The 57671-nt window shown below is 72.7% G+C and carries 51 protein-coding genes and 1 pseudogene; 28 read left to right on the forward strand and 24 right to left on the reverse strand.

Annotated features, from left to right (window positions below; genetic code table 11):
* The first annotated feature begins 344 nt into the window (after positions 1-344).
* The 9 genes from LZF96_RS17990 to LZF96_RS18030 all read left to right on the forward strand — a co-directional run bounded on the left by LZF96_RS17990 (position 345) and on the right by LZF96_RS18030 (position 13034).
* Positions 345-4118: a cellulose binding domain-containing protein gene (locus LZF96_RS17990; protein WP_233873390.1), complete on the forward strand. Its 3774-nt coding sequence runs from the start codon at positions 345-347 to the stop codon at positions 4116-4118.
* A 505-nt stretch (positions 4119-4623) separates the two neighbouring features.
* Complete coding sequence (locus tag LZF96_RS17995; protein ID WP_233873393.1) at positions 4624-5937, forward strand: ABC transporter substrate-binding protein; 1314 nt, start codon at positions 4624-4626, stop codon at positions 5935-5937.
* A gap of 52 nt (positions 5938-5989) precedes the next feature.
* Complete coding sequence (locus LZF96_RS18000; protein WP_233873396.1) at positions 5990-6952, forward strand: carbohydrate ABC transporter permease; 963 nt, start codon at positions 5990-5992, stop codon at positions 6950-6952.
* A complete protein-coding gene (locus LZF96_RS18005; protein ID WP_233873400.1) occupies positions 6949-7902 on the forward strand; it encodes a carbohydrate ABC transporter permease in 954 nt (317 codons plus the stop codon). Before LZF96_RS18000 ends, LZF96_RS18005 begins: the two co-directional genes overlap by 4 nt.
* Positions 7903-7906: 4 nt before the next feature.
* Positions 7907-8569 (forward strand): hypothetical protein, encoded by a 663-nt coding sequence (locus LZF96_RS18010; RefSeq protein ID WP_233873403.1) that lies wholly within the window; start codon positions 7907-7909, stop codon positions 8567-8569.
* A 300-nt stretch (positions 8570-8869) separates the two neighbouring features.
* Positions 8870-9820, forward strand: a complete 951-nt coding sequence (gene pip, locus LZF96_RS18015; protein ID WP_233873565.1) for a prolyl aminopeptidase — start codon at positions 8870-8872, stop codon at positions 9818-9820.
* 202 nt (positions 9821-10022) lie between these two features.
* A complete protein-coding gene (locus LZF96_RS18020; RefSeq protein WP_233873406.1) occupies positions 10023-11333 on the forward strand; it encodes an MFS transporter in 1311 nt (436 codons plus the stop codon).
* Positions 11330-12064, forward strand: a complete 735-nt coding sequence (locus LZF96_RS18025) for a leucine-rich repeat domain-containing protein (protein ID WP_233873409.1) — start codon at positions 11330-11332, stop codon at positions 12062-12064. The genes LZF96_RS18020 and LZF96_RS18025 overlap by 4 nt, the downstream gene beginning before the upstream one ends.
* A gap of 139 nt (positions 12065-12203) precedes the next feature.
* Positions 12204-13034 carry an NmrA family NAD(P)-binding protein gene (locus tag LZF96_RS18030; RefSeq protein ID WP_233873412.1) on the forward strand — a complete coding sequence of 277 codons (831 nt, stop codon included), beginning with the start codon at positions 12204-12206 and terminating at the stop codon, positions 13032-13034.
* A 261-nt stretch (positions 13035-13295) separates the two neighbouring features.
* Here LZF96_RS18030 and LZF96_RS18035 read toward each other — a convergent pair whose 3' ends face one another.
* From LZF96_RS18035 to LZF96_RS18050, 4 genes are all read right to left on the reverse strand, one after another.
* The gene (locus LZF96_RS18035) at positions 13296-13832 is read right to left on the reverse strand and encodes a GNAT family N-acetyltransferase (protein WP_233873414.1); all 537 of its coding nucleotides are present in this window, start codon (positions 13830-13832) and stop codon (positions 13296-13298) included.
* A 338-nt stretch (positions 13833-14170) separates the two neighbouring features.
* Positions 14171-14395, reverse strand: coding sequence for a hypothetical protein (locus LZF96_RS18040; RefSeq protein ID WP_233873417.1), 225 nt, complete (start codon positions 14393-14395; stop codon positions 14171-14173).
* Positions 14396-14503: 108 nt separating this feature from the next.
* The gene (locus tag LZF96_RS18045; RefSeq protein ID WP_308294232.1) at positions 14504-15937 is read right to left on the reverse strand and encodes a S8 family serine peptidase; all 1434 of its coding nucleotides are present in this window, start codon (positions 15935-15937) and stop codon (positions 14504-14506) included.
* Between the two features lie 297 nt (positions 15938-16234).
* Entirely contained in the window at positions 16235-17158 is a 924-nt protein-coding gene (locus LZF96_RS18050) for a LysR family transcriptional regulator (RefSeq protein WP_233873421.1), read from the reverse strand.
* A gap of 106 nt (positions 17159-17264) precedes the next feature.
* On the opposite strand from LZF96_RS18050, the gene LZF96_RS18055 reads away from it, so the two are divergent.
* The 5 genes from LZF96_RS18055 (at position 17265) to LZF96_RS18075 (ending at position 22092) form a co-directional block, all read left to right on the forward strand.
* Positions 17265-17969: a succinate dehydrogenase cytochrome b subunit gene (locus LZF96_RS18055; RefSeq protein ID WP_233873426.1), complete on the forward strand. Its 705-nt coding sequence runs from the start codon at positions 17265-17267 to the stop codon at positions 17967-17969.
* Position 17970: 1 nt separating this feature from the next.
* Positions 17971-19977 carry a fumarate reductase/succinate dehydrogenase flavoprotein subunit gene (locus LZF96_RS18060; RefSeq protein WP_233873429.1) on the forward strand — a complete coding sequence of 669 codons (2007 nt, stop codon included), beginning with the start codon at positions 17971-17973 and terminating at the stop codon, positions 19975-19977.
* 5 nt (positions 19978-19982) lie between these two features.
* On the forward strand, positions 19983-20723 hold the full coding sequence (locus LZF96_RS18065; RefSeq protein WP_233873571.1) for a succinate dehydrogenase/fumarate reductase iron-sulfur subunit: 741 nt from the start codon (positions 19983-19985) through the stop codon (positions 20721-20723).
* Positions 20724-20950: 227 nt separating this feature from the next.
* On the forward strand, positions 20951-21502 hold the full coding sequence (locus LZF96_RS18070; RefSeq protein ID WP_233873432.1) for a hypothetical protein: 552 nt from the start codon (positions 20951-20953) through the stop codon (positions 21500-21502).
* Positions 21478-22092: a hypothetical protein gene (locus LZF96_RS18075; RefSeq protein WP_233873435.1), complete on the forward strand. Its 615-nt coding sequence runs from the start codon at positions 21478-21480 to the stop codon at positions 22090-22092. The genes LZF96_RS18070 and LZF96_RS18075 overlap by 25 nt, the downstream gene beginning before the upstream one ends.
* A 14-nt stretch (positions 22093-22106) precedes the next feature.
* Here LZF96_RS18075 and LZF96_RS18080 read toward each other — a convergent pair.
* Positions 22107-22205 (reverse strand): annotated as a pseudogene (locus LZF96_RS18080) (short-chain dehydrogenase); the annotation flags it as partial.
* 233 nt (positions 22206-22438) lie between these two features.
* On the opposite strand from LZF96_RS18080, the gene LZF96_RS18085 reads away from it, so the two are divergent.
* Positions 22439-23191, forward strand: coding sequence for a MerR family transcriptional regulator (locus LZF96_RS18085; RefSeq protein ID WP_233873438.1), 753 nt, complete (start codon positions 22439-22441; stop codon positions 23189-23191).
* Positions 23188-24039, forward strand: a complete 852-nt coding sequence (locus LZF96_RS18090) for a hypothetical protein (RefSeq protein WP_233873441.1) — start codon at positions 23188-23190, stop codon at positions 24037-24039. The genes LZF96_RS18085 and LZF96_RS18090 overlap by 4 nt, the downstream gene beginning before the upstream one ends.
* A gap of 20 nt (positions 24040-24059) precedes the next feature.
* Here the strand turns inward: LZF96_RS18090 and LZF96_RS18095 are convergent, their stop codons facing one another.
* On the reverse strand, positions 24060-24431 hold the full coding sequence (locus LZF96_RS18095; protein WP_233873446.1) for an ATP-binding protein: 372 nt from the start codon (positions 24429-24431) through the stop codon (positions 24060-24062).
* Positions 24432-24642: 211 nt separating this feature from the next.
* Here LZF96_RS18095 and LZF96_RS18100 point away from each other — a divergent pair, with 211 nt between their 5' ends.
* The 5 genes from LZF96_RS18100 (at position 24643) to LZF96_RS18120 (ending at position 27640) form a co-directional block, all read left to right on the forward strand.
* Positions 24643-25608, forward strand: a complete 966-nt coding sequence (locus LZF96_RS18100; protein WP_233873449.1) for a helix-turn-helix transcriptional regulator — start codon at positions 24643-24645, stop codon at positions 25606-25608.
* A complete protein-coding gene (locus LZF96_RS18105) occupies positions 25605-25865 on the forward strand; it encodes a DUF397 domain-containing protein (RefSeq protein ID WP_233873454.1) in 261 nt (86 codons plus the stop codon). Before LZF96_RS18100 ends, LZF96_RS18105 begins: the two co-directional genes overlap by 4 nt.
* Positions 25866-26128: 263 nt before the next feature.
* The gene (locus LZF96_RS18110) at positions 26129-26878 is read left to right on the forward strand and encodes an SDR family NAD(P)-dependent oxidoreductase (protein ID WP_233873459.1); all 750 of its coding nucleotides are present in this window, start codon (positions 26129-26131) and stop codon (positions 26876-26878) included.
* Between the two features lie 103 nt (positions 26879-26981).
* The gene (locus LZF96_RS18115) at positions 26982-27233 is read left to right on the forward strand and encodes a type II toxin-antitoxin system VapB family antitoxin (protein ID WP_233873463.1); all 252 of its coding nucleotides are present in this window, start codon (positions 26982-26984) and stop codon (positions 27231-27233) included.
* A complete protein-coding gene (locus LZF96_RS18120) occupies positions 27230-27640 on the forward strand; it encodes a PIN domain nuclease (protein ID WP_233873466.1) in 411 nt (136 codons plus the stop codon). The genes LZF96_RS18115 and LZF96_RS18120 overlap by 4 nt, the downstream gene beginning before the upstream one ends.
* A gap of 112 nt (positions 27641-27752) precedes the next feature.
* Here LZF96_RS18120 and hisF read toward each other — a convergent pair whose 3' ends face one another.
* Genes hisF through hisD form a run of 7 tightly spaced genes read right to left on the reverse strand, consistent with a single transcriptional unit; the run spans position 27753 to position 33266 of the window.
* A complete protein-coding gene (gene hisF / locus LZF96_RS18125; RefSeq protein WP_233873469.1) occupies positions 27753-28523 on the reverse strand; it encodes an imidazole glycerol phosphate synthase subunit HisF in 771 nt (256 codons plus the stop codon).
* Positions 28520-29269 carry a bifunctional 1-(5-phosphoribosyl)-5-((5-phosphoribosylamino)methylideneamino)imidazole-4-carboxamide isomerase/phosphoribosylanthranilate isomerase PriA gene (gene priA / locus LZF96_RS18130; protein WP_233873472.1) on the reverse strand — a complete coding sequence of 250 codons (750 nt, stop codon included), beginning with the start codon at positions 29267-29269 and terminating at the stop codon, positions 28520-28522. The genes hisF and priA overlap by 4 nt, the downstream gene beginning before the upstream one ends.
* Positions 29269-30015, reverse strand: coding sequence for an imidazole glycerol phosphate synthase subunit HisH (gene hisH, locus LZF96_RS18135; RefSeq protein WP_233873475.1), 747 nt, complete (start codon positions 30013-30015; stop codon positions 29269-29271). The genes priA and hisH overlap by 1 nt, the downstream gene beginning before the upstream one ends.
* On the reverse strand, positions 30012-30179 hold the full coding sequence (locus LZF96_RS18140) for a hypothetical protein (RefSeq protein WP_233873478.1): 168 nt from the start codon (positions 30177-30179) through the stop codon (positions 30012-30014). The genes hisH and LZF96_RS18140 overlap by 4 nt, the downstream gene beginning before the upstream one ends.
* On the reverse strand, positions 30176-30766 hold the full coding sequence (hisB, locus tag LZF96_RS18145) for an imidazoleglycerol-phosphate dehydratase HisB (RefSeq protein WP_233873481.1): 591 nt from the start codon (positions 30764-30766) through the stop codon (positions 30176-30178). Before hisB ends, LZF96_RS18140 begins: the two co-directional genes overlap by 4 nt.
* On the reverse strand, positions 30763-31947 hold the full coding sequence (locus tag LZF96_RS18150; RefSeq protein WP_233873484.1) for a histidinol-phosphate transaminase: 1185 nt from the start codon (positions 31945-31947) through the stop codon (positions 30763-30765). Before LZF96_RS18150 ends, hisB begins: the two co-directional genes overlap by 4 nt.
* Positions 31944-33266 carry a histidinol dehydrogenase gene (gene hisD, locus LZF96_RS18155; protein ID WP_233873487.1) on the reverse strand — a complete coding sequence of 441 codons (1323 nt, stop codon included), beginning with the start codon at positions 33264-33266 and terminating at the stop codon, positions 31944-31946. The genes LZF96_RS18150 and hisD overlap by 4 nt, the downstream gene beginning before the upstream one ends.
* Positions 33267-33507: 241 nt before the next feature.
* Here hisD and LZF96_RS18160 point away from each other — a divergent pair, with 241 nt between their 5' ends.
* Together LZF96_RS18160 and ybaK are read left to right on the forward strand one after the other, a co-directional pair.
* Positions 33508-34305, forward strand: a complete 798-nt coding sequence (locus LZF96_RS18160; protein WP_233873490.1) for an LON peptidase substrate-binding domain-containing protein — start codon at positions 33508-33510, stop codon at positions 34303-34305.
* Between the two features lie 86 nt (positions 34306-34391).
* On the forward strand, positions 34392-34889 hold the full coding sequence (gene ybaK, locus LZF96_RS18165; protein ID WP_233873493.1) for a Cys-tRNA(Pro) deacylase: 498 nt from the start codon (positions 34392-34394) through the stop codon (positions 34887-34889).
* Between the two features lie 25 nt (positions 34890-34914).
* Here ybaK and LZF96_RS18170 read toward each other — a convergent pair whose 3' ends face one another.
* The 5 genes from LZF96_RS18170 to dnaE form a co-directional block, all read right to left on the reverse strand.
* The gene (locus LZF96_RS18170; RefSeq protein ID WP_233873496.1) at positions 34915-35592 is read right to left on the reverse strand and encodes an ABC transporter permease; all 678 of its coding nucleotides are present in this window, start codon (positions 35590-35592) and stop codon (positions 34915-34917) included.
* A gap of 139 nt (positions 35593-35731) precedes the next feature.
* Positions 35732-36628, reverse strand: a complete 897-nt coding sequence (locus tag LZF96_RS18175; protein WP_233873574.1) for an ABC transporter permease — start codon at positions 36626-36628, stop codon at positions 35732-35734.
* A gap of 2 nt (positions 36629-36630) precedes the next feature.
* On the reverse strand, positions 36631-37656 hold the full coding sequence (locus tag LZF96_RS18180; protein ID WP_374203268.1) for an ABC transporter ATP-binding protein: 1026 nt from the start codon (positions 37654-37656) through the stop codon (positions 36631-36633).
* Between the two features lie 276 nt (positions 37657-37932).
* On the reverse strand, positions 37933-39318 hold the full coding sequence (locus tag LZF96_RS18185) for an NYN domain-containing protein (protein WP_233873499.1): 1386 nt from the start codon (positions 39316-39318) through the stop codon (positions 37933-37935).
* A gap of 798 nt (positions 39319-40116) precedes the next feature.
* A complete protein-coding gene (gene dnaE / locus LZF96_RS18190) occupies positions 40117-43659 on the reverse strand; it encodes a DNA polymerase III subunit alpha (RefSeq protein ID WP_233873502.1) in 3543 nt (1180 codons plus the stop codon).
* A 202-nt stretch (positions 43660-43861) separates the two neighbouring features.
* On the opposite strand from dnaE, the gene LZF96_RS18195 reads away from it, so the two are divergent.
* The 4 genes from LZF96_RS18195 to LZF96_RS18210 all read left to right on the forward strand — a co-directional run bounded on the left by LZF96_RS18195 (position 43862) and on the right by LZF96_RS18210 (position 49796).
* On the forward strand, positions 43862-44551 hold the full coding sequence (locus tag LZF96_RS18195) for a hypothetical protein (protein WP_233873505.1): 690 nt from the start codon (positions 43862-43864) through the stop codon (positions 44549-44551).
* 254 nt (positions 44552-44805) lie between these two features.
* Positions 44806-45636 carry a thioredoxin domain-containing protein gene (locus LZF96_RS18200; protein ID WP_233873508.1) on the forward strand — a complete coding sequence of 277 codons (831 nt, stop codon included), beginning with the start codon at positions 44806-44808 and terminating at the stop codon, positions 45634-45636.
* Between the two features lie 658 nt (positions 45637-46294).
* Entirely contained in the window at positions 46295-47956 is a 1662-nt protein-coding gene (locus LZF96_RS18205; protein WP_233873580.1) for an alkaline phosphatase, read from the forward strand.
* Between the two features lie 175 nt (positions 47957-48131).
* Entirely contained in the window at positions 48132-49796 is a 1665-nt protein-coding gene (locus LZF96_RS18210) for a serine/threonine-protein kinase (RefSeq protein WP_308294233.1), read from the forward strand.
* A gap of 31 nt (positions 49797-49827) precedes the next feature.
* On the opposite strand, the gene LZF96_RS18215 is transcribed toward LZF96_RS18210, so the two are convergent.
* Positions 49828-50451, reverse strand: coding sequence for a dienelactone hydrolase family protein (locus tag LZF96_RS18215; RefSeq protein ID WP_233873511.1), 624 nt, complete (start codon positions 50449-50451; stop codon positions 49828-49830).
* A gap of 359 nt (positions 50452-50810) precedes the next feature.
* On the opposite strand from LZF96_RS18215, the gene LZF96_RS18220 reads away from it, so the two are divergent.
* Positions 50811-51953 (forward strand): mechanosensitive ion channel family protein, encoded by a 1143-nt coding sequence (locus LZF96_RS18220; protein WP_233873514.1) that lies wholly within the window; start codon positions 50811-50813, stop codon positions 51951-51953.
* A gap of 102 nt (positions 51954-52055) precedes the next feature.
* Here LZF96_RS18220 and LZF96_RS18225 read toward each other — a convergent pair whose 3' ends face one another.
* The 5 genes from LZF96_RS18225 to LZF96_RS18245 form a co-directional block, all read right to left on the reverse strand.
* A complete protein-coding gene (locus LZF96_RS18225; RefSeq protein ID WP_374203269.1) occupies positions 52056-52988 on the reverse strand; it encodes an RluA family pseudouridine synthase in 933 nt (310 codons plus the stop codon).
* An 82-nt stretch (positions 52989-53070) separates the two neighbouring features.
* Entirely contained in the window at positions 53071-54294 is a 1224-nt protein-coding gene (locus LZF96_RS18230) for a sugar ABC transporter permease (RefSeq protein WP_233873519.1), read from the reverse strand.
* On the reverse strand, positions 54291-55049 hold the full coding sequence (locus tag LZF96_RS18235) for an ATP-binding cassette domain-containing protein (RefSeq protein WP_233873523.1): 759 nt from the start codon (positions 55047-55049) through the stop codon (positions 54291-54293). Before LZF96_RS18235 ends, LZF96_RS18230 begins: the two co-directional genes overlap by 4 nt.
* Complete coding sequence (locus LZF96_RS18240) at positions 55046-56179, reverse strand: substrate-binding domain-containing protein (protein ID WP_233873526.1); 1134 nt, start codon at positions 56177-56179, stop codon at positions 55046-55048. The genes LZF96_RS18235 and LZF96_RS18240 overlap by 4 nt, the downstream gene beginning before the upstream one ends.
* Positions 56176-57372, reverse strand: coding sequence for an ROK family transcriptional regulator (locus tag LZF96_RS18245; protein ID WP_233873529.1), 1197 nt, complete (start codon positions 57370-57372; stop codon positions 56176-56178). Before LZF96_RS18245 ends, LZF96_RS18240 begins: the two co-directional genes overlap by 4 nt.
* Positions 57373-57671: the final 299 nt, after the last annotated feature.

Here is a 57671-nt window from a genome sequence, read left to right on the forward strand (position 1 = left end):
GCATCAATCCACCGACGGACCGGGGTCGTTCGTTCCTGTCGCGTGATGTGCGGATGTGGTGTCGAAACCATTGACACCGGGAACCCGTGTTGGAAAACTCCGGGCGTCCAGTAAGCGCTTGTCGGGCCGGTGTCCCCCTTCCCCCCCACCCCCCCCCGCTCCGCTCGACCCGAACCACCTCCTCCTCCGCTCCCTTCCCGCTCCCCCGCCCCGGGTCCACGCACCCCGGTCTGTCAATGAAACGATTCATGGACGCGGGGCGGCCCCGGTCGGCGGAGGAGAAGCGGGGGCACGGGACGGGAGCACCCCCGACGGCGCCGTACATCCACACACAGGAGTGACGGATGGGCGCACCACCTTCCACCCGCCGACGCCGCACCCGGGGGATGCTCCGGGGCACCGTGGCCGGCCTCGCCGCGCTGGCGACCGCCGTCGTCGGCCTCACCGCCCCGGCCGCCGCCGCCGAAACCGACGGGCCGACGGTCTACCTCGCCGGTGATTCCACGGTCCAGACCTACGATCCCCACTGGGAACCCCAGGCCGGTTGGGGTCAGATGATCGACCGCTTCTTCGACGAGGAGGTCCGGTTCGACAACCACGCCATCGGCGGACGCAGCTCCCGCAGCTTCGTCGAGCAGGGCAGGCTCGACGCGATCCTCGAGGAGATCGGGGAGGGCGACTACCTCCTCGTGCAGTTCGGCCACAACGACGCCACCGTCTCCGTCCCCGAGCGGTACACCCCGCCGGAGGACTTCAAGGAGTACCTGCGGGACGACTACATCGCCGGGGCCCGCGAGCGCGGCGCCACCCCGGTCCTGGTCACCCCCGTCTCCCGGCGCGCCTTCGACCCGGACACCGGAGCGTTCCACGTCTCCTTCCCGGAGTACGTGGAGAAGATGGTCGAGCTGGCCGTCGAGGAGGACGTGCCGTTGGTGGACCTCTCCGCGAGCAGCCGGGCGTACCTGAACGACATCGGGCCGGAGGAGGCGAAGTCCGTCTTCCTGCACGTCCCGGCCGGGGTGTACCCCAACCGCCCCACCGGCACGGTCGACGACACCCACTTCCAGGCGTACGGCGCCATCCGGATGGCCGAGCTGGTCGCGCGCGGCGTGGCGGAGCTGGACCTGCCGCTCGCCGAGCGGGTGCGGGAGACCGACGCCCCGGACGCCGTGCCGGACGCGCCGACCGGACTGCGCACCGACACCGTCTCCAACGAGGAGGTGGGCCTGGTCTGGGACGCCGTGCCCGGTGCCGACATCTACCGGATCCGGGTGCGCGAGGCCGGTGACCCGGACGCGGAATTCCGCCTCGCCGCCACGTCCACCGTGCCGCTCGCGCGGGTGGACGGACTGCGCGAGGGGGTACCCCACGAGCTGCGGGTGAGCGCCGTCAACGCGCGCGGCGAGTCCGAGCCCTCGCAGACCCTGACGGTCACCACCGCCGTGGCGGGGCTGAAGTTCGACTTCGGCCCGAACGGCTCCCCGGTCGCCGACGGCTTCCGGGCCGTGCATCGCGGCACCGCCTACACCGAGGAGCGCGGCTACGGCCTGCTCACCGACGGCACTCCGATGATCGACCGCGACCGGGGCGCCGACCTCGGCGACGTCGAGCGGGACTTCGTCGCGTACTTCGGCGAGCGGTACGAGTTCGCCGTGGACGTGCCCGACGGCCGCTACTCGGTGCGCGCCTACGTCGGCGACGGCCTGGGCTCGGCCCGCAGCGAGTTCGCCGTCGAGGGCGAGCCGTACGGCTCGGTGGCCGCGCCGCGCAACGCGGTGATCACCCAGACCTTCGGCGGGATCCTCGTCACCGACGGGCAGCTGAACATCGAGGTCTCCGGACAGACCGCCCACCTCAACGGCCTGGAGATCACCCGGGTCGGCCCGCTGCCCGGCGAGGAGGACGACGGGGAGGACGAGCCGACCGGCCCGTTCACCCGGAACATGGAGTACCTGGACCGCTCTCCCGTGGCGGTGCGCACCGATGAGGGGGTGTACGTCGGCTGGCGGATGCTGGGTCTGGACCCCGACGACATCGCCTTCCACGTGTACCGCGACCACAAGCGGATCACCGACGAGCCCCTGACCGGTTCCACCAACCTGCTCGACCCCAAGGGGAAGAAGAAGTCGGTCTACCGGGTGGAGGCCCTGCTGCCGGGCGGCGGCACGGAGTCCACCGAGTCCTTCGGCATCCGGGAGGACCCGTACCTCGACGTGGCGGTCGACCGTCCGGCGGACGGCACCACCCCCGACGGGAACGCCTTCTCGTACCACCTCAACGACGCCACCGTGGCCGACCTGACCGGTGACGGTCGCTACGAGATCGTGCAGCTGTGGCAGCCGTCCAACGCCCGGGACAACTCGCAGTCCGGCCACACCGGCCACGTGCTGATCGACGCCTACACCCTGGAGGGCGAGCGGCTGTGGCGGATGGACCTGGGCCCGAACATCCGGGCCGGGGCCCACTACACCTCGCTGATCGCCTACGACCTCGACAACAGCGGGAGCGCCGAGCTGGTGCTCAAGACCGCCGACGGGACCGTGGACGGCACCGGCGCGGTGATCGGTGACCCGGACGCGGAGCACCGCAACTCCGCCGGCTACGTGCTGAGCGGCCCGGAGTTCCTCACCGTCTTCGACGGCGCGACCGGCGCCGCCCTGGACACCGTGGATTACATCCCGGCCCGCGGCAACGTCTGCGACTGGGGTGACTGCTACGGCAACCGTGTGGACCGGCTGATGGCCGCGGTGGCGTACCTCGACGGGGAGAACCCCAGCGTGGTCGTCACCCGGGGCATCTACACCCGCTCGGTGCTCGCCGCCTTCGACTTCGACGGCGAGGGCCTGGCCCACCGCTGGACCTTCGACTCCGACGACTGGGGCCCGCAGTACGCGGGCCAGGGCAACCACCAGCTGTCGATCGCCGACGTGGACGGCGACGGTCGGGACGAGATCGTCTACGGCGCCATGACCGTGGACCACAACGGCCGACCGCTGTACAGCAGCCGGCTGGGCCACGGCGACGCCCTGCACGTGAGCGACCTGGACCCGAGCCGGCCCGGGCAGGAGATCTTCTCCACCTTCGAGTCGATGGGCGACTCCGGGGGCCGGGGCGCCGCCCTGCGCGACGCGGCCACCGGTGAGATCATCTGGTCCATGCCGAGCACCAGGGACGTGGGGCGCGGCGCGACCGGCGACATCGACCCCACCCACCCGGGGGCCGAGTCCTGGGCGGTGACGGCGGACGGCGCGTGGAACTCGCGCGCCGGCGAGCTGCGCGCCGTGGACGGCACGCTGCTCGGCACGGAGATTCCCGCCGCCAACTTCATGATCTGGTGGGACGGCGACCTGCTCCGGGAGATCCTGGACCACGGGTTCGACCCGAACGGCGAGGAGCCCGCCGGGCGTCCGTACATCGCCAAGTGGGACTGGGAGGAGCGGGAGCAGCGCGAGATCCTCGCCCCGGAGGGGGTCTTCTCCAACAACGGCACCAAGGGCACCCCGGTGCTCCAGGCCGACCTGTTCGGGGACTGGCGCGAGGAGGTGATCTGGCGGCTGGAGGACGACTCCGCGCTGCGGATCTTCACCACCACCGATCTCACCGACCACCGTCTGCGGACCCTGATGCACGACCCGCAGTACCGGCTGGCGGTGGCCTGGCAGAACGAGAGCTACAACCAGCCGCCGCACCCGGGCTTCTTCCTCGGCGCGGACATGGAGGAGCCGCCGGCCCCGGACATCCGGTACGTCGGCGCCCCTCCGGGTGACGGGGACGGCGGCGGTGACGACGGCGACGCCCCGACCTGCGAGGTTCGCTACACCGTGCACGGCGACTGGCCCGGCGGCTTCAACGCGCAGGTGTGGGTCACCAACACCGGCACCGGGGAGCTGCGGGACTGGGAACTGTCCTGGACCTTCCCGGACGGCCAGCGCGTGACGCGGATGTGGAGCGCGCGGTCCGATCAGGAGGACGCGGCGGTGACCGTGCGGCCGGAGTCCTGGCTCTCCCGGATCGCCCCGGGTTCGTCGGTGACCTTCGGTTTCCTGGGGTACCGGGGCGACGCCAACGGCGTCCCGGAGTCCTTCGCGATCGATGGGGCCACCTGCTCCGTCGGCTGACCGACACGCCCCCACGGGGGCTCTCCCGGCCCCGCGGGAGCCCGCGGGGCCGGGAGGCTTTCGGCGTTCACCCGGCCGACCGCGACCCGAACCGCATGTTCGTTCGATCTATCGAACGAGGGCCGACATGCCGACCACCCCCCTTGACTCCACCCGACGCCGTTGCGAGACTCCGAAACACCCCCGGGGTGCGCGATTCCCCGGGCGTACACGCCGCTTGCGACATGAATCGATTCACGAAGGCACCGGGAGAAGCCCTCCTCGAATGGGCCCCCCGGGTGCCCCCGCGGGCCTTCACGCCACCCGAACACCCCCGGGTCAAGCCGTGTTGACATGCGGAAAAACGATCACGGTCACGTTTCCGAAAAGTTACCGGCCACCGGGTTCCCAGATCGACCCCCGGCTGTATTGTAACGATTCACTTCGGGCGACACCGAGGGCTGCGGAAGCGGTGCCGTCGGAAAACGAAGTGCCCCACGCATTGACGAGAGCAGGGAGGCTCCCAATGTCCATCAGGAAAGCCGCGATCCGCGGTATCGCCCTCGCGGCGGTCGGCTCGCTCGCCCTTACCGCCTGCGGGTCCGACGACAACGGCGGCAGCGGCAGCGGTGGAGAGGGTGGCCAGGTCACCCTGAACTTCCAGTGGTGGGGCAACGACGATCGTGCCGACCGCTACGAGCAGGTCATCGACCTGTTCGAGGAGCAGAACCCCAACATCAAGGTGAACACCGGCTTCGCCGCGTACCCCGACTACTGGACCGCCCGCAGCACCGAGGCCGCCGGCCGCTCGCTGCCGGACGTCCTGCAGATGGACACCTCCTACCTGCGCCAGTACGCCGACACCGGTCAGCTCACCAACCTGAGCGAGTACCTGGGCGACGCCCTGGACCTCTCCGAGTTCGACGACGCCCTGGTCGACGCCGGCCGGATCGGCGACGACCTGTACGCGGTGGCCACCGGCACCAACACCCTGGCCCTCTTCTACAACCCCGGCCTGCTCGACGAGCTCGGCGTCGAGGTCCCCGACGAGGACTACGACTGGGCCGAGTACAACCGCGTGCTCGCCGCGGTCTCCGAGGCGGGCGCCGACGCCGACCCGCAGGTCTACGGCGGCACCGACTACACCGGCACCTTCTGGCTCTTCATCCAGTGGCTCCTCCAGCAGGGCGTCGAGCCCTTCACCGAGGACGGTGACCTGAACTTCACCAAGGAGCACATGACGGAGTGGCTGGAGCTGGCCTCCGAGGTGCGCGAGCCGGACAACCTGACCTACCCGATCCAGCGCAGCGTGCAGCTCGAGCCGCTGGGCGGGTTCGCGGTCCAGGAAGCCGCCATGGAGTTCCACTGGGACAACTTCCTGGCGGGCTACGTGGGTGACTCCGGCGTCGAGGACCTCCAGCTGCTGCCGGTCCCGTCGGGCCCCGACGGCGAGAAGCGCCAGTTCTTCAAGCCGACCATGCAGCTCGCGGTGAGCGCCAACACCGACCACCCGGAGGAGGCCGCCAAGCTGATCGACTTCCTGGTCAACGACCCGGAGGCGGGCGCGATCTTCGGTACCAACCTGGGTGTCCCCTCCTCCCCCGCACAGCGTGACGCCCTCGAACTCGAGGAGGGCGGCGTCGACGCCCGGGTGATGGAGTACGAGGAGAACGCCGCCGAGGCCGGCTACGTGACCGAGCCGGCGCCGCTCCCGATCGAGGGCTTCGGTCCCATCGAGGAGGAGTACCGCAACCTGGGTCAGGAGTTCGCCTACGGTGACATGACCGTCGAGCAGTTCGTGGACCGCTGGTTCTCCGAGGCCGAGATCCACCTCAACTGATCAGGCCCTCCGGCTCCTCCACACCTTTCGTCGCACGAAACGGATCGACCTTGTGACTCTTGCCCGAGAAGCGTCCAAGGCCCCGGAGGTCGGCAAGCCGCCGCGACGACCGCGCCCCGCGCGGTCGTCGCGGCAGGCGGCCGAGACCCGGGCCGGCTACGCGTTCCTCTCCCCGTGGCTGCTGGGCTTCTTCGCCCTCACCGCCGGCCCGATGCTGGCCTCGCTCTACCTGGCCTTCACCAACTACAGCCTCTTCCGGGCACCGGAGTGGGTCGGGCTCGACAACTTCATCAGGCTCTTCAGTGACGAGCGGTACCTGAACTCGGTCAAGATCACCCTCCAGTACGCGCTGGTGGGAACCCCGATCAAGCTGGCCGCCGCGCTCGCCGTCGCCATGCTGCTCAACAGCAAACGGCGCGGTCAGGGCACCTACCGCTCCTTCTTCTACGCCCCCTCGCTCATCGGCGCCAGCGTGTCGATCGCCATCGTGTGGCGCGCGATGTTCATCGACAACGGCGTGGTGGACCGGGTGGGTCAGGGCGTCGGGCTCTCGCCCGGCGGTTGGGTCGGAGACCCGGGCATGACGGTGTACATGCTCATCCTGCTGGCGGTGTGGCAGTTCGGCGCCCCGATGGTGATCTTCCTGGCCGGCCTCAAGCAGATCCCGACCGAGCTGTACGAGGCCGCCGAGGTGGACGGTGCCGGCCCGGTCCGCAAGTTCCTGCGGATCACCCTGCCGATGCTCTCCCCCGTGATCTTCTTCAACCTGGTGCTGGAGACGATCAACTCCTTCCAGGTCTTCGGCTCCGCCTTCATCGTGTCCAACGGCACCGGCGGTCCGGCCGACTCGACCATGTTCTACACGCTCTACCTGTACTTCCGCGGTTTCCGCGACTTCCAGATGGGCTACGCCTCGGCGATGGCCTGGGTCCTGGTCCTGTTCGTGGGCCTGATCACCCTGATCTTCTTCAAGACCTCGAAGCACTGGGTGCACTACGGCGGTGAGAACAAGTGACCACCACGACTCCGACCACCGGCGCGGCGGCCGCCGCAGGTGAGGCCGCCGGCGGCGGGATGCGTCCCCCCACCCGGCCCATCGACAACGACGGTGATCGCCGACGTGCCCGGCAGCGCCGCACCTGGCGCACGTTGCTCTACCACGGCTCGATCCTGGTACTGGGTTTCGTCATCCTCTACCCGGCCGCCTGGATGGTGCTCTCCGCCTTCCGGCCGTCGAACGAGATCGTCGGCAACGTCAATCTGATCCCGAGCAACACCACGCTGGACAACTTCGTCACCGCCTTCAGCGGCATCGGCGGGGTGTCGTTCTGGACCTTCTTCATGAATTCGATGATCCTGGCGGTCGGCGCGGTGGTGGGCATCGCGCTCTCCTCCACGATCTCCGCCTACGCCTTCGCGCGCATCGACTTCCCGGGCCGGAAATTGTGGTTCGGCCTGATGATCGGCACGCTGCTGCTGCCGTTCCACGTGGTGATCATCCCGCAGTACATCATGTTCAACGAATTGAACATGGTGGACACCTTCTGGCCGCTGCTGCTCGGCAAATTCCTGGCGGCCGAGGCGTTCTTCGTCTTCCTGATGGTGCAGTTCATGCGGAACCTGCCACGTGAACTGGACGAGTCGGCCCGCATCGACGGCGCCGGACACGGCCGGATCTACTGGTCGATCATGCTGCCGCTGATGCGGCCGGTGATGGTCACCGCGTCGATCTTCGCCTTCATCTGGAGCTGGAACGACTTCTTCGGACCCCTGATCTACCTCAAGAGCCCGGACAACTACACGATGCCGCTGGCCCTGCGCCAGTACGTGGACCAGACCACGGTCTCGGACTACGGCGGGCAGATGGCGATGGCGGTGCTGGCCCTGCTGCCGGTGCTGATCTTCTTCATCATCTTCCAGCGCTATATCGTCGATGGCGTGGCCACCTCCGGACTGAAGGGCTGAGGCGATGCGCGGCAGGAAGGGAGCCGGTCTCGCGCTGTTCGGCGAGACCCTGCTCACGGGCGTGGTCGTCCTCGTGCTGACCCTGCCCCTGATCACCCTCCTGCCCGCGCTCGCCGCCGGTACCGCACACCTGCGCCGCCACCTGGCCGGGGAGAGCGAACGGATCGGTGACCTGCTGCGGGACTTCGCCTCGGCGGTCCGTGCGCTGTGGGTCACCGGCCCGCTCCTGCTCCTCGCCGGGCTGTGGCTGGTGTGGAACGCGACGCTCGCCGAGGCCGGGGTGATCCCGGGCTCGGCGGTCCTGCTGGCCGCCTTCATCGCACTGCTGGGCGTCTGGGGCGTCCTGCTGCTGCGCACCGCCGCCGCCTGGTCCGCGGACGACGGTCCGGGGCGCGCGTCCCGGGGGCGGGACCACCTGCGGCACGGCGCCGGGGAACTGCGGCGCGATCCGGTGGGGTCACTGCTGCTGGTCGTCGCGCTGGTGATGTGCGGCGTCTTCGTCTGGATGCTGCCGCCGCTGGCCCTGCTCATCGGTGGCCTGCTGCCACTGGCCGTCATCGGCGTCGAGTACCGGGCCCGGTCCCGAACGGCCCGGTGCACCGGGAACGACGGGGACACCGCCGACACCGGGGTACCGGGGACCGACACCCGCCCCCTCGACCGGTAGACGGTCCGACCACCGCTCTTCCCGGGACCCGTGTCGGGACGCCCGCCCGTCCATCCGTCGGGCCGACGGGCGGGCGTCCCGACACGGGTTCCGGCCGGCCGCCCCCTCCCGGTACCCGCTCACCGGCCCACCGGCCCGCGAAATCCCGTCGCGTCCCCTCCCCCGAGCCGGCAGACTCCCCCGGTCCCCCGCCCGAGTCGGACCCGCCCGGGAGGCCCCGTGCCCGATCCGTCCCCCACCCCGTCGCCCGCCCCCTCGGGCGCGCCGTCCGATCCGCGCCCCGGACCGGGGAGCGGCGACATGCTGTATCCACCCGTCGAGCCGTACGACGAGGGTCTGCTGGACGTCGGCGACGGTCAGCTTGTGCACTGGGAGAGCTGCGGCGACCCCGACGGGACTCCTGCCCTCGTCGTCCACGGCGGGCCGGGCTCCGGCTGTTCCCCCCGGATGCGACGCCTCTTCGACCCCGACCGCTACCGGGTGATCCTCTTCGACCAGCGCGGCTGCGGACGCAGCCTGCCGCACGCGAGTGACCCCGCGACAGGGCTGGAGCACAACACCACCCATCACCTGATCGCCGACATGGAACGGCTGCGCGAACACTCGGGTGTGGAGCGCTGGGTACTGTTCGGCGGTTCCTGGGGCTCCACGCTGATCCTCGCGTACGCCCAGCGGCATCCCGAACGGGTCGCCGGCATCGTGATCGCGGGCGTCACGATGTCCCGGCGCTCGGAGATCGACTGGCTCTACCGGGACACCGCGCGATTCTTCCCCGAGGGGTGGGAGCGCTTCCGCGACGTCCTGCCGCCGGCCGACCGGAAGGACCCGGTGGCCGGATACGCCCGGCTGTTGAACCACCCCGACGCGGAGGTGCGCGAACGCGCCGCCCGGGAGTGGTGCGCCTGGGAGGACACCCTCGTCTCCCTGGAACCGCACGGCGCCCCCACCCCGTACGGAGGCAGGCCGGACCGCGACCTGATGGCGATGGTCCGCGTCACCACCCACTACTTCGCGCACGCCGCCTGGCTGGAGGAGGGGGAGCTGCTGCGGAACGCGCGCCAACTCGCCGGCATCCCGGGCGTCCTGGTGCACGGACGACAGGATCTGAGCGGACCGGCGATCACGGCGTGGGAGCTGGCCCGGGCCTGGCCCGACGCCCGCCTGCACATCGTCGAGGACGCCGGGCACACCGGCAGCGACGCCTTCCGCCGCACCGTCCGCACCGCCCTGGACACCCTCGTCCCGCGCTGATCACACGCCGCCGGTCCGCCGGTCCGGCGCCCCGGCGCCCCGGCGCCCCGGCGCCCCGGGGGATTCTGTGGTGCGGGGCGACGGGCGAGCCGCCCGGGGAGTGGCCTCCGGCCTCCGGGTCCGGTCGGCAGACGGCCCGCTTGACGAGGTACTCGGCCCGCTCGTAGGCCAGGTGTCGGTGGCCGGACCTAAGGTGCCCGGCATGGTGTCCTCCCCCGCTTCGCCCCCGGTCCCCGAATCCGTCGCCGTCGATACCCGGCGGCCCGCTTTACCGGGTGTCTTCCGGCTCTGGTTGGCCGGTTGGCTGGCCTCGCTCTTCGGCAGCGGCGTGCTGTACTTCGCCCTGGGCTGGGCCGCCGCCGGCCACGGGGGTGCGGTCGCCGGGGTGATGCTGGCCCTGATCAACCTGCCGCGTGCCGCGCTGATGCTGCTCGGCGGTGTGGTGGCCGACCGGATCGGGGCATGGCGGATCCTCACCCTCTGCGCGGCTCTCTCGCTGGTCGTGGTGACCGCGCTGACGGTGACGGTCTCGCTGGTCGGGACCCCGATCACGCTGCTGTTCGGGGCGGCGCTGGTAATCGGTGTGCTGGACGCCTTCGACCTTCCCGCCTCGGGGTCGATGCCGCGCCGTCTGGTGGGCCCGGCGAGCCTGCCGAGAGCCATGGCGCTGCGGCAGACCGGGGCGCACTTGGTGCTGTTCGCCTCCGGGGCCGTGGGCGGGACGTTGCTCGACGTGTTCGGCACGCCGGGTCCCCTGGTGGTCGCGGCGACCGGGCCGGCCGTCCTGTTGGCGGTGCTGCTGTGGCTGCGTCGCCGGCCGGAGGGCCGGGAGACACCGCCCGCCCCGGCTCCGGCTTCCACGCCGTCCGCCGGCCGTTCCGAACTGTGGGGCGACATCACGGCCGGGCTCCGGATCTGCTGGCGCACACCGGTCCTGCTGTCCGGGTTGGCGGTCACCGCGGTGGCCGCCGGCTTCCTGCTGCCGGTGATCTCCCTGCTGGCTCCGGTGCTGGCGCGACAGGAGGGTTGGGGACCGCGTGAGACGGGCCTGCTGGTGGGCGCCCAGGCGGTGGGGATCGTCACCGTCGCCCTGGTGGTGCTGGTCCGGGGCGGGGCCGCCCGCCCGGGAACGGCGGCCGGTCTGGGACTGGTGACGGCCGGCGCGGGCGTCGGTGCCCTGGCGGTGGCGCCGAACCCGCTGGTGGGAATCCTCGCCTCGTTGTTGATCGGCGCCGGTAACGGGGCTTTCGGCGCGAACATCGCCCCCCTGATGCTGGGCACCACCCCGGACGGCTACCTGGCGCGGGTGCAGTCGGTGGTGACCGTCGTGCAGAGCCTGCCCCTGGTGGGGATGAACGTCGCGCTCGGATCACTCGCCCAGTGGACCTCGGCCCGGATCGCCCTGCTGTGCTGCTGTCTGGCAGTGGTCGTCACCGGTGTCCTCGCCCTGCTTCTCCCGCCGCTGCGGGAGGCCCGGACACCGGGAGTCCCGAAGACGGGTGGGGTCTCGTGACAGCCGGGGCCCCGAAGACCACGGTCGACCTGTGGCGGCGGGGGTTGGGAACGGTTCCGCCGCAGGTGTGGGGGCGCACGGACGCCCGGGTGCTGATCCTGGCGGAGAACGGATTGACGACCGTGCCGCCGGAGATCGGCGGGATGGTGAACCTGCGCACCCTCGACCTCGGTCACAACGCCCTGTCCCGGCTGCCCGACGGTATCGGGGATCTCGCGGACCTGTCGGACTTCCTCTACCTGCACGACAACCGGCTGACCGAACTTCCCCCCGCTCTCGGCCGGCTGACCGCTCTTCGGTACCTCAACATCGGGGAGAACCGCCTGACCGAACTCCCGGAGACCATCGGTGACATGGCGGGTCTCCGCGAGCTGCGGGCCGAACGGAACCGGCTGGCCCGGCTTCCGGAGACCGTCGGTCGGCTCGGGCGGTTGCGCGAACTGTGGTTGGGCGGCAACCGGCTGACCGCCCTACCGGACCCGACGGCGCGGCTGCGGGAGCTGCGCACGGTGAGTCTGCGGGAGAACGCCCTGACGGAGTTCCCGGCATCGCTGTCGGAACTGCCCCGGCTGCGCCACGTCGACCTGCGGTCCAACCGCCTGACCGAACTTCCCCCCACTCTCCTCGACATGCCGGCGTTGGAGAAGCTCGACCTGCGGTGGAACCCGGTCGTGCCGCCGCCCGACCTCGTGGAGGCGTTGGAGAGGAAGGGCTGCGCGGTGTTGTGGTGAGGCTCCGTCGCACCCGCCGGCCGAACCCCGCCTTCCCGGTGGCCGGGCACGGCATGCGGGTGGGGTGGCCCCGGAGGGACTCCTTGACCTCAAGTCCGATTGAGCTTCTAGCGTTCACCACGACGAAAGGAGTTCACCCATGACGACACTGGTGACGGGTGCCACCGGGAACACCGGCCGGCACGTGGTGGCGGAGCTGGTCCGCCGGGGAGAACATGTTCGGGCGCTGACGCGGAACCCAGCGGCGAGGGCGGGAGGATTCCCGGCCGGGGTGGAAACCGTGACCGGCACGCATACGGAACCGGGGACCCTGGACTCCGCCCTCGACGGGGTCGACCGCCTGCACATCACCGCGGTGGAAGGGCTCGCCGAGGTCGGTCCGGAACTGGTGCGGCGGGCGGTCGACGCGGGGGTGCGGCGCATCACCGTCCTGTGGGACGGCCGCCCGGGGCCGGTCGAGCGGGCGGTGGCGGAGTCGGGGGTGGAGTGGACGCGCCTGGAGGCGCAGGAGTTCATGTCCAACACGTTGACCTGGATCGACTCGATCCGTGACGAGGGCGTCGTGCGCGAGCCCCACAACCTGCCCAGCGCGCTCGTTCACCAGGCCGACATCGGGGCGGTGGCAGCGGCGGCGCTGCTCGAGGACGGCCACGCGGGACGCTCGTACAACCTCACCGGGCCCGAGGCACTGACCCCGCGCCAACGCATCGCGGTGCTCTCCCGGCTGATCGGTCGGGACATCGCCTTCGTCCCGATCACGCATGAACAGGCCGTCGATCGGCTGACGGCCACCGGGGTCTCCCGGGAGGAGGCCGAATACGTCATCGGGTGGTATGCCGCACCCCCCGAGGCAGCCACGACCATCGATGACACCGTCGAGCGGGTGACGGGCCGCCCGGCGCGCACGTTCGCCCAGTGGGTGGCCGAGCACGTGGATCGCTTCCGGAGGGCCGGGGCGGTGACCGGCTGAGCCGGGGCGGTGACCGGCTGAGCCGGGGCGGTGACCGGCTGAGCCGGGGCGGTGACCGGCTGAGCCGGGAACCACACACCGCCGGGACCGGCGGTGCGGGTGCTCACGGCGAGGGGCCCGACAGCCCTCCGCCATGAGCCCCCGGGGCGCGGGCCTCCCATCCGCGACACCCCGCGACAGCGGCGGGGCCGGTCTCCCCGGGACCGTGGTGTCGGCCCCGGGGAGACCCCCGCTCGGCGGGCGGCCCGAATGGCCGGGTGATCAGATGCCGAATGGCGCGGCGTAGCGGATCGTTCCGCTCGGCAACGGACGGTCCGGGTCGAGGGCGAGGGCCATCAGGGCCTCGTCCGGAACCTCGATGGACAGGCCGATGCCGTGGGCGGAGGCCCGGGTGAAGCCGAACCAGGGGTAGTAATCCGGGTGCCCGAGGACGGTGACGAAGCGTTCGCCGATGTCCCCGGCCGCCGCCAGGGCGGCCCGAATGGCCGCCGAACCGGCGCCTTGGCGCTGTTGGGCGGGCAGGACCGCGCACGGCGCCAGGCACAGTGCCGGGGTGTCACCGATATGGCAACGGGTCAGCAGCGCGTGGGCGATGGGCCGGTCGTGGTCGTCGGTGGCGACCAGTGACAGGCCGTCGATCCACGAGGGGTCGCCGCGCAGGGCGTCGACGAGGTCGGCCTCGAACGAGGTCTCGAACGCGGCGAGGTTGATCCCACGGATGGTGGGGAGGTCGGCGCCGGTCTCGGCGCGCGTGCCCCACGGGGCCGAAGGACCCGAAGAACCCGAAGAAGTGGTCATGATGGATGAAGGTCCGTTTCCGAGGTGGGATGAGTCGGGCGCCCCTCGGGCTCACGCTCCCGGAGGGGCGGATGGGGACGGGGTCAGGCCACGACCCGGGAGGTGAGGGTGACCCGGGCGCTGTGCGCGATGGCCTCGAGCGCGGTCATCAACCCCACCTCCCCTTCTCCCACTTCGGAACGAGCACGGACACACCCGACTGTACCCATCCCCGGCGGAGGGAACAACGGCGTTACCCGCCCCCGCCCGCTTCCGGGGGACACGGGCGCGGGCACGGTGGGCCCACGATCCGCCTCGAATGGCCCGGCGGGGAAGCGGGGACCTCGGGAGCCCTCGGCTCACTCCCCGAAGAGGCGCATCGAGGAGTTGGGGCTCGCCGTCACGGTCAGGCCCCGGACCCTCAGTCGGGCCTCGATGTCCTCCGGGCCCCGGGCGTACACCACCCGCTCCCTCTTCCCCATCGGCACGGCGGGCAGGTCGTGCAGCACGCCGCCGACCTCTGCCAGGAGCGTTGCCAAGGCGGCCCGGTCGGTGTCCGCCGGCACCGTCAACAGCCACTCCACGCCCGGCCCTCCTCGCACTCGTGCCCCTGTGTCCCGGCCTCCCCCGGTTCCGGGCCCCGGCACACCGCCGGGCCCGGAACCGGGACCACCCGATCCTTCCGGTCCTTCTCAATCCTCCTCGGTCATCGCCGCGTAGGAGGCCGCCACGTCGAGCACCCCGCGCCCGTAGCCGGGATCCCACGCGACCTCCCCGGCCGGCTTCACCCCCGAGAACAGGATGCGGCGCAGGTCGTCCGGAGAAAGGTCGGGCGCCGCGCAGAGCAGCAGGGCCGCGGCGCCGGCGGCCAGCGGGGCGGCGGCCGAGGTGCCGCTGTCATAAGGGGCGGTGTCGGTTCCCGCCGGGCGGCCGGGCCCGAAGTTGGCGAAGAAGTGGGTGAAGGTCGCGAGGTCCGGCTTCCGCCGCTCGAACATGCCGGGGCCCTGGGAGGAGTAGCCCACCCGCTCGGAGAGGCTGTTGACCGCCGCCACGGTGATGACCTCGGCCAGGCTGTTGGAGGCGTGGATCGAGCGGCCGGGCCCGGTGCCGCTGGGGTGGCAGGCGCCGCTGGCGCACTGCTCCCCGCAGTTCCCGGCGGCGAAGAAGCAGGCGGCGCCGGAGGCGACCACCTCGCGGACCTTGCGGTGCAGGGGGTGGTCGAGGTCGTGGATCTCGTGCCGGGGGTTCCTGCGGCGGTCGGGGACGCCGACGAAGCCGTAGCTGTTGGTGGTCAGGTGCGGGGTGCCGTCCACCCGCCGCCGATCGAGGACGGCCTGGAACATCGCGAGGGCGCCCCCGGAGTCGGGCACCCCGAGGAAGGGGTAGTCGTACAACCGGGCGTCGGGGGCGGCGACGAGCACGTCCGCCGCGCACATCGAGCCGTGGCTGGTCACGGGGGCGGCGCCCGGTTGACGCGAGCCGCCCTCGGGGGCGAAGCCCCCGGCCACCGGGTAGGTGTCGCCGTCGATCCCCTCATCGATGATGCCGACGACCACGCCATCCCCCCTGAAGCCGGCCTCCCAGAGCGCCTCGACGCCCAGTGCCTCCCGGATGGCCTCGATCCCCACCCCCTCCCGGAAGGGGCGGCAGTCGACGGCCGAGGGGGCGCGGGCGGGGGCCGGGATACGCCCCTCCGTGCCGCGCAGCAGGTCCGATTCGGTGCCCCGCAGGAGGTGCTGCGGGGAGTTGGGCCAGACACCGAGCACACCGCTGCGCCCCCGTAGCTCCTCCAGCCGCGACTCCTCCACCTCGACCGGGAGGACGAGGGAGGTGGCGGCCAGGTCGGCGGCGGTCTCCGGACCGGCGAAGGCACGCAGCACCCGGGGCACGGTCGGGTCGGGTGCTCCCGGTGGTCCGCCGAACAGGGGGATCGGGCCGGCGGACTCCGAGAGTTCGACTCCGAGACCCGCGACCGCGCCCAGGGCCCGGTCGAGCTGCCGACGGGCGCCGTCCGGGGAGGCGGCGGCCTCGGAGAAGGCCGCGAATCCCTCCCGGTGGTCGTCGGCGGTCACCTCTACGAGCAACCGGGTCCTCGCCATGGTGGTGGTCTCCTCGCTCCTCGACATCGGCCCTCGCCCCGGTCGGGACGGGCCGCGCGGTGACACGCGGTCGGGTTCCTGCCCGATTCGCGCGGCGACGGAGCCGTCCGACCCGGTGATCCACTCGTTCGAGGGGCGTTCTTCACTCCGGGGGGTGAGGCCACGAACACGACACCGGGAAGGCCGAGGCCGGCATCAAGACCGCGAGGATCCGGCTGATGAACACGCCCGGGCCCCGCCGGGATCGAAACGGCTCGGTACCTCCTCGGTGACCTCGGAAGGGGGCAGCCACCCGATGATCCGAAGCCTTGGGCCATCCCCGGTTCAGCAGCCGGCCGGGAGGGCGAAGCTCTCCTCGCCGATGAGGGCCGGCAGGCGCTCGCGCAGGAGGCGATCCAGTTCGCGGGCGGCCCGGGGCGGGGAGACGTCCGCGCGGTGCGCGACGGCGATCGTGCGGTGCAGGCCGGGCGGGGCGAAGGGGGTGGTCCGCAGTCCCGAGCGGACGGCCAGCATCCCCGGCACCACCGCCACCCCGAGGCCGGCCCGCACCTGGCTGAGCACGGCGTCCATCTCACCGCCCTCCACGCCCACGGTGGGTTCGAAGCCGGCCGCGCGGCAGGCCGAGACGGTGACCTCGCGCAGTTCGTAGCCGTGGCGGTGCAGCACCAGGGGGCGGTCGCGCAGGTCGACGACGCGGATGTGTTCGCGCAGCACGGGGGGCGGCCCATCGGGGGCGGAGACCACGACCAGTTCCTCGCGCAGCAGGTCCACGGCGGTCAGGGCGGGGGCGGGACCGGTCAGCGGGGTGATGACGAGGGCGAGGTCGAGTTCGCCGTCGGCCAGCACCCTGACCAGGTCGGGGGAGCCCCCCTCGCGCAGGTGCAGTTCGACCGCCGGGTAGCGGTCGCGGAAGTCCCGCAGGACATCGGGGACCAGGCTGGTGCACAGGCTCGGCGGCGCGCCCAGCCGCACCCGGCCCCGGCGCAGCAGCGCGACCTCCTGCACCTCGCGGCGGGCGGTCTCGGCGTCGGCGAGGATCCGCCGGGCGAGCGGGAGCAGGGCCTCCCCCGCGTCGGTGAGGGTGATGTGGCCGCGTGCCCGGTGGAAGAGCTCGGCGCCCAGTTCGCGTTCCAGGGCCCGGATCTGCTGGGAGAGGGAGGGTTGCGCCACGTGTTCGCGCCGGGCGGCGCGGGTGAAGTGCCGGGTCTCCGCCACGGCGGTGAAGTAGCGGAGCTGCTGGAGCTGCATGGTTCCAGCGTAGACCGCGCCGAACAGCGTCAATAGGGTTGTCCTATCGAGATCAGCCGTGTTGCGTCTTGGACGAATGACCGGCCTGTTCATACCGTTGGTTCCCATGGCATCGGCGACCGACACGGGCAGACGCCCGTCCTCCCTGCGCACCCTCTGGCGCTCCACCATCGGGAAGAAGACGGTGATGGCGGTCAGCGGCGGAATCCTGCTGCTGTACCTCATCGTCCACATGGTCGGAAATCTCAAGATCTTCGCCGGCTCGACGAGCTTCAACGAGTACGCCGAGTGGCTGCGCGTCTTCGGCGAGCCCGCCCTGGGCGAGGGGTGGCTGCTGTGGATCGTGCGGGTGGTGCTGCTGGCCGCCGTGATCGCGCACATCGTGGCCGCCTGGCAGCTCAGCCGGTTGGACATCCGTGCCCGGCCGGTGAAGTACGCGCACCGCAGGCAGCGGGCCACCTACGCCACCCGCACCATGCGCTGGGGCGGCGTGATCATCGCGCTGTTCGTGGTCTGGCACATCCTGGACCTGACCACCGGGCACGTGAACCCGCTCGGCGAGGAGGGCCGGCCGTACGAGAACGTCGTCGCCACCTTCTCCACCTGGTACGGCAACACCATCTACATCGTGGCGATGCTCGCCCTCGGCCTGCACATCCGACACGGCTTCTGGAGCGCCGCCCAGACGCTCGGGCTGAACCACCCGCGACGGGACCGGGCGCTGAAGGCCACGGCCACCGGCCTCGCGGTCCTGCTGACCGTCGGCTTCGTGTCCGTCCCCATCGCCGTCATGACGGGAATCGTGAGCTGAGATGACCACCACCGAACAGCCGGCCGGCGGCACCCCCTCGTCCGACGCCACCACCACCGGCGCCTACACCGACTTCGCCGTCGGGGAGCCGGTCGCCGACACCCGCGCGCCCCTCGACACGCCGATCGCCGAGCGGTGGAAGCGGCGGACCTTCGACGCCAAGCTGGTCAACCCCGCCAACCGCCGCAAGCACACCGTCATCGTGGTGGGCACCGGCCTGGCCGGTGGCGCCGCCGGCGCCACCCTCGCCGAGCAGGGTTACCGGGTGCTGCAGTTCTGCTACCAGGACTCCCCCCGGCGCGCCCACTCCATCGCCGCCCAGGGCGGCATCAACGCCGCCAAGAACTACCGCAACGACGGCGACTCCGCCCACCGGCTCTTCTACGACACGGTCAAGGGCGGAGACTTCCGCGCCCGGGAGTCGAACGTGCACCGCCTCGCCGAGGTGTCGGTGCAGATCATCGACCAGTGCGTGGCGCAGGGCGTGCCCTTCGCCCGCGAGTACGGCGGTCTGCTGGACACCCGCTCCTTCGGCGGCGTGCAGGTCTCCCGCACCTTCTACGCCCGGGGGCAGACCGGCCAGCAGTTGCTTCTCGGCGCCTACCAGGCGCTCTCCCGGCAGATCGCCGCCGGCCGGGTGGAGATGCACCCGCGCACCGAGATGCTGGACCTGATCGTCGTCGACGGCCGGGCGCGCGGCATCGTGGCCCGCGACCTGCTCACCGGGCGGATCGACACCTACTTCGCCGACGCCGTGGTGCTGGCCTCCGGCGGGTACGGCAACGTCTTCTACCTGTCCACCAACGCCAAGAACTCCAACGCCACCGCGATCTGGCGGGCGCACCGGCGCGGCGCGTACTTCGCCAACCCCTGCTTCACCCAGATCCACCCCACCTGCATCCCGCGCTCGGGTGAGCACCAGTCCAAGCTGACGCTGATGAGCGAGTCCCTGCGCAACGACGGCCGCATCTGGGTACCCAAGCGCAAGGGCGACGACCGTCCGCCGCGCGAGATCCCCGAGGACGAGCGGGACTACTACCTGGAGCGGATCTACCCCTCCTTCGGGAACCTGGTGCCCCGCGACATCGCCTCCCGGGCCGCGAAGAACGTCTGCGACGAGGGCCGGGGCGTGGGTCCCGGCGGCCAGGGCGTGTACCTGGACTTCGCCGAGGCGATCGAGCGGATGGGCCGGGACGCGGTCGCCGCGAAGTACGGCAACCTCTTCGAGATGTACGAGCGGATCACCGCCGAGGATCCGTACGAGGTGCCGATGCGGATCTACCCCGCGATCCACTACACGATGGGCGGCCTGTGGGTCGACTACGACCTGCAGACCACCGTGCCGGGCCTGTTCGCGATCGGCGAGGCCAACTTCTCCGACCACGGCGCCAACCGACTGGGCGCCTCGGCGCTGATGCAGGGCCTGGCGGACGGCTATTTCGTCCTGCCGGTCACCCTGGGCGACTACCTGGCGCGGCTCGGCGGCGTCGGGAAGGTGGACGCCGACCACCCGGCGGTGCGGGAGTCCGTCTCCTTCGTCACCGACCGGCTGTACGCGCTGCTGTCCAACAACGGCGACCGCACCCCGGACTCCTTCCACCGCGAGCTGGGCACCCTGCTGTGGGACGAGTGCGGCATGGCCCGCGACGAGGCCGGACTGCGCAGGGCCCTGGAGCGCATCCCCGCGCTGCGCGAGGAGTTCTGGCGGCGGATCCGGGTGCCCGGTTCCGGCGAGGCGCTCAACCAGTCCCTGGAACAGGCCAACCGCGTCTCGGACTACATGGAGCTCGCCGAGCTGACCTGCCTGGACGCCCTGCACCGCACCGAGTCCTGCGGCGGCCACTTCCGCGAGGAGAGCCGCACCCCCGACGGCGAGGCGATGCGCGACGACGACGCCTTCTCCTACGCCGCCGCCTGGGAGTACACCGGCACCGGACACGCCCCGGTGCTGCACCGCGAGGCGCTGGAATTCGCCTACGTCCACCCCACCCAGCGGAGTTACGCATGACGCTGATGAAGCTCACCCTGCGCATCTGGCGCCAGGCCGGCCCCGATGAGCCGGGGGCCATGACCACGTACGAACTGGACGGCGTCTCCCCCCAGATGTCCTTCCTCGAGATGCTCGACACCCTCAACGAACGGCTGACCGCCGAGGGCGCGGAGCCGGTCGCGTTCGACCACGACTGCCGGGAGGGCATCTGCGGCTCCTGCGGCATGGTGATCAACGGCGACGCCCACGGTCCGGAGCGGACCACGGCCTGCCAGCTCCACATGCGGTCCTTCTCCGACGGCGACGTCATCGACATCGAGCCCTGGCGGGCCGGCGCCTTCCCGGTGATCAAGGACCTGGTGGTGGACCGCACCTCCTTCGACCGGATCATCGGGGCCGGCGGCTACATCACCGCGCCCACCGGCAGCGCGCCCGAGGCACACGCCACGGCCGTGCCGAAGGAGTCCGCCGACCTGGCCTTCGAGAACGCCGAGTGCATCGGCTGCGGCGCCTGCGTGGCGGCGTGCCCGAACGGTTCGGCGATGTTGTTCACCGCCGCCAAGGTGGTGCACCTCAACGCGCTGCCGCAGGGCGCCCCGGAGCGGGAGTCCCGCACCCGGGAGATGGTGACGGCGATGGACGCCGAGGGCTTCGGCGGGTGCACCAACGTCGGCGAGTGCGCCACGGCCTGCCCGAAGGGCATCCCGTTGTTCAGCATCACCCGCATGAACCGCGAGTACCTGCGGGCCCTGCGCAAGGGCTGAGCGCCCGCCCGCACCGGTGCCGACCACGGCCCGGTCGGTGCCCGTCGCCGTCCCCACCGGGGCCACGGCGACGGGCACCGACCGGGCCGTTCGTCGTGTCCGGGACGGGAAGGCCGTCGGCACCCGGCGGGTGTTCAGCCGACGCGGACACGGCGCACGATGGAAGAAGAGCGCTCCGCGGCCGACTGCTGTCATGGACATCCGGACCCGGTTCGAGAGGATGCGTCATGGCGATCGGCACGATGGCACCACCGGAGATACCCGAGGTCAACGCCCTCAACGGCAGGTTCCACCGCACGGCTCTGCGCGTCTTCCTGGTGATCGTGCTGGCGCACTGGGCGGAGCACGTCGTGCAGGCGATCCAGATCTACGTCCTGGGGTGGCCGTTGCCCGAGGCGCGGGGGGTGTTGGGCATTCCCTTCCCGTGGCTGGTCACCTCGGAATGGATGCACTACGGGTACGCGCTGATCATGCTGGTGGGTTTCCTGCTGCTGCGACCGGGATTCGCCGGTTCCTCGCGCCTGTGGTGGAACATCACCCTGATCATCCAGGTGTGGCACCACTTCGAGCACCTGATCCTGCTGATGCAGGCCCTCATCGGAACGAATCTGGCCGACCGGGCCGCCCCCACCAGCCTGGTGCAACTGCTGGTGCCCCGGGTGGAACTGCACCTGCTCTACAACGCCCTGGTGACCATTCCGATGGTGGTCGCGATGGTGCTGCACAGCCGCCCGAACCGGGGGATCGCCACCCGGTGCTCCTGCGCGCCCGGGTGGTGACCACCGGCGGGAGGGCACCCCGACCGCCCCGCAGACCGCCCTCCCGCTTCACCTCCGCGATGCTGCTCGTCGCCGCCTGCCTGGCACTGTGGGCCTCGGTGCCCAACATCGGGCAGGCGGTGCGGGCGGCGACCGCCGACGGGGTGCCGGGGACCTTCACCGCCCTGGGGCTGGAATGCGTCTCCCACCCGGGGCACGAGAGTTGTCTGTGGTCCGGTCGGTTCGACTCGGCCGACGGCACGATCCGCCGAACCGGGGTCACCCTGTACGGCAGCGGACGGGAGGGATTCGAGGTCGACCGCTCCGTGGCCGCCTCGGACATCGGCCACGGCGGTCGGGTCTACCCGCCGGGGGGCTCCCGGGAGTGGATCGGCACCGCCCTGCTCCTGGTGACCGGCTACGGGTTGCTGTTCGTCCTGGCCCGACGGCATCTCATGCCTCCGTCCCGCCCGCGTGGCCCCCGGGGGGACCGCCCCTCCGACCCGATCACGCCCCCGGGCACCGAGGCCATCGGAGCCACCGCCGGGTGTTCCGGCCCTCGGCCGGAACCCCGAAGCGCTGTCCGGGCGGGAGCACCGGCGGCACGGTGACCGCTCGGCCGTCGTCAGGAGAAACCACCGTTGCTCCTGATCAGTTGACCGTTGATCCACTCCCCTTCGGTGGAACACAGGAAGTCGACCAGGTGAGCGGTGTCGCGCGGAGTGGCGCGGGGCGGAGGGCGGGAAGGACCGGCGGGGGCGTTGAAGCGGGAGGCGGATCCCCACGCTCGTGAAGACCCCGTGGCGTGCACCCGGCGGTGCCCACGCCGGGTAAGTCATCCCATCACACCGTGACCGGAGCGGATCCGGCCGTGACCGTCCCCCACCCCCCTCCGGCGGTTCACCGGGGGTCGAAGAGGCTTGACCTTGTCGTGGCGTCAGGGTTTTCACTGGGCGCATGAGAATCGGCGAGATCGCGGCGCTGGTCGGGGTGTCCACCCGGACCGTGCGCCACTACCACCGGATGGGGCTGCTCCCGGAGCCCCCGCGCCGGGGCAACGGCTACCGGGAGTACCGCCTGCGGGACGCCGTGACGCTCGCCCGGGTGCGGCGATTGGCGGAGCTGGGGCTGTCCCTGGAGGAGGTCCGGAACGCCTTGGCCGCCGATCGGGACCGCAGCCTGCGGGAGGTGCTGACCGCACTCGACGCCGACCTGGCCCGGCAGCAGGCGGAGATCGCCGCCCGACGACGCCGGCTCGCCGCGCTGTTGGCGGAGGCCGACCCGCATCCCGACTCCGTGGTCTCCCCCGAGATGGCCTCGGTGCTGCGCGGACTGCCCGGCGACGCGTCCGCGACGGCCGCGCTCGACCGCGAGATGTTGGCCCTGCTGGACACCGGCATCGACGACGCCGAGCGGGCCGCGCTCGCGGACCTCTTCCGCCCGCTCCTGGAACCCGGGGCGCCCGCAGGAGCCCGGGACATCTACCAGCTGTTGGACGACCTCGCCGACGCCGAACCGGACGATCCCCGGATCCCGGAGGTCGCCAACCGGATCGCCGATTACCTGCCCGGCGAGATGGTCTCGGCGATGCTCCGACACCTCGACACGGCCGGAGACCACGACTGGTTGGAGGAGTTGTCGCACGAGCTGGCCCCCGCGCAGGTGGAGACGTTCCGGCGACTGGTGGCCGTGCTGCGGGGGCGACGGTGATGCTTCGGGCGGCCCGGGCCGCGCTGTGTCTCGTGATCCCCGGGGAACTGCTGCTGGCGGTTCTCCTCACCTCCGGGGTGTCGATCCCCTCCCCGGTGTTGGTGGTCTCCGGGGTGTTCGTGGCCTGCGTGATCGCGCTGGAAACGGTGGTCGTGGCGCGGCTGTTCCTCGCCGCGCGCCGGGAGGGGGCGGGCCGCCGGGAGGCGGTACGGCTGACGTACGAGCGGCTGGTGCCGATCACCGCGCGGAGGCTCGTGGGGTTCGAGGCGGCCGGCATGGCGGCCCTCGTCCGGTGGCTCGGTCGGCGCCGACACGGCGTCCCGGCCGACGCCATCGCCCTGCCCTATGCCGGGGCCCGGGCCTTCACGATGGGCATCCTCGTCTTCGCCGCGATCGTGGAGTTGGTGGGGCTGGAACTCCTGTTGCGGGCGCTCGACGCACCGGCGGCCCTGCGCATCACGGTCCTGGTGATCGACGCCTACGGGGTGCTGATCGCGTTCGCGATGATGGCGGCCTGCTCCACCCGCCCGCACGTGGTGACGGGGACGGAGGTGCGGGTGCGGTACGGAGCCTTCTTCGACCTGTGGATACCGCGCGAGCGGATCACGGCCGTCCGACGGGATTCCCGTTTCGACGAGAAGGGGCTGATCGGCGTGGACGGTGATCGACTGGCGGTGGCGGTCTCCTCGCAGACCAACCTCGTCCTGGAGCTGGACCGGCCGATCACCGCCGTGCGTCCGCTGGGAGGAACCGTCGAGGTGGGCACGGTCCGCTTCTTCGCGGACCACCCCGCCGCCGCGCTCGACGCCCTGCGCACCCGTCCGGAGCCGATGACCGAGGCGGCGTAGCCACGCGGGACCGGTGGGATTCACGCCGGCCCCCGACACGGCGCGGGGGTCTGCGACAGTTCCGCCCACACCGTCTTGCCGGTCTCCCCTCGCTTCACCCCGCAGCGATCCGCCACCGCCGCCACCAGCACCAACCCCCGGCCGCCCTCCTCCCACTTCCCCGGTGAGCGGGCGGCACCGGGATCGGGCAGCCGCTCCCCCGCCGCGTCGGTGACCTCGACCCTCAAGACCTCCCGGAGAACGGCGAGTTCGAGCCGGAGATGGAAGTCGCCACCAGGAGTGCCGTCGCCGCCGTGCACCACGGCGTTGGTGACCAACTCGGTCACCACGAGGGCGGCGTTCTCCGAGAGCGGGGTGCGAGGCGGGAAGCCCCACAGGTCGAGTTGACGCACCGTGAGGTTCCGGGCAAGGCAAACGCCCCGTGAGGTGGAACCGATCCGTCGCGCGAAACGGCGATCCGTACCGGTAAGAGTGATGTTGTCGTCCACGGCCTTGAGTCTGACCCCGCGAGGACTACCGTGGCGAAGCAGGCAACCCGTACGGATCGTGGTTGTCCGACTCCAGCGAGTCGCAAGTCATCGGGGTGCGGGGGAGATCACCACCATGCACGAGAAGCACACGCACGAGGACCGACCCGAGGGAGCCGTCGAACCCACCGGCGACGGCAACCCCGGCGGAACGACCACCATCGACCGACCCGTTCCCCACCCGACCCGGGACGTGGAACTGCCCGAGGACCAGGACAGCGCACAGGACTTCCTGCGCGCACTGGGGAAGTTGTTCAAGCGGGCCCGCGAACGGGCGGGCCTCACCCAGCAGGAGGCCGCCAACCGGCTCAGCTTCGGCGTGGACCTGATCTCCGCCATCGAGCGCGCCCGTCGCATCCCGCAGGAGGAGTTGCTCCACGCGGCGGACGACCTCTTCGGGGCGGACGGGATGCTGACCACCGTCATCCCCGACCTGCGCGAGGCCAAGAAGAAGGTCCGCACCCGCCACCCCGCCTGGTTCCGACTCTTCGCGAGCCTGGAGGCCCAGTGCGTGGAGATCCACGAGTACAGCACCATGGTGATCCCCGGCCTCCTCCAGACCGAGGACTACGCACGAGCGCTTTTCCGGCTGCGACAACCACCCTTGAGCCCCGATGAAGTGGAACAACGTGTGACAGCCCGGCTCGCCCGGCAGGACATCATGACATCCCCCAAGAGTTGGCCTCCCCCCGCAACAACCTTCGTCGTCGAAGAGGGCGTTCTCCACAGGCGAGTCGGAGGGCCGGAGGTCTACCGCGCTCAACTGGAACAGCTTCTGCGCGTCGCCGAACTCCCTGCATCCACAGTTCAGGTGCTTCCGCTGAAGGGCTGGGGCCATTCGGCCTTGGAGGGGGCCTTCAGCCTCCTCACACCTCGAGGAAGGCCACAAGTCGCGTATACCGAGGGGTATGGCCGCAATCAGCTCATCAGCGATCCGGAGAGGGTCCGCTTGATGGCATTCTGCTACGGAAGCATCCGGGCGCAGGCACTCACTCCGCAGGAGTCTGGTGTCCTGATCAGAAAAATTCTGGAGGAACGATGAAAAGCAGGAACAGCACAGACCCTCTCGGATTGGACTGGTTCAAGAGCAGTCATAGCGGCCCCGAAGGTGGGCAGTGCCTTGAAGTGGCTCTCCCCTGGCACACATCCTGCGGCAACGAGGGCGGGGACTGCGTGGAGGTCGCGGAGTGTCCCGGGGTGGTGCACGTGCGGGATTCCAAGCACCGGGGTGGGGGGCGGTTGGGATTGCCATCCACCGCGTGGTCGGCCTTCCTCGGGTACGTCACTTCCCCTCCCTGATCCCACCGCCGTACCGGTTCGGCCGCCGACCCGGACGGTGGTCGGCCGTCCGGGTCGGCGGCCTCCTCCCCCACCGGTGTCCGGCCGGCTCCCTCCCCACCTCACGCCCCGGGGAGCCGATGGGGTGTCATCCGCTCACCCGGACGCGGGCACCTCGGGGTGTCGGTGCCCGTCGGCGGGTCGTCCCGTGGAGCGTGGGGTCCGAGGCGGCGAGGGCGGAGGCCGGTCGTCGCGGACCGTTCGCGCACAGAGGGAGACCGGCGATGCTGCTGGAGCGGAAGACGGCCGTGCTGCACGGCGCCGGTGGGCCGATCGGCGGCGCGGTGGCACGGGCCTTCGCCCGGGAGGGCGCGAGGGTGGTCCTCACCGGCCGCACCCGGGAGCCTCTGGACGCGGTGGCGACCGACATCCGCTCGCGCGGTGGGACGGCGGACATCGGGGTGCTGAACGCGCTGGACGAGTCCGACGTGGACGCCTTCGTGGACGACATCGCCGCCGACGCCGGCTCGGTGGACGTCTCGTTCAACCTGATCGGCTTCGGTGACGTGCAGCAGCCGCTCATGGAGATCGAGGTGGAGGACTTCACCCGGCCGGTGACCACGCTGTTGCGCTCGCACTTCCTGACCACCCGGGCCGCCGCCCGGCACATGACGCGGCGCGGGTCGGGGGTGGTGCTCGCCTTCGGCGGGGGTGGCCCGCACACCCTGCCGAACCTCGGCGGGCTGAAGGTCGCCTTCGACGCCCTGGAAGGGCTGCGCCGACAGTGGGCCTGCGAGTTGGGTCCGCACGGCGTCCGGGTCATCACGGTGAAGACCGGGGGCATCCCGGAGTCCATCCCGACCGACTTCGAGGGGCGCGAGGCGATCGAGGCGCAGATCGTCGCGCACACGCTGCTGCGCCGGGCGGCCACCCTGGAGGACGTGGGAAACGCCGCCGTCTTCGCCGCCTCCGACATGGCGGCGGCGATCACCGCCGCCGACCTCAACATCACCTGCGGCGGCGTCATGGACTGACCCGCCGGTCTCCTGTTCGCCCCCGGAACATCGCTCTCCCGGAAAAGTGATCCCGGGACGGAGGTATATACTCTTCCCCATCGAGTATATACGAGGTGGGCACATGGCGAAGATGCTGATCGACATCGACGAAGAGACGCTGGCAGCGGCCCAGGAGGCACTGGGGACCAGGACGAAAAAAGAAACGGTGAACACGGCACTGTCGGAAACCGCCGCGCGCATACGGCGGGCCAAGGCCCTCGCCGAGGCCCGGCGTCTGATCGCCGAGGGAGCCCTGGACATGGCCGTTCTCTCCGACAAGACGAATTACCGCGCCTCCCACCCCCGCCAAGAGGCCCCCGGAAGCGATGCATGACCCCGGCGCACTACCTCATCGACACATCGGCGGCTGTTCGCCTGCTCGGCCCGGGGGGCAAACACCACGAATGGGATCGAGCCGTCGAAGCCGGTTTGGTGGCCATGAGCGACATCACCGAGTTGGAGATCGGCTTCTCCGCCAGAAGTTCGGCGGACCGAGCGGCTGTCCTGGCCACTCTGCACCAATGCTACGCGTGGGCTCCTGTTCCCGAGGGAACCCATGAACGGGCCCGGACGGTCCAGCGGATTCTTACCGAGCGCGGGTGGCACAGGAGTGCCGGACCGGTCGATCTCCTGGTGGCGTCCATCGCCGAGCTCTCGGGTCTGACACTCCTGCACTGCGACCGCGACTTCGAGAGCGTCGCCGCCGTGACCGGGCAGGCGACTTTGATACTGGCCGACTGAGTCCGTTCGGTTTCCGCCCCCGGCCCCGGTCCCGACCGCCCGTGCGAGAGCAGCCGGGACGACAGCGGCGTCGGCCGACATCCGCCGGATCTCCGGTCGTTCCCCGAGGGGCTCAGCGCACGGGCCGGCCGGCGGCGCGGAGGGCGTCCTTGACCTGGCCGATGCGCAGGTCGCCGAAGTGGAAGACGGAGGCGGCCAGCACCGCGTCCGCCCCGGCCTCCACCGCCGGCGGGAAGTGCTCGACCGCGCCGGCGCCGCCGGAGGCGATGACCGGGATCGTGACGTGCTTGCGCACGGCCTCGATCATGGTCAGGTCGTAGCCGTCCTTGGTGCCGTCGGCGTCCATGGAGTTGAGCAGGATCTCCCCCGCCCCCAACTCGGCGGCGCGGTGGGCCCACTCGACGGCGTCGATGCCCGTGCCGCGCCGGCCGCCATGGGTGGTGACCTCGAAACCGCTGGGGGTGGTGGCCTCGCCGGTGACCCGGCGGGCGTCCACGGACAGCACGAGCACCTGGCTGCCGAAGCGCTCGGCGATCTCCCGGATCAGCTCCGGCCGGGCGATGGCGGCGGTGTTGACGCCGACCTTGTCGGCGCCGGCGCGCAGCAGCCGGTCCACGTCGTCGGTGGCGCGGACGCCGCCGCCCACGGTCAGCGGGATGAAGACCTGTTCGGCGGTGCGGCGCACCACGTCGTAGGTGGTCTCCCGGTTGCCGGAGGAGGCGGTGATGTCCAGGAAGGTCAGTTCGTCGGCGCCCTCGGCGTCGTAGACCTTGGCCATCTCGACGGGGTCGCCCGCGTCCCGGAGGTTCTGGAAGTTGACGCCCTTGACCACCCGGCCGGCGTCCACGTCCAGGCAGGGGATGACCCGCACCGCGAGGCTCACGCCGCGGCCTCCGCCCGCACGGTCTCCAGGGCGGCCTCGAGGGTGAAGGCACCCGCGTACAGGGCCTTGCCGACGATCGCGCCCTCGACGCCGATCGGCACCATCGCGGCCAGGGCCCGCAGGTCGTCCAGGCGGGAGACGCCGCCGGAGGCGACGACGGGCCGGTCGGTGGCGGCGCAGACGTTGCGCAGCAGTTCCAGGTTGGGGCCCTGGAGGGTGCCGTCCTTGGCGATGTCGGTCACGACGTAGCGGGCGCAGCCCTCGGAGTCCAGGCGGGCCAGGGTCTCGTAGAGGTCGCCGCCGTCGCGGGTCCAGCCGCGACCGCGCAGGGTGGTGCCGCGCACGTCGAGGCCGACGGCGATGCGGTCGCCGTGCTCGGCGATGATCTTGGCGACCCACTCGGGGGCCTCCAGGGCTGCGGTGCCCAGGTTGACCCGGGTGCAGCCGGTGGCCAGGGCGGCGGCGAGCGAGTCGTCGTCGCGGATGCCGCCGGACAACTCGACCCGCACGCCCGCCTCGGCGGTGACGCGGGCGACCTCGGCGATGCGCTCGCGGTTGTCGCCGGTGCCGAAGGCGGCGTCGAGGTCGACCAGGTGCAGCCAGCGGGCGCCGGCGCGCTGCCAGGTGAGCGCGGCCTCCAGCGGGTCGCCGTAGGAGGTCTCGGTGCCGGACTCGCCGTGCACCAGGCGCACGGCCTGCCCGTCGCGGACATCGACGGCCGGGAGCAGTTCGAGCTCGGGGGTCATCACAGGCTCTCGATCCAATTGCTGAGGAGGCGGGCTCCGGCGTCGCCGGACTTCTCGGGGTGGAACTGCGTGGCCCACAGGGGGCCGTTCTCGACCGCGGCGACGAACGATCCACCGTGCACGGCGCGGGTGACCAGCGGCGGGGTCATGCGCGGGTTGGCGATCTCCATCGTCCAGTCGTGGACGGCGTAGGAGTGCACGAAGTAGAAGCGCTCGGCGGGGTCGAGGCCGGCGAAGAGGCGGGAGCCCTCCGGGGCCTCGACGGTGTTCCAGCCCATGTGCGGGACGACTTCGGCGCGCAGCCGGTCCACGGTGCCGGGCCACTCGTCGAGGCCGGCGGTCTCCACGCCGTGCTCGATGCCCCGGCCGAAGAGGATCTGCATGCCGACGCAGATACCCATGACGGGTCGGCCGCCGGCCAGCCGGCGCTGGACGACCCAGTCGCCGCGCGCCTCGACCAGCCCGGCCATGCAGGCGGCGAAGGCGCCGACGCCGGGCACGAGCAGGCCGTCGGCCTCGAGGGCGGCGTCGTAGTCGCGGGTGATCTCCACGTCGGCGCCGGCGCGGGTCAGTGCGCGCTGGGCGGAGCGGACGTTGCCGAAGCCGTAGTCGAAGACGACGACGGACTTGCGGGCGCGGCCGGTGCCCGCCGCCCCGGCGGGAGCGGGGTCCGTGGGCGTCGCGGTGCCGGTCGGGTCGGTGTTCGAGGCGGCGGCCGGGGTGGTGCCGGTCGGGTCGGTGGTCACCGGTTCCACACCTCCAGGCGGAGCACGCCCGCCACCAGGCACATGGCGGAGGCGACGCCGAGCAGCACCACGACGCCGCGCGGCAGGCCCTGCCGGGCGAAGGACCAGGCGCCACCGCCGAGGAAGAGGCCGGCGGCGATCAGGAGCGTCGAGGTCAGGTTCACAGGGCGCCCTTGGTGGAGGGGATGCCGGTCTGCCGGGGGTCGATCTCGCTCGCGTACCGCAGGGCCCGGGCGAGTGCCTTGAACTGGCACTCCACGATGTGGTGGGCGTTGCGGCCGTAGGGCACGTGGACGTGCAGCGCGATCTGCGCCTGCGCGACGAAGGACTCCAGCACGTGCCGGGTCATGGTGGTGTCGTAGGAGCCGATCATCGGGGCCATGCCCTCGGGCTCGCTGTGCACGAGGTAGGGGCGGCCGGAGAGGTCCACGGTCACCTGCGCCAGCGACTCGTCCAGCGGGACGGAGGAGTTGGCGAAGCGGACGATGCCCTTCTTGTCGCCGAGTGCCTCCCGGAAGGCCGCGCCCAGCGCGAGGGCGGTGTCCTCGATGGTGTGGTGGGTGTCGATGTGCAGGTCGCCCTCGGTGCGCACGGTCAGGTCGAACAGGCCGTGCCGGCCGAGCTGGTCGAGCATGTGGTCCCAGAAGCCGACACCGGTGGAGACGTCGACCTTCCCGGTGCCGTCGAGGTCGATCTCGACCAGGACCTTGGTCTCCTTGGTGGTTCGTTCCACGCGGCCCGTGCGGGTCATCGGTCGTTCTCCTTCATCAGCTCGCGCACCGCGTCCAGGAACGCGTCGTTCTCCTCGGGGGTGCCGGTGGTCACCCGCAGTCGGCCGGGCACGCCGTTGTCCCGGACCAGCACGCCCTGCTCCAGCAGGAACCGCCAGGCGGCGTGCGCGCCACCCGGGCCGTCGAACCGTCCGAACTGCACGAAATTGGCGTCGGAGTCGGTGACCTCGCAGCCGATCGCGCGCAGCTCGGCGACCAGCCGGTCGCGTTCGGCCTTCAGCTGTTCGACGTATCCCAACAGCGTATCGGTGTGCTCCAGGGCCGCCAGCGCGGTGGCCTGGGTGACGGCCGACAGGTGGTAGGGCAGTCGCACCAGTTGGACGGCGTCCACGACGGCCGGGTGCGCGGCGAGGTAGCCCAACCGCAGGCCGGCGGCGCCGAACGCCTTGGACATGGTGCGGGAGATCACCAGACGGGGACGGCCCTCGATGAGCGGCAGCAGCGAGGGCCGGTGGCTGAACTCGCCGTACGCCTCGTCCACGATCACCAGCGCGCCGTGTTCACCGGGGCCCGAGCGGGCCCGCTGGGCGGCGTCGTGCAGGGCGAGGACGGTCTCGGCCGCGACGGCGGTGCCGGTGGGGTTGTTGGGCGAGCAGACGAAGACGACGTGCGGCCGGTGCTCGGCGACGGCGCGTTCGGCGGCCGGCAGGTCGATGGTGAAGTCCTCGGCGTCGCGGGGCCCGGAGATCCAACCGGTGCCGGTGCCGCGCGCCAGGAGGGCGTGCATCGAGTAGGAGGGTTCGAAGCCCAGCGCGGTGCGGCCGGGTCCGCCGAAGGCCTGGAGGAGCTGTTGCAGCACCTCGTTGGAGCCGTTGGCGGCCCAGACGCCGCCGGTCTCCATCGACAGGCCGCAGGTGCGCCCGAGGTACTCCGCCAGGGCGGTGCGCAGCTCGACGGCGTCCCGGTCGGGGTAGCGGTTGAGGTCGCGGGCGGCCCCGGCGACGCGCTCGGCGATCCGGGCGACCAGTTCGGGCGGCAGGGGGTAGGGGTTCTCGTTGGTGTTGAGCCGCACGGCCACGTCGAGCTGGGGGGCGCCGTACGGCGACTGACCGCGCAGCTCCTCCCGGATGGGCAAGTCGTCGAGCGTGCGGACCCCGCCCACCGGGGTGTCGGCGGGCGGAGCGGTGGCGTTGCCGGTCACGTGGAGCTGGGTACCTTCCAGTCGAACCGGGCCTTGAGCGCGGCACCGTGCGCGGGCAGGTCCTCGGCGTCGGCGAGGGCGACCACGTGGTGGGTGACCTCGGCGAGGGCGTCGCGGGAGTAGTCCACGACGTGGATGCCGCGCAGGAAGGACTGCACGGACAGCCCGGAGGAGTGGCAGGCGCAGCCGCCGGTGGGCAGCACGTGGTTGGAGCCGGCGCAGTAGTCGCCGAGCGAGACCGGGGCCCAGGGGCCGACGAAGATCGCGCCGGCGTTGCGGACCCGGGCGGCCACGGCGGCGGCGTCGGCGGTCTGGATCTCCAGGTGCTCGGCGGCGTAGGCGTCGACGACGGCCAGGCCGTGGTCGAGGTCGTCGACGAGGACGATGCCGGACTGCCGGCCGGTGAGGGCCTCGGTGACCCGGGCCTCGTGCCTGGTGGCGGCGACCTGCTCGACCAGGGCGGCGTCCACGGCGTCGGCGAGGGCGGTGGAGGGGGTGACCAGCACCGAGGCGGCGAGCACGTCGTGCTCGGCCTGGCTGATCAGGTCGGCGGCGACGTGCGCGGGGTCAGCGGTGTCGTCGGCGAGGACGGCGATCTCGGTGGGACCGGCCTCGGCGTCGATGCCGATGACGCCCTTGAGCAGACGCTTGGCGGCGGCGACCCAGATGTTGCCGGGGCCGGTGACGAGTTGGACCGGGCGGCACTCGTCGGTGCCGTGGGCGAACATGGCGACCGCCTGGGCGCCACCGGCGGCGTGCACCTCGGTGACGTCGAGCAGGGCGCAGGCGGCGAGGATCACCGGGTGCGGCAGGCCGCCGTGGTCGCGCTGCGGCGGGGAGGCGACGGCGAGGGACTCGACGCCGGCCTCCTGGGCGGGCACGACGTTCATGACCACAGAGGAGGGGTAGACGGCGTTGCCGCCCGGCACGTAGAGGCCGACCCGGTCGACCGGCACCCAGCGCTCGGTGACGGTGCCGCCGGGGACGACGGTGACGGTGTGGTCGGTGCGGCGCTGCTCGCGGTGGACGAGGCGGGCGCGACGGATCGACTCCTCCAGGGCGGCGCGGACCGCCGGGTCGAGCTCGGCGAGGGCCTTCTCCAGGGCCTCGGCGGGGACCCGGGTGCGCTCGATGCGCACGCCGTCGAACCGCTCGGCGTACTCGATCAGGGCCGCGGTGCCGCGATGGCGCACGTCCTCGCAGATGGGCCGCACCTTTTCCAGGGCGGCCTCGACGTCGAGTTCGGCGCGCGGCAGCAGCTCGCGGTCGATTCCGGCGCCGTCCCGGCCGGATCCCCGCAGATCGATTCGCTTCAACACACCCACCAGTCTCTCAGACGCCCGGGGGCGTCCGGCGCCCGTCCCACAGGGTGATACGGCCCGTGATACACGTCATGGCACGGTGGGCGGCCCGTCCGATGGTCCGCCGGCGGAACCCCGGGGAGGTCGCGGCGGGTCCGGCCGGGGCGGGCGTTCGGGGGACGCGCGGCGGGGCGCGGGGGAGCGTTCGGTGCTCCACGCCTCCGGACGACCGTGCGGGCGGAACGCTAGGCTTCGCGCCGTGACGACGACCCGCCTGCCGCTGTTCCCCCTGCACGCCGTGCTGTTCCCCGGGCTGGTCATGCCGCTGAACGTCTTCGAGCCCCGGTACCGGGCCCTGGTCTCCGACCTGCTGCGGATGCCGGAGGACGGCCCGCGCCCCTTCGGGGTGGTCGCGATCCGGGAGGGGTACGAGGTGGCGCCGCCCGGCCGGGGACTGCCGGGCGAGCCGGGCGCCGGGGTGTCCGACGTCCGACCGGGCGCGGGTTTCGCCGCCGATCCGATGGACTCCTTCCACCCGATCGGGTGTGTCGCGGACGCCACCACGATCCGGCCCCGCGACCCGGTCGGGGGATCCGGAGGCGCGGGCGACGGCGGGGACGAGGGGACCGGCCCTCGTTCGTTCGAGGTGCTGGCGACCGGCACCACCCGGTTCCGGTTGCTGTCGGTGGAGACGGTGGGTCGGTACCTGGTCGGCGAGGTGGAGCTGCTGGAGGAGGATGCCGGGGAGGGCGCGGAGGTGCTCGCCACCGGCGTGCTGCGCGCCTTCCGCGCCTATCAGCAGCGTCTGGCGAGCGCGTACGAGCGGTCCCTGGTGCCGGGAAGCGAGTTGCCCGAGGAGCCCTCGGTGGTGTCGTATCTGGTGGCGGCGGCGACCGTGCTGGACACGACGGAGAAGCAGGCGCTCCTGGAGGCGCCGGACACCGCCGCCCGGCTGGCCCGGGAGCTGCGGATGCTGCGCCGGGAGATCGGCGTGATCGGGAAGCTGCCGTCGGTGCCGGCGGTGGAGTTGACCCGGCGGCCGACCAACCCGAACTGAGACGGACGGGCCGCCGGCACCGGGCGGGGCCCGGAGCACGACGGCGGACGAGCCGGGGCACGTCCCCGGGTGAGGACGGGGACCGGATGGGGCGGAAGAAGCAGGCCGGGGCCGGCGGCACTCCGGCGACCGTGGCCGCGACCCGGGCAGGCGTGGATTTCACCCTGCACGCGTACGAGCACGACCCGGCCTCCCCCTCCTACGGGGAGGAGGCCGCGCGGGCGATGGGCACCGACCCGGCCCGGGTGTTCAAGACCCTGGTGGCGGAGGTGGACGGGACACTGACCGTGGCGGTGGTTCCGGTCTCCGGGACCCTGGACCTCAAGGCACTGGCGGCGGCCGTGGGCGGCAAGCGGGCGACGATGGCGGACCCGACGGCGGCCGAACGGGCCACGGGGTATGTGCGCGGCGGGATCTCCCCGCTGGGACAGCGGCGCCGGCTGCCGACCGTGGTGGACGCCTCGGCCGGAGAGCACCCGACGGTCTGCGTGTCGGCGGGACGGCGCGGTCTGGAGATCGAGCTGGCCCCGGCGGATCTGGTGCGGCTGACGGAGGCCGTCACCGCGCCGGTGGGGCGCGGCTGAGCCGGCGCCCCACCGGGTGCCCGGATCAGTTCCAGCGGGGGAAGGGCGGGGGCGGGATCTCGTTCTCCCTCGGACTCCACAGGGCGGTGCCCACGAAGTGCGCCAGCAGCGCACCGAAGGGCAGGCCGATCAGCGAGCCGAGGGTCCTCAACTCCAACGGCGCGTCGAAGGGCTCGCCCTCCCCGAACTCGGCCGCGCGGGCGACGAGGTCCTGTTCCGGACCCAGGAGGATGCCCAGGCGCCAGGCGATCACCGCGCCGATCGCCGAGCCGAGGGCCAGGCCGAGCACCGCGCCGACCCCGCCCCGGCGCCTGAGGAGGAAGATCAGCAGTCCCAGCACCGCGCCGACGGCCAGGCCCATGAGCAGGAAGCTGCCGTCACCGGCGATGACCTCCTCGCTCTCGGAGTTCACCAGGTAGACGCCCTCGCCGTCGGAGACCACCCGTACCCGGGGGGAGAACAGGCCCCAGAGCGCCCCGAGGGCGAGGCCGCCGAACAGCGCCGTGACCAGCAGGGCGATGAGCGCGTCGGTGATCTCCCGGCGGGTGTCCTTCGCCGCGCCGCGTCCGCCGGGCGCCCCGGCGGGGAACCCGAAGGGGGACGGCCCCCGGTGCGCGCCGCCGGACCCCGCGAACGGGGAACGGGACGCCCCGGAGGACGACGACGGCCGGGAGGAGGACGGGGGCGGGAAGGGTGGGGTCACCCCGTCATCCTGCCGGCCCCGGCGTGGCGTTCGACCCGCAGGACGTCTGTTCGGGCGAGGCCGGGCCCGGCGGGGGCGTTCGAGGACCGGCGAAGAGCCGTTTCGCGCCCGTCCCCCGCCCGTCCCGGCGGGAGCGCGCTCAGCGTCCCGCCGCCCGCCGGTACGCCCAACCGGCCAGGGCCAGCGCCGGGAGGCCGACCGCGCCGCAGACCGCCAGGTTCGCCAGCACCGAACCCCAGTCCGGGACGGGCGCCAAGACCTCCGCCAGCGCGTCGACCCCATAGGTGGAGGGCAGCAGATCCCGCAGCCATTGGATCGGCTCCGGCATCCGCGAGGCCGGCAGCACCCCCAGCAGGAGGGCGGCCGACATGCCGAGTTGTCCGCAGAGGGTGGCCAACTCCTGGCGGGGCGCCAGCAGTCCCAGCGCGGCGCCCAGGCCCGCCAGCGCGGCGCCGGCGAGCGGCACCACCGCGATCAGCAGCCACAGCCCGGTGACCGGCAACTGGTACAGCGCGCAGCCGATGAGGGCGGTGGCCAGGACGCCGGGGACGGTGAAGGAGGCGTAGGCGGCGGCCGTCCCCAGCACCACCGAGGCGGCCGGGGCGGGCAGGGTCGCCCAGTGGTCCAGCCCGCCGGTGGCCCGCAGCCGCCCGAAGTACTGGGCGAGGAGGTTGAGCGCCACGAAGGCGACGACCAGGACGGTGGAGCCCGCCACGACCGCGCGGGCCTCCTCGCCGGCGCCGGCGTCCACGACCCCCCGCATGAGGATCATGATGCCGACCGACTGGAAGGTGGCGACGAACAGCAGCGGTACGCGCGCGACCCGGGCGCGGGAGAGCTGGGCCCGGTAGACCGCGCCGAGCGCGGCTAGGGGCCGGGCGCCGGCGGCCAGGGGCTCGGGGGTCGGGCCGCCGGGCACGGTTCCGTCGTCGTGACCGTCGTGACCGTCGTGACCGGCACGGGACGCCGGGACGCCGGGACCGGTCGCGAGGGCGGGCCCGCCGGCCGCGGCGGGGTGCTCGCGGGGATCGGTCATCGTCACGAGCGCACCAGCCCCCGTCCACTGCCGCCCAGCGCCAGGTAGACGTCCTCGAGGGTGGGGGTGGCCAGGGTGAAGTCGTCCAGGGCCGCGAAGGCGGGCCCCGTGGTGACGGCCGCGACGGCGGCCCGGGCCTCCTCCGGGGAGAGCCGCAGCGTCCAGCGGCGACCCGTCACCGGGACGCCCGCCGGCTCGGTCGATTCCCCGGCGACGAGCCGGCGCAGCGCGGCCACCGCCGGGACCTCGGTCGGCGCGCGGTCGCGCCACACCAGGTCCAGGCGCACCTCGTCGCCGACCATGGCCTTCAGTCCGCCGGGGGTGTCGCAGGCGATGACCCGACCGGCCTCCAGCACCGCCACCCGGTCCAGCAGGGCCTCGGCCTCGATGACGTTGTGGGTGACCAGGACGACGGTGCTGCCGTGCTCGGCGCGGCGCCGGTCCACCGCCGCCCATACCGCCCGCCGGGCCACCGGGTCCATACCGGCGGTGGGCTCGTCCAGGATCAGCAGGGGGCGCCGGCCGACCAGGGCGGCGGCGACACAGGCCAGCCGGCGCTGGCCGCCGGAGAGCCGGGTCAGGGGACGGGTCGCCAGCGCGGTCAGGCCCAGTTCCTCGAGGATCTCCATGCTCTCGCGGCGGGCGTCGGCGCGCTCCAGTCCGCGCAGCACGCCGGTGGTCTCGGCGGCGACCGCGACGGTGAGTTCGTCCAGGGCGGTGGAGTCCTGGCCGAGGTGGGCCAGCAGACGGGGGGCGCGGCGGGGGTGGCGGACCACGTCGTGGCCCAGCAGTTCGATCGCGCCGGAGTCGGGTCGCAGCAGGCCGGTCAGCTGGCGGACCAGCGTGGTCTTGCCCGCGCCGTTGGGGCCGAGGAGGCCGAAGATCTCGCCCCGCCCCACCTCCAGGCTGATGCCGGCGCTGGCGTGCACGGGCCCGGTGTCGGGCCGGTCCGTCGACTCGTCACCGACCGGACGCCGGGGGCGTCGGGGACGGCGGGCGCCGGGGTAGGTCTTGTGCACCTCCCGCACGGACACGGCGACCGGCCCGACGGGCGCGGCGGCGGGCGTCCGGGCCGCGGGGGTCACGACCGGGGGCGCGTGGGGGGTCCGGGCGGTGGAGAGGGACACGATCCCCGAGCGTACGCGGCTCGTCCCGCGCCGCGCACTCCGGGGGCCCTTCGCCCCGGTTCACGGCGTTTCGCGCGTCACCGGCCGTGGCCCCTCCGCCTCCCCACCGCGTGTCGGCCGCGCCACGGGCCCCCGCCGAAACGGGGGAACGGCCCGCGGGGCGGCCCCGGCGGGGCGTCAGCCGTCCGGGGGGCCGGTGATGGAACCGGGTGTCGACCGGCTCTCGATCTCCCGCCAGAAGCCCGCCCGGATGGCGTAGCGGTCCTGTTCGTCGATCTGGTCGTCCTTGTGGGTGAGCAGTCCGAAGCGCGCGGCGTAGCGCAACAGTTCGCCGTCGACGCGGTGCGGGATGCGGGGGTACTCGCCGGCGAGCCGGGAGAGGTGGTCGACGGCGCCGATCCGGTCGGCCCAGCGGCGGGCGAAGACCTGACCCACCTCGTAGGGGTCCCCGCTCACAGTGGTGATGTCCTCCTCGCGGTCCGCCCACCGCTGCTCGGCGGTGGTGAGCTGGGCGAGGGAGGGCAGCGAGGCGGTCTCCGGGGACTCCGCGGCGGTGCCCCGGTCGACCCAGCCGCGGTCGGAGGACCAGCGCAGGGTGGCGGCGGGGGGCTGGTCGGGCGGTTGGCCGGGGGGAGGGTGCGCGCCGCCTCCGGCGCGGCCGACCCGGGCGAGGTCCCGGGGAGTGGGCACGGCCCGGCCGGGGACCGGGCCCGGGCCCCGGCCGGCTCCGACCCCGTTGTCCCGCTCCTCCTCGCGGGTGTCCCGGCCCCGGTGGACGACGCCGCCCCGGGAGGGGGCGTCGTCGCGGCGGGAGCCGCCGTCCCGAACGCCGGCTCCGTCATCGACCGGGGAACGGGACGGGTCGGGGCCCGGCCCGGAACCGTTGCGGGAGTGGGCGCCCTCCGACCCCCCGGGGCGGTGTTCCCCGGTGTCGGCGGACTCCGGGAGGGGCGCGGAGAGGATCGCCGCGATCTCCGGACGGGTGGGGCCCTGCCCGTGTCCGGGCAGCAGCGCGTCACGGACCCTGACCGAGTGGGTGATCCACTCGCGGTCCAGCACCCGGCGCTCGTCGGCCTCCGCGACCAGATCCTCGCTCTGGTTGTAGTCCCCGTCCGCGGCCTGGACGGCCCACAGGTGAACGGCCACGCCGTGTTCCTTGGCGGACATCAGGCCGGGGAGCAGGTCTCCGTCGCCGGTGACCAGCACGATGTCGGCGCAGGCCCGGTTGCGGGCCAGTTCGGTGAGTTCGGCGTGCATGGCGGCGTCCACGCCCTTCTGCGCCCACCGCCCGTCGCTGCGGGTCAGGGCGCCGAGCCGCACGGTGACCCGGGGCATCACCCGCAGCCGGCGGTGCTCGGGCTGCGGCACGCGGTCGGGGGCGCCGTCGAACCAGTAGATGCGCAGCAACTCGCAGCCGGTCTCGGCGCGGGCCCGTTCCCGGAGCCCCTGGATGAGCGCGGCGTGGTCCACCGCGATCCGGGAGCGCGAGGGGTCACCCGCCAACAGGCTCGCCGCGGCGCCCAGGAGGTACCCGGCGTCGACGAGTACCACGCAGCGATCCACGGGGGTTCCTCTCTCCTGTGTCCTCGGCTCCGCCACACCCGCTCCGGGCGTAGCGGTTTCCGTTCGCGCCCCCGTCGCGCGTGGTCCACGACCGGCCTCCGCCGCCCCGCCCCGGAACCGACGGTTCCCCCGAGTCTGCCCGACCCCGACGGGTTCGACGTCCCGACGGCGGTTTTCGGCGTGGCGAATCACCGGACCGGGGTATCGGGCCGGGCCGGTGGGCCGGAGCGGCCGGCACCTCGGAACATCACCGTGTTCCCACTGTGGACCGAAGCACCCGCGGACGCCATGGCTCACACCTTCTCGGTGGAAATACTCCGTGATGTTCTGAGATGCGGCGAATGGCCGACCGTGTGACGCTGGAGCCGCGCGGAAGGCCGGTCGGCCGGACCGGCACACCGATCGGCCCCGCGCACCACCCCTCTTCCTCGCCCCCCGCCGGCGCTCCCCGCGCACCTGCCGCACCCGTCCTGAACGGGCACGGCACCGTCCCATCACACACCGGGAGACGACCATGGCGAAACACGGGAAGCGGGATCGGGTCCCCGAACGCGGCACCCCCGAACGGAAGGGCACCGGCGACGTGTCAACGGCCGGGGGCGGGGGCGGCCTCGCCTCCGGAGCGGCGCAACCGACCCCGCGGCGGAAACGGGAGAAGCGGTTCGGACACAACTGATTCGGCGAGCGGTCCGGCGACCCGCCGTACCGACCCGGGACGGACCCCGTACGGTTCCGTCCCGGGTCGGGCCCCCGGGGCGGAACCGTACGGGGTTCGGCGACCCGGCCGCCCGGCGCGGCTCAGCTCGTCAGGCAGGCCGAGCCGAGGAGCGCCTTGAGATCGCCGAAGAGCGCCGGATCGGCCTGCACCCGGTGGCGGTCCAACCGCAGCAGGGTGGTGGTACGGCGGCCCTGCAGACGCACCCGCACCTCGGTGGCCCCCCGGTGCTGGCCCAGCACCTCGCCCAACTGTTGGACCAGCGGCGGGGTGACCCGGACGGCGGGGATGGTGATGGTCACCGGCGCGTTGGCGGATGCCTCGCTGAGGTCGGGGACCATCAGCTCCATGGCGACCAGGCGCGGCACGTCCTCCCGCTTGTCCAGGCGGCCCTTGACGAAGACCACCGCGTCCTCGACCAACTGGGTGGAGACCAGCTGGTAGGTGGCGGGGAAGAACATGCAGTCGATGGAGCCCGCCAGGTCCTCCACGGTGGCGATCGCCCACGGGTTGCCCTGTTTGGTCATCTTGCGCTGGAGGCCGGAGATGATGCCTCCGATGGTGACCACCGAGCCGTCGGAGAAGTCGCCGCTGGTGAGCTGGGCGACCGCCGCGTCCGCCTTCTCGTTGAGCACGTGCTCGATGCCGAACAGCGGGTGGTCGGAGACGTAGAGGCCGAGCATCTCGCGCTCCTGCGCGAGCAGGTAGGTCTTCTCCCACTCCTCATCGGTGAACTCCACGTCCATACCGAAGCCCGGGCCGTCGTCGCCCTCCTCGTCACCCATGCCGCCGAACAGGTCGAACTGGCCCTCGGCCTCTTTGCGCTTGACCTGCACCACGTTGTCGATCATCGGCTCGAAGTGCGCGGTCAGGCCCTTGCGGGTGTGGTTCAGGGCGTCGAAGGCACCCGCCTTGATCAACGACTCGACGGTGCGCTTGTTGCAGACCACCGCCTCGACCTTGTCCAGGAAGTCCGGGAAGGAGCTGTACTTCCCCTTGGCGATACGACTGCGGATGATCGATTCCACGACGTTCTGACCGACGTTTCGAACCGCCGTCAGACCGAAGACGATCACCTCGTCACCGCGTGGGGTGAAGTTGGCGTCCGACTCGTTGACGTCCGGCGGGAACACCTTGATGCCCATCCGGCGGCACTCGTTGAGGTAGATCGCCGACTTGTCCTTGTCGTCGCGCACCGAGGTCAACAGCGCGGACATGTACTCGGCCGGGTAGTTCGCCTTCAGGTAGGCGGTCCAGTAGGTGACCAACCCGTACGCGGAGGAGTGCGCCTTGTTGAAGGCGTAGCCGGCGAACGGCACCAGTACGTCCCACACGGCCTTGATCGCCTCGTCGGAGTAGCCGCGCTCGCGCATACCGGCCTGGAAGGGCACGAACTCCTTGTCCAGGACCTCCTGCTTCTTCTTGCCCATCGCGCGGCGCAGCAGGTCGGCCTGGCCCAGCGAGTAGCCGGCGAGCACCTGGGCCGCCTTCTGCACCTGCTCCTGGTAGACGATCAGGCCGTGGGTGATGTCCAGGACCTCCCGCAGCGGCTCCTCCAGCTCCGGGTGGATCGGGGTGATGTCCTGCTGGCCGTTCTTGCGCAGCGCGTAGTTGATGTGCGAGTTCATGCCCATCGGGCCGGGCCGGTACAGCGCCGAGACCGCGGAGATGTCCTCGAAGTTGTCGGGCTTCATCATCCGCAGCAGCGAGCGCATCGGCCCGCCGTCGAACTGGAAGACACCCAGGGTGTCGCCGCGCTGGAGCAGCTCGTAGGTCTTCGGGTCGTCCAGCGGCAGATCGAGCAGGGTGATGTCGATGCCCTTGTTCTGCTTCACCGCCTTGACCGCGTCGTCCATGATCGTGAGGTTGCGCAGGCCCAGGAAGTCCATCTTCAGCAGGCCCAGCGCCTCGCAGCTGGGGTAGTCCCACTGGGTGACGACGACGCCGTCGTTCTTCGGGGAGAAGACCGGGACGTGGTCGATCAGCCGCTCGCTGGACATGATCACACCGGCGGCGTGCACGCCCATCTGTCGCACCAGGCCCTCGATGCCCCGGGCGGCGTCGATGACCTTGGTGACGTCCGGCTCGTTCTCGTACATCGAGCGGATCTCGCCGGCCTCGGCGTACCGGGGGTGGTTCTTGTCGGTGATGCCGGAGAGCGGGATGCCCTTGCCCAGAACATCTGCGGGCATCGCCTTGGTGATGCGGTCGCCCATCGCGTACGGGTAACCCAGCACCCGGGCGGAGTCCTTGATCGCGTTCTTCGCCTTGATGGTGCCGTAGGTGCCGATCATGGCGACCTTGTCGGCGCCGTACTTCTCGGTGACGTACCGGATCACCTCACCGCGCCGGCGCTCGTCGAAGTCGATGTCGACATCGGGCATGGAGACGCGCTCGGGGTTGAGGAACCGCTCGAAGATCAGCCCGTGGTCGATGGGGTCGAGGTCGGTGATGCCCATCGCGTACGCGACGATCGAGCCGGCCGCCGAGCCACGGCCCGGGCCCACCGCGATGCCGTTGTTCTTGGCCCACATGATGAAGTCCGCGACCACGAGGAAGTAGCCGGGGAACCCCATCTCCATGATGACGCCCATCTCGTAGGCGGCCTGCCGCTGCCGGTCCTCCGGGACCCCGGCCGGGTAGCGGCGCTCCATCCCCCGCCGCACCTCCTCCTGGAACCAGGAGACCTCGTCGTAGCCCTCGGGGACGTCGAAGCGCGGCATCAGGTTCCGGGGCTTGAACATGCCCTCGGTGTCGACCCGCTCGGCGATCAACAGCTGCGTGTTGCGGCAGCCCTCCTGCCAGGCGTCGGAGTTGTCGATCGCGTACATCTCCGCCGCCGACTTCAGGTAGTAGCCGGAGCCGTCGAACTTGAAGCGGTCGGGGTCGGAGAGGTTGCTGCCGGTCTGGATGCACAGCAGCGTGTCGTGGGCCGCCGACTCGTGCTCGTAGGTGTAGTGGCTGTCGTTGGTGACCACGAAGGGGGCGTTGATCCGGCGGGCGATCTCCTCCAGTCCGGCCCGCGCCCGCCGGTCGATGTCGATGTCGTGGTCCATCAGCTCGACGAAGAAGTTCTCCCGGCCGAAGATGTCCTGGTACTCACCGGCGGCCTTGATCGCCTCGTCCATCTGCCCCAGCCGGATCCGGGTGCTGATCTCGCCGGAGGGGCAGCCGGTGGTGGCCATCAGGCCCTCGGAGTACTCGGCCAGCAGCTCCCGGTCCATGCGGGGCTTGCGGAAGTACCCCTCCAGGCCGGCGCGGGACTGCGCGCGGAAGAGGTTGTGCAGGCCCTCGCGGTTGCGCGCCCACATGGTCATGTGGGTGTAGGCGCCGGCGCCCGCGACGTCGTCGCCCTTCTGGTGCGGGGCGCCCCACTTCACGGGACGGGTGTAGCGGCGGGACTCCGGCGCCAGGTACGCCTCGATGCCGATGATCGGCACGATGCCCGCGTCCTGCGCCTTGTGGAAGAAGTCGTAGGCGCCGTGCAGGTTGCCGTGGTCGGTGATCGCGATGTGCGACATCCCCATCTGATCGCACGCCGCGAACATGTCCTTCAACCGCGCCGCTCCGTCCAGCAGGGAGTACTGGGTGTGGACATGGAGATGGGTGAAGGACTGGCTCACCACGAAACCTTCCGACGGGCGTGCGGTTGTGACGGGGTCCACCGGTCCACCCCGCCGCGGGTGCCCCGCCGGTCGCGCGAACGGCGCCGGCGCCGGGCCGCGCGGGCCCGAGGAGGGCCGGGAGGGGGGACACCGGTGGCATCCGACCCTACCGCTCCCACCCGGGGGCCGGCCCGTTCCGACCCGGCATGGCACACTCGCCTCGATGGATGCCTCCGACACCGGTATACGCAGCGTGCGCGCCGCGGTCTTCACCGCGATGTGTCTCACGCCGTCCACCGGTGCGCACGTGCTGCTGACCGGCCGGCCACTGCCGGTCGGCACGGTCGTCGGGGTCGCCCTGGCCGTCTTCCTCCTCGCCTGGCTGCTCGCCGGGCGGGAACGCGGCTTCGCCCGGATCGCCGCCCTGCTGGTGCCGCTGGAACTGGCCGCCGACGCGCTGTTCACCAGCGGTCAGGCGGCCTGCTTCGAGCAGCACGGGCAGACCGCCGGCACCGCGCTCACCGGGTCGCTGCGCCTGGCCGGCATCGATCTGATGTGCTCGGGTGGCGAACTGGGCACCCCCCTGGCCCGCTGGGCGGCCGGCGCCGAGACCGCCGTCCACCCGGCCGCGCCGTGGATCCTGCTGCTGGCGCACGTGGGCATCGGCCTGGGCGCCGCCGCGTGGCTGCGCTGCGGGGAGACGGCCCTGGCGCGGCTGCCGGCCGCCGCCGTGGCCGCCGGTTTCCGTCCGCTGCGCCTGGCGCGGACGCTGCTGCGGGCCCCGCTGCCGGTAGACGCCGGCACCCGCGGCCCGCTCGCCCGGACGCCGTTCCGGGTCCTCCCGCCGGCCGGGCGCCCGGCCGGCGACCCGGTCTCCCGTCGGGGTCCCCCCGAGGTCGTGCCGGCGGCCTGATCCACCCGGATCGCCGGCACCCGGCACGGACGCGTTCCCGGGCCGGGCCCGACCCCTCCCACCCCACCGGATCCCCGCAACCCGGGATCGCCGGGGCGGCTGCCGGGAGGACGGGCCGAGAACCGGCGGGTCGCGTCGTGACGGTCACCGTCACGGCGCTCCCTCGCGCGTGCGCGCCCCTCGCGACCCCCGACGCACCCCCACACCCGGTCCGGCCGCGCGCCGGACCCGACACCCACGGAGATTCCCGGATCATGAGCAAGCGCAATACGCAGGAAGCCAAGCGGGACGCCCGCGAACGGCTGCGGGCCGAGCGGGAGAAGCAGGCGAGGAAGGAGAAGATGCGCCGGCAGTTGACCGTCGGCGGCATCGTCGCCGGTGTGCTGGCCCTCGCGGTGCTGGTCGGCTTCACCATCGCCAACCTGGGCAGCGGCGGGGACTCCACCGACTGGGAGGCGATCGCCGCCGACCTGGAGGAGCAGGGCGAGAACGCCGAGTACGCGATACCCGCCAACGCCTCGGGCGAGGACGGTCTGACGATATCCATCGGCGACGAGGGGGCGGCGGACGTCTTCTCCTTCTACGAGGAGCCCCGCTGCCCGGCCTGCGCCGACTTCGAGCGGACCACCGGTGACACCGTCGCCGACGGTATCGAGGGCGGGGACTTCCGCGGCGAGTGGACCTTCGGCACCTTCTTCGACGAGCAGATGAACGGCGGCACCGGTTCCAAGAACGCCATCAGCGCCCTGGGCGCCGCCCTGGACGTGAGCCCCGAGGCCTTCCTGGGCTACCTGCACGCCCTGTACTCGGAGGAGTTCCACACCAGCGACAACCGCGCGGACGACTTCGGTGACGACGACAAGCTGATCGAGGTCGGCCGCTCGGTGGAGGCGCTCTCCGACGACGCGGCCTTCTCGCAGTTCGAGGAGTCGGTGCGGGAGAGCACCTTCGCGGCCTGGTCGATCAGGATGGGCGAGAAGTTCGCCGACGACCCGGAGATCACCGGCACCCCGACCGTGCTGCTGAACGGCGAGCGGGTGGAGACCCCGCGCTCGCCGGAGGAGCTGCTGTCGCTGCTGGGCTGACGCCCGGGCCCCGGTCCCGGCGGTTCGCCGGGACCGGGGCCGACCGACCACCCCGGCGGAGCCCCGAACCGCCGAACGGGGTGTCCGTATGCCGGACCGGATCGCCGGACGGGGCGACCGTGCCCTTCCCGCACCGGGCGGGGGACCGGGGCGGTCCGGGGCCGACCGACCACCCCGGCGGGGGCGCCGGACCCCGGCTCCTCCGCCGGGGCGCCGGGTGGGCCGCCGGACGGGGCGACCGTGCCCCCTCCCCCGCCGGTCGCGCCGGCCCCGGGGACCGGGGCCGACCGATCGCCCCGGCGAGCGGCCGGACCGCCGAACCGCCGGAGGGGGTCCGTGTCCCGGACCGGGGCCGGACCGGGGTCGGGGAGACCGTTCGGCGACCGGCTCCGGACGCGCCGGCCAACCCCGATCGGCGGGCGGGCGAACTCTTCCCGGACACCGGTCCGTTGTCCCGCCGGCACCTGTTCCGTCCCACTACCGGTCCGTAGCATCCTGCTCCGTGACCGAGACCCGCGAAACCCGTACCGGCACCACCCCCATCGATCCGCTCCGGGAGACCCCCGGCGCCGATGGCCCCGTCCTGCCCCCGCACCCCGGGACGGGGATCGCCCCGTCCGCCCCGGCCCGGCCGACCCTCCCGGCCGATGACCCTCCCGTGACCGGGGGCTCCGCGCCCTCGCGGCGCTCCGTGGTCGCCGCGGCGGCCGTCGGCGCCGCCGCCGTCCTCCCCCTGGCCTCCTCCCCCGCCGCCCGGGCCGCCGACGCGGGCTCCCCCGCCGGTTCCGGAGACCCCGCCGACACCCTCTTCGCGCACGGTGTCGCCTCCGGTGACCCGCTGCCGGACGGTGTGCTGCTGTGGACCCGGGTCACCCCCGTCCCGGAGGCCGCGCCGGGCTCCGGCCTCGGCCCCGCCGTGTCGGTGCGCTGGGAGGTCGCCGAGGACCCCGGGTTCCGCGTCGTCGTCGCCGAGGGCGCGGTGACCGCCACGGCCGTGACCGACCACACCGTCAAGGTGGACGTGCGCGGGTTGCGCCCGGCCCGCGACCACCACTACCGCTTCACCGTCGAGGGCGTCCGCTCCCCGGTCGGGCGCACCCGCACCGCGCCGGCAGCCGAGGCGAGCCCGGACCGACTGCGGCTGGGCGTCGTCTCCTGCTCCAACTACGAGGCCGGCCACTTCTCCGCCTACCGCCACCTCGCGGCCCGCGGTGACCTGGACGCGGTGCTGCACCTGGGCGACTACCTCTACGAGTACGGCACCGGCGAGTACCCCGCCCGCCCGACCCGGACCCACCTGCCGGCACACGAGATCCTGACCCTGGCCGACTACCGGCGGCGGCACGCCCACTACCGCTCCGACCCGGACCTGCGGGCGGTCACCGCCGCCCACCCGCTCATCGCCATCTGGGACGACCACGAGGTCGCCAACGACTGGTGGACCGACGGCGCCGAGAACCACACGCCGGGCACGGAGGGCGAGTGGCGTGAGCGACTGGCCGCCGGGAAACGCGCCTACTTCGAGTGGATGCCGGTGCGGCCCTCCACCGAGGACACCGTCTTCCGGCGGCTGCGCTTCGGCACCCTGGCCGACCTGCACCTGCTGGACCTGCGGTCCTTCCGCGGCCGGCAGGTCACGCCCGGCAGCGGGGCGGTGGACTCCCCCGGGCGCTCCATCACCGGCCGGGCTCAGTTGGAGTGGCTGCTGAACGGCATCTCCGCCTCCCCCGCCCGGCGGCAGTTGATCGCCACCTCGGTGATGATCTCCCCGGTGGCCTTCGGTTCCGTCCCGGCCCACCTGCTGGGTCCGATCGGGCAGTGCCTGGGCGTCCCGGCCGGGGGCCTGGCGATCAACACCGACCAGTGGGACGGCTACACCGCCGACCGGCAGCGGCTCCTGACCCACCTGCGGACGGAGGGAATCCGCGACGCGGTCTTCCTGACCGGCGACATCCACATGCACTGGGCCAACGAGGTGCCGGTGAACGCCGCCACGTACCCGCTGAGCCCATCGGTGGGCACGGAGTTCGTCGTCACCTCGGTGACCTCGGACAACCTCGACGACATCCTGGGCGTCCCCCCGCAGACGGTGTCGCTCGTCGCCGAGGCGGCCATCCGGGCGGCCAACCGGCACGTGAAGTGGGTGGACCTCGACTCCCACGGCTACGGCGTGCTGGAGGTGCGCGCGAACGAGACCAGGATGGACTACTACGCGGTGACCGACCGCACGGACCCGGCGGCGGGCAGCCGACACCTGCGCTCCTACCGCGCCGCCGCCGGCACGGGCCGGTTGGAGAGGGTCGCCAACCCCGTAGGCTGAGGCCATGGTTGGGGGAAACCACGGGGGAAGTGCCGGTGGCGGGAGCGACGGACACGGCGGGGACGACCGCGAGCCGCCGGGAGGCGGGGCGCCGAGCCGGGGTGTCCCTCCCCCCGGGCCGCGCGGACGGGGCGTCGATCCCCGCGCCGTCGCGGCCGGGAGTGCCGGCCGGGCCGTGCCGGAGCCGGGCCGGGTCGGCGCGGAACTCGACGGCCGTTTCCTGCTGTTGGAGCGCCTGGGCACCGGCGGCATGGGAACGGTCTGGCGCGCCCGGGACACGGCGCTGGAACGCGAGGTCGCGATCAAGGAGGTGCGACCGCCGGAGGGCGCCCTCGACGCCCCCGGCGCCGCGCGACTGCGGGAGCGGGTGCTGCGGGAGGCCCGGGCCCTGGCCCGGATCGCCCACCCCCACGTGGTGACGGTGCACCACATCGTCGACGCCGGCCCCTTCCCGTGGATCGTCATGGAACTGCTGCCCGGCCGCACCCTGCGCGACCGGATCGCCGAGGGGCCGGTGCCGGTCGCCGAGGCCGTGCGTCACGGTCTCGGGGTCCTGGCGGCGCTGCGCGCCGCGCACGCGGCGGGAATCCTGCACCGGGACGTCAAGCCCGCCAACGTGCTGCTGCGCCCGGACGGTTCGGCGGTGCTCACCGACTTCGGCATCGCCGCCGTCCACGACGGCCCGGCGCTGACGATGGAGGGGCAGATCATCGGCTCGCCGGAGTACATGGCTCCCGAACGGGTGCGCGGTGGCGCCGACCTGCCGGCCGGGGACCTGTGGTCGCTGGGGGCGCTGCTGTACGAGTTGGTGGAGAACCGCTCGCCGATGCGGCGCGGCACGCTGACGGCGACGCTGCTGGCGGTGGTGGAGGATCCCGTCCCGCCCGCGACCCGGGCCGGGGCCCTGGAACCGCTGCTGGCCGCCCTGCTGGTGAAGGACCCGGCCGCGCGCCCGGACGCGGAGCGGGTCGCGGAGGCGCTCCGACGGGCCGGGGCGGAGACGGCGTCGGGGGCCGCCACGGCGCCGCCGGTGCCCGCCGCGTCCACGGGGGCCGTCCCTCCCGCCCTCGTTCCGACGTACCTCCCACCGCCGGTCGTGCTCGCGGCGGACGCCCCGGCGGCGACCGGGCGGCGGGGGACCCGGACGGTGACGGTCGTCGCCGCGGCGGTGCTGATCGCCGGCGGCGCGGTCCTGCTCCCCTCCCTGTGGCACGGCGGAGAGGGCTCCCCCGGCTCCGGGGGCATCGGTTCCGGGGTGACCCCGGGCGCCGGCGCGGGAGACGAGGAGGACCCCGGCGCGGATACCGGCGCCGGAGACGCGGGGGCCGATGACATCGGTGCCGGCGGGCCCGACCCCGATGGGGGCCCCGCCGGAAGGGAGAACTCCGACCCGGACCCCACCGATCACGACGCCGAAACCCCCGGCACGGACTCCCCCGGCACGGGAGGGGACATCGGTACGACCGATCCCGTCGGCACCGGTCCCGGCGCGGTCCCCGATGCCGGGGACACCCCGTCCGGCTGGGTCGCCCAACTCTTCTCCGAACCGGTCTCCTCCGGCATCGAGGCGAGGGACCGGCGGTTGGCCGCGGTGCGGGCCGAGGTGCCGGAGGCCCGACTCCTGCTCAGCGACGACCACGCCTCGCTCAACCCCGGCTACTGGGTGGTGTACGCGCCGGGGCCCTTCGCCGACGGCCACGCGGCCGTGGCGTTCTGCGCCGAGCGGGGGCGGACCGGGTCCAACGACTGCGTGGGCCGCTTCCTGAGCGGGGACGCCGCCGACCGGGATCTGGTCTGCCACCCGCGGGCGGGCGGGAACGGCCGGTGCGTGCGGTGGTGAGCCCCTCCGGGGCCGTCCGTCCCGACCCGTCTCACTCCCCGGCCGCGTCGAGTTCGGCGAGGAAGTCCAGCGCGATCGTCAGCGTCCGCTCGGTGGCCTCCGCGTCGTGGTCGGGCAGGTCCGGATCGGTGTACAGGTGACCGGCCCCCGGATACCGGAAGACCTCGAGGTCCACCCCCGCCCGGCGCATCCCCAGGTACCAGGCGGTCTGCCAGTCGTGCGGCTCGAAGGGGTCGGGGTCGGCGATGTGCAGCTGGGCGGGCAGGTCCGGGGCCGAGGCGTCCTCCGGCAGGTCGGCGGTGCCGTGCAACAGGAGCAGGCCGCGCGCCCGACTGTCGCCCAAGGCCACGGTCTGGGCGAGCGAGGCGCCCAGGGACAGGCCGGCGTAGACCGGGCGGCGCTCGGAGTGGGGGGCCGCCGCCCGGGCCGCGCGGCGCAGCAACTCCTCCCGGCCCACGGACTCCACCAGTTCAGCCGCCTTCTGCGTGTCGTCGGTGACGACGGGGGCGGCGGTTCCCGCCCCGCCCGGCCCGTCCGTTTCCGCGTAGAGGTCCGGCACGTGGACCGTGTGTCCGGCCGCGCGCAACCGCTCGGCGAGGTCGAGCACGGCGGGACGCAGTCCCAGGGCGGAGTGGAAGAGGATGACATCGGCCACGTCGGAGTCGCTTTCGGGTCGGCTGGTTCGGGTGGGTACGGGGCCCGGCGTCGGGGCGACGCGGACGCGGATCCGGGCCGGATCGCCGACGTCACCGGGGTGTCGGGGCCGACGGCGCGGCGTCGGCCCGTTCCCCGGGGGCCGACGGCGGCACCCGTTCGGCGGCACGCCCGGGGCGGGAGCGGGTCCCCGTCGGCCCATCCTGCCGGCTAGCCTGTGGCAGGGCCTCCCGACCCGCTTCCCGGTGGGCACGGCTCACCGGGAAGCGGGTCGGGAGGCCCCGAGCGGAAGCACGACATGTCCGGTACGACGGCGTCCGGGCGATACACCCACGGATGGATTGAGGAGCTGACCGTTCGATGAACGACGTCCTGCGGCCGGTGCTCGTGCTGGGCGGTGCCGTGGTGATCGCGGTGTTCCTGGGCTGGCTGATCGACCGGGGGCTGCGCAGCGCCACCCGGCGCAAGCCGCGGAACCGGCTGCCGCAGTTGCTGCGGCGCTGCCAGGCCCCCCTGCAGGTACTGCTGGTCTCCTCCGCCCTCCAGGTCGCCCACGGCCCCTCGGCCCTGGACATCCCGCAGAACGCGGTGATCGAGACGATCCTCGCGATCATCACCACGGCGGCCTCCGCCTGGCTGGCTATCGTGGCGGCGGGCGCGGTGGCGGAGAACATTCTCGCCTCCTACGCCGGGCGCACCGACGACATCGCCCGGGTGCGGCAGTTCCGCACCCAGCTGACCATCGTGCGACGGGTGGTCACCACCATCCTCGCCATCGTGGCCAGCGCCATCGCGATCCTGGTGCTCTTCCCCGCGCTGCGGACGCTGGGCGCCTCGATGCTGGCCTCGGCCGGTGTGCTGGGCATCATCGCCGGTGTGGCCGCCCAGTCCATGCTCGGCAACCTCTTCGCCGGTCTGCAGATCGCCTTCGGCGACTCGGTGAAGATCGGCGACACGGTGGTGGTCGAGGGCGAGTGGGGCACCGTCGAGGAGATCTCGCTGGCCTTCATCACCATCCGGATCTGGGACGACCGGCGGCTGACGATGCCGGTCTCGCACTTCAACGGGCAGCCGTACGAGAACTGGTCACGCGGCGGCCACGAGATCACCGGCACGGTCTTCCTGTACCTGGACCACTCCACGCCGGTGGCCGAACTGCGCGAGCACCTGCACTCCTTCCTGCTGGGCCGCAAGGAGTGGGACGGCCGCAGCTGGAGTCTGGTGGTCACCGACACGACGGCGAGCAGCATCGAGGTGCGGGCCGCGATGTCGGCGGCGAACTCCTCGGACGTGTGGGACCTGCGCTGTGCCGTGCGCGAGGAGCTGATCGGCTGGCTGCACCGCGAGTATCCGCACGCCCTGCCCCGGATCAACACCGCCGCCGCCGTCCTGCCCGGGCCGCGTGAGCCCGCGGAGGGGGGCGGGCAGGACGCCGCGGCGGAGATCTCCGGGAACGGCGTCGCGCCGCCCCGGGCCCGGCGGGGCGCCGAGCGGCGGGAGTGAGTCCCGAAGCCGGGCCCGACACCTCCGAACCCCACCGGGTCCGGGCCGCGTCGGGGCCCGGACCCCCTACGGACACGGGCCCGCCTCGGATCCGGCCCGGGGTCAGGAGCTCTCGGCGCGGATGGTGTCCAGGGCGTTCGCCAGGTCCTCCGGGTACTCCGAGGAGAACTCCGCCCACCGGCCGTCGGCCGGGTGCTCGAAGCCCAGGTTCTTCGCGTGCAGCCACTGCCGGCCCAGGCCCAGCCGGCGGGCCAGGGTCGGGTCGGCGCCGTAGGTGAGGTCGCCGACGCAGGGGTGGCGGTGGGCGGACATGTGCACCCGGATCTGGTGGGTGCGGCCGGTCTCCAGTTTGATGTCCAGCAGGCTGGCGGCCCGGAACGCCTCGATCAGGTCGTAGTGCGTGATCGAGGGCTTGCCGGCGGCGGTGACGGCCCACTTCCAGTCGTGCTTGGGGTGCCGGCCGACCGGGGCGTCGATGGTGCCGCTGAGCGGGTCGGGGTGACCCTGCACCAGCGCGTGGTACCGCTTGTCCACGGTGCGCTCGCGGAACTGCTGCTTGAGCAGGGTGTAGGCGTGCTCGGACTTGGCCACCACCATCAGGCCGGAGGTGCCGACGTCCAGGCGGTGCACGATGCCCTGTCGCTCGGCCGCGCCGGAGGTGGCCACGGTGAAGCCGGCGGCGGCCAGGCCGCCGATGACCGTGGGGCCGCTCCAGCCGGGGCTGGGGTGGGCGGCCACCCCGACCGGCTTGTCGACCACGACCAGGTCGTCGTCGTCGTGGACGATTCCCATCCCCTCGACCGGCTCGGCGACCACCCGCACGGCGGTCGGCGGGGCGGGCATCTCCACCTCCAGCCAGGAGCCGCCGGTGACCCGCTCCGACTTGCCGACCTCCGCGCCGTCCAGACGCACCTTCCCCTCGGCCGCCAGTTCGGCCGCCTTGGTGCGGGAGAAGCCCAGCAGCCGGGCGAGGGCGGCGTCGACCCGCTCCCCTTCCAGTCCTTCGGGCACGGGCAGGGTTCGGGTTTCGGGCACGCTGTTCACCCACATGAGTATGCCGGACGGGGCACGGCCGCCCGGACCGCGCCAGTGGGAGGCCGGTCGTCGGGGCCCGCCGTCAGGGGACGGGACCGGCGGGGCGTCCGCGCAGCAGGGTGTCGGCGGTGAGGGCGAGGGCCAGGACGAGGCCGGTGACGATGTAGCGGGTGGCGGTGTCCAGGTTGAGGAGGGTCAGGCCGTTGGAGATCGAGGTGAGGACGAGCACCCCGAGCAGGGCCGACCAAGCGCTGCCCCGCCCGCCGAAGAGGCTGGTGCCGCCGATCACGGCGGCGGCGATGGCGAAGAGGTAGGTCTCGGCGCCACCGGTGCCCTGGTTGGCGGCGGCGAGCCGGCCCGCCGCGAGGACGCCGCCGAGCGCGGCGAGCGTGGAGCCGGCGACGAAGCAGGAGATGGTGACGCGTCGCACGGCCACCCCCACCAGCAGCGCCGAGGCCCGATCGCCGCCGACCGCGCGCACCGAACGGCCCCAGCGGGTGCGGCGCAGCAGCACGTCCGCCAGGACGACCAGGGCGACGAAGAGGACCACCGGGTAGCCGATGCCGCGGGCCGTCCCGAGGTAGCCGACGACGGCGGCGAGCAGCGCGGCGAGCCCGACGGTGCGCAGGACGAGGCCGAGCGTGCCCATCCGGGGCAGTCCGGCCCGGGCCCGCCGGATCCGCTCCGCCACCCGGAGTCCCGTGACCACGGCGACCGCCGTCGCGGCGGCTCCCCAGGCCACCGGCTCGGGGAGGAAACCCTGCTGGGCGAAGCGGACCAGGCCCGATTCGAAGGGCAGGTTGACCGAGCCGCGCGGTCCCAGCACGCGCAGTTGGATGCCGGTGAGGACGAGCAGGCCGGCGAGGGTGAGGACGAAGCCGGGCAGTCCGAGCCGGGTGGTGAGCAGGCCGTAGCCGAGCCCGGTGACGACGCCCACCGCCAGCGCGAGGAGGAGACCTGCGAGCAGCGGCCACTCCAACAGCACGGTGGTCACGACGACGACGGCCGCGGCGATCCCGCTGACCGCGCCGACCGAGAGGTCGATCTGTCCGACCATCAGCACCAGGACCACGCCGAGCGCGATCACCCCGGTGGGGGCGCTCTGCAGGGTCAGGCTCACGAGGTTCTCGGCGGACAGGAAGGCGGGGTTGAGGACGCCGAAGACCGTCCACACCAGCAGGAGCGCGCCGATGACCGGCAGCAGGCCGGTGTCACCGCCGGACGGTGGGTTCAGCCACCGAACCCGGGGGGTGTCGGTGCCGGCCGAGAAGGGGCGCAGGAAGGGGGGCGCGGGGGTGGGACTCATCGGTGCTTCCTGCCACTGGGTCGGCTGGCCCCGGTCATGGCGGCGAGCAGGTCCTCGTACCCGGTGTCGGCGGCGTCCAGTTCGCCGCCGAACCGGCCCAGTCTCAGCACGACGAAGCGGTCGGCGACGGCCTGCAGGTCGGCGGCCTGGTGGCTGATGAGGACGACGGCGTGGCCGCGTTCGCGCAACCGTTCGACGAGGTTGAGGACCTCGGCGGTCTGTCGGACACCGAGGGCGGCGGTGGGCTCGTCGAGGACCACGACGCGGGGCGAGCCGAGGAGCGCCCGGGCGACGGCGACGATCTGCCGCTGTCCGCCGGAGAGTTCCCGCACCGGGACCCGGAGCGAGGGAACGCTCGTGGCGAGCTGACCGAGGAGGTCCCACGCCTCGCGTTCCATGGCGACCTCGTCGAGGAGGCCGGCCCGGGTGGGCTCGTGGGCGAGGAAGAGGTTCTCGACCACGTCGAGGTTGTCGCACAGGGCGAGGTTCTGGAAGACGGCGGCGATGCCCAGTCGGCGGGCCTCGGCCGGGGAGCCGAGGACGACGGGCCGGCCGTCGACGAGGATCCGCCCGGCATCGGGCCGGTACACGCCGGCGATGATCCCCGCGAGGGTGGACTTGCCGGCCGCGTTGTCGCCGATGACGCCGAGCACCTCGCGGGGCCGGACGTCGAGGTCGATGTCGCGCAGGGCGCGGACGCCCCCGAAGTTCTTCGAGACCCCCCGCAGGGAGAGGAAGGGCGCGGGCGTGCTCACGGCACCTCCTCCAGCAGGCCGACCCGCAGGCACGCCGTCTCGTAGGAGGAGGTGCAGATGGCGTCCACCGAGTGGACGCCGCCGTCCACCAGGACGCGCCGCACGTCCTCGACCCCGACGGCACGGGGGGCGAGCAGCAGGCTGGGCACGCCCTCGATGACGGCGGCGGTGCGCGGGGACTCGCCGCGCAGCAGGCGCACCGCCAGTTCGGCGGCGGTGCGGGCCTGTTCGGCGGTCGCCTTGTGCACGGTCATGTACTGGTCGCCGGAGATGATGCGCTGCGCGGCGGCGAGTTCGCCGTCCTGCCCGGTGACGGGCGGCACCGGGTCGAGGCCGGCGGCCTTCATCGCGGCGATGGCGCCACCCGCGATGCCGTCGTTGGCGGCGTTGACGCCGTCCACCCGGTCGCCGAACTGGGTGAGCTGCCCCTCGACCCAGTCGGTGGCCCGGTCCGGGCTCCAGTCGGGGGTGTCGTACTCGGCGAGCACCTCGATGTCCTCTCCCTCGAGCGCGCGGTGGACACCGGCGGCGAGCTCCGCGGAGTTGGGATCGGTCGGTGAACCGTGGACGAGGAGGACGCCGGGTGGGCGTCCGTCCGGGCGTGGTCCCCGCTCCCGCACCGCGGCCACCAGGGCGGTTCCCTGGAGGTATCCGATGAGCTCGCTGTCGAACGAGACGTAGTAGTCGATGTCGGCGTCCGCGATGAAGCGATCGTAGGCGATGACGGATACGTCGTGACGTGCGGCTTCCCGGACGATGGCGGCGGCGGCGACGGTGTCGACGGCGTCCAGGACGAGCACGTCGGCGCCGCGGGCGAGCATCGCCTCGGCCTGTTCCTGCTGCCGCGCCGCGTCCTGGTCGGCGTTGGCGTAGTACACCCGGCAGGTGGGGCAGCGGCGTTCGACGACACCGAAGAAGGCGGTCCGGTCGGAGGTCTCGTAGCGGGCGGTCTTGGCGTCGGGGAGCAGCAGGGCGATGGTGCCCTCGGAGGGTTCACCGGGGGGTGGTCCGGCGATGCCGGGGGTGCCGGGCGCGCAGGCCGCGAGAAGGGTCACGAGCAGCGCGGCGAGCGCGGCGGGGACCCGTCGGCGGGTCGGGCCCGGGGTGCGGGGCGCGCGGCCGGTGGTCACGGCCCGACCCCCAGCGCGCCGCCGACGCCCGCGCCGACGCCGGCGGTGTCGAGGGCGACGGCCAGCGCCCCGCGCACCTCGGCCGCGGCGCCGAGGGCGGCGGCGGCCACGCCGGGCGGGCCGGCGGGGCTGGGCATGGTCCGCTGCTCGATGACGGCGCGCATCGGGTCGAGGAGCAGGTCACCGGCCTCGGCGAGTCGCCCGCCCACCACGATGATCCCGGGGTCGATGAGGTTGCAGATGTTGGCGGCGGCCACCCCGAGGTGGCGGCCGGTGTCGGCCAACACGCGGCGGCAGCCGGGGTCGCCCTCGGCCGCCCGGCCGATGAGGTCCCCCAGGGTGAGATTGCCGTGACTGCCGGCCAGCATGCCGAGCAGGGCGGGGGCGCCGACGAAGGTCTCCAGGCAGCCGCGGTTGCCGCAGCGGCAGATCGGGCCGCGCTCGTCGATCGTCACGTGCCCTATCTCACCCGCGCCGCCGGCGCGGCCGTGGACGAGTTGCCCGCCGAGGACCAGGCCCCCGCCCACGCCGTGGGAGACCCGCAGGTAGACGACGGGGTCGTGGCCGACGGCGGCGCCGAAGCGGGTCTCGGCGAGGGCGCCGAGGTTGGCGTCGTTGTCGACGACCACCGGCACGTCCAGCTCCTCGCCGAGCAGTTCCGGCAGGGGCACCCCGTCCCACCCGCGCATCATGCCGACGGTGGTGATGCCGCCGGTGCGGCGGTCGACCGGGGCGGGGAGGCACACGCCCATGGCGAGGAGTTCCTCGGGGCCGGCGTCGACCGACTCGACCATCTCCGTGACCAGGAGCGCGGCGCGGCGCAGCCCGACGTCGGCGCGGTGGTCGGGGGCCAGGGGCATCCGCTGGTCCGCGAGGACCCGCAGGGAGGCGTCGGCGAGGGCGACGCGCAGCGAGCGGTTACCGAAGTGCACCCCGGCCACCAGGCCGAGGTTGCGGGCGAGGCTGACCTGCAGGGCCCGTCTGCCACTGCGGGTGGAGGGGGAGGTGTGCAGGACACCGGCCGCGGCCAGCTCCTTGACGATGTTGGACACCGTGGCCGGGGACAGCCCGGTGACGCCGGCCAGCTCGATCTGCGTGAGCGCGCCACGCCGCTGGACGGCCTCCACGATCCGGGCTCGATTGGCCTCACGGAGTGAAGTCTGCGAACCCGGTGTCACCCGGTCAGTGCGCACGGCGGTCAGGATACCCCCCGCCCCGGCGCGCCCCCCGAAGCCGAATCCCGATGAATACCCATGAATCATGACAAACCAGCGGGGCGTTTCGACACGTCTCCGGCGGTTTCCCGCCGGGTTCCCGGCCGGTCCCCGGCGGCGGCGGACGGGATCCTCCGGGGCCCCGCCCCCTCTTGAGTACACGACTCGACCTCGGGACACGATTCGGCAGCGCTTTGAATTTACTTCTTGACTTCAACAAGGGGCGGGCCTTTGATGGGCCCCGGACCACGGGGGACGCACCCGGTGGCCGGCCGACG

This window comes from Streptomyces sp. ST2-7A (genome assembly GCF_021390475.1).
GTDB lineage: Bacteria > Actinomycetota > Actinomycetes > Streptomycetales > Streptomycetaceae > Streptomyces.

What these genes read in the sequence shown, in the direction of transcription:
- LZF96_RS18055 (WP_233873426.1), top strand. Translation starts at nt 17,265, where the DNA reads ATGGCATCGGCGACCGACACGGGCAGACGCCCGTCCTCCCTGCGCACC.
- hisB (WP_233873481.1), bottom strand. Translation starts at nt 30,766, where the DNA reads ATGACCCGCACGGGCCGCGTGGAACGAACCACCAAGGAGACCAAGGTC.
- LZF96_RS18220 (WP_233873514.1), top strand. Translation starts at nt 50,811, where the DNA reads ATGAACGACGTCCTGCGGCCGGTGCTCGTGCTGGGCGGTGCCGTGGTG.
- LZF96_RS18050 (WP_233873421.1), bottom strand. Translation starts at nt 17,158, where the DNA reads ATGCAGCTCCAGCAGCTCCGCTACTTCACCGCCGTGGCGGAGACCCGG.
- LZF96_RS18045 (WP_308294232.1), bottom strand. Translation starts at nt 15,937, where the DNA reads ATGTCGAGGAGCGAGGAGACCACCACCATGGCGAGGACCCGGTTGCTC.
- ybaK (WP_233873493.1), top strand. Translation starts at nt 34,392, where the DNA reads ATGGGGCGGAAGAAGCAGGCCGGGGCCGGCGGCACTCCGGCGACCGTG.
- LZF96_RS18065 (WP_233873571.1), top strand. Translation starts at nt 19,983, where the DNA reads ATGAAGCTCACCCTGCGCATCTGGCGCCAGGCCGGCCCCGATGAGCCG.
- LZF96_RS18105 (WP_233873454.1), top strand. Translation starts at nt 25,605, where the DNA reads ATGAAAAGCAGGAACAGCACAGACCCTCTCGGATTGGACTGGTTCAAG.
- LZF96_RS18035 (WP_233873414.1), bottom strand. Translation starts at nt 13,832, where the DNA reads ATGACCACTTCTTCGGGTTCTTCGGGTCCTTCGGCCCCGTGGGGCACG.
- LZF96_RS18070 (WP_233873432.1), top strand. Translation starts at nt 20,951, where the DNA reads ATGGCGATCGGCACGATGGCACCACCGGAGATACCCGAGGTCAACGCC.
- pip (WP_233873565.1), top strand. Translation starts at nt 8,870, where the DNA reads ATGCTGTATCCACCCGTCGAGCCGTACGACGAGGGTCTGCTGGACGTC.
- LZF96_RS18010 (WP_233873403.1), top strand. Translation starts at nt 7,907, where the DNA reads ATGCGCGGCAGGAAGGGAGCCGGTCTCGCGCTGTTCGGCGAGACCCTG.
- LZF96_RS18060 (WP_233873429.1), top strand. Translation starts at nt 17,971, where the DNA reads ATGACCACCACCGAACAGCCGGCCGGCGGCACCCCCTCGTCCGACGCC.
- LZF96_RS18195 (WP_233873505.1), top strand. Translation starts at nt 43,862, where the DNA reads ATGGATGCCTCCGACACCGGTATACGCAGCGTGCGCGCCGCGGTCTTC.
- LZF96_RS17995 (WP_233873393.1), top strand. Translation starts at nt 4,624, where the DNA reads ATGTCCATCAGGAAAGCCGCGATCCGCGGTATCGCCCTCGCGGCGGTC.
- LZF96_RS18110 (WP_233873459.1), top strand. Translation starts at nt 26,129, where the DNA reads ATGCTGCTGGAGCGGAAGACGGCCGTGCTGCACGGCGCCGGTGGGCCG.
- LZF96_RS18230 (WP_233873519.1), bottom strand. Translation starts at nt 54,294, where the DNA reads ATGAGTCCCACCCCCGCGCCCCCCTTCCTGCGCCCCTTCTCGGCCGGC.
- LZF96_RS17990 (WP_233873390.1), top strand. Translation starts at nt 345, where the DNA reads ATGGGCGCACCACCTTCCACCCGCCGACGCCGCACCCGGGGGATGCTC.
- LZF96_RS18020 (WP_233873406.1), top strand. Translation starts at nt 10,023, where the DNA reads ATGGTGTCCTCCCCCGCTTCGCCCCCGGTCCCCGAATCCGTCGCCGTC.
- LZF96_RS18085 (WP_233873438.1), top strand. Translation starts at nt 22,439, where the DNA reads ATGAGAATCGGCGAGATCGCGGCGCTGGTCGGGGTGTCCACCCGGACC.
- LZF96_RS18200 (WP_233873508.1), top strand. Translation starts at nt 44,806, where the DNA reads ATGAGCAAGCGCAATACGCAGGAAGCCAAGCGGGACGCCCGCGAACGG.
- LZF96_RS18120 (WP_233873466.1), top strand. Translation starts at nt 27,230, where the DNA reads ATGACCCCGGCGCACTACCTCATCGACACATCGGCGGCTGTTCGCCTG.
- priA (WP_233873472.1), bottom strand. Translation starts at nt 29,269, where the DNA reads ATGACCCCCGAGCTCGAACTGCTCCCGGCCGTCGATGTCCGCGACGGG.
- LZF96_RS18030 (WP_233873412.1), top strand. Translation starts at nt 12,204, where the DNA reads ATGACGACACTGGTGACGGGTGCCACCGGGAACACCGGCCGGCACGTG.
- LZF96_RS18115 (WP_233873463.1), top strand. Translation starts at nt 26,982, where the DNA reads ATGGCGAAGATGCTGATCGACATCGACGAAGAGACGCTGGCAGCGGCC.
- LZF96_RS18100 (WP_233873449.1), top strand. Translation starts at nt 24,643, where the DNA reads ATGCACGAGAAGCACACGCACGAGGACCGACCCGAGGGAGCCGTCGAA.
- LZF96_RS18175 (WP_233873574.1), bottom strand. Translation starts at nt 36,628, where the DNA reads ATGACCGATCCCCGCGAGCACCCCGCCGCGGCCGGCGGGCCCGCCCTC.